The 56,196-nt window shown below is 55.7% G+C and carries 54 protein-coding genes and 1 pseudogene (2 of these 55 only partly in view); 21 read left to right on the forward strand and 34 right to left on the reverse strand.

Annotated features, from left to right (window positions below):
* From CSC3H3_RS01330 to CSC3H3_RS01370, 9 genes are all read right to left on the reverse strand, one after another.
* Positions 1 to 1,519 carry the 5' portion of a type IV secretory system conjugative DNA transfer family protein gene (locus CSC3H3_RS01330; RefSeq protein WP_101283214.1) on the reverse strand. It extends 362 nt beyond the left edge of the window, so the window shows 1,519 of its 1,881 coding nt (coding positions 1-1,519); its start codon is at positions 1,517 to 1,519; its stop codon lies off the left edge, out of view.
* Positions 1,516 to 2,523 (reverse strand): ATPase, T2SS/T4P/T4SS family, encoded by a 1,008-nt coding sequence (locus CSC3H3_RS01335; RefSeq protein WP_101283216.1) that lies wholly within the window; start codon positions 2,521 to 2,523, stop codon positions 1,516 to 1,518. Before CSC3H3_RS01335 ends, CSC3H3_RS01330 begins: the two co-directional genes overlap by 4 nt.
* Positions 2,520 to 4,520, reverse strand: a complete 2,001-nt coding sequence (locus CSC3H3_RS01340; protein WP_101283218.1) for a hypothetical protein — start codon at positions 4,518 to 4,520, stop codon at positions 2,520 to 2,522. Before CSC3H3_RS01340 ends, CSC3H3_RS01335 begins: the two co-directional genes overlap by 4 nt.
* A 261-nt stretch (positions 4,521 to 4,781) precedes the next feature.
* On the reverse strand, positions 4,782 to 6,506 hold the full coding sequence (locus CSC3H3_RS24940; protein WP_245881226.1) for a TraB/TrbI/VirB10 family type IV secretion system protein: 1,725 nt from the start codon (positions 6,504 to 6,506) through the stop codon (positions 4,782 to 4,784).
* Complete coding sequence (locus tag CSC3H3_RS01350; protein ID WP_101283220.1) at positions 6,506 to 8,212, reverse strand: TrbG/VirB9 family P-type conjugative transfer protein; 1,707 nt, start codon at positions 8,210 to 8,212, stop codon at positions 6,506 to 6,508. The genes CSC3H3_RS24940 and CSC3H3_RS01350 overlap by 1 nt, the downstream gene beginning before the upstream one ends.
* 5 nt (positions 8,213 to 8,217) lie before the next feature.
* On the reverse strand, positions 8,218 to 8,955 hold the full coding sequence (locus tag CSC3H3_RS01355; protein WP_101283222.1) for a VirB8/TrbF family protein: 738 nt from the start codon (positions 8,953 to 8,955) through the stop codon (positions 8,218 to 8,220).
* On the reverse strand, positions 8,943 to 9,125 hold the full coding sequence (locus CSC3H3_RS01360) for a hypothetical protein (RefSeq protein WP_101283224.1): 183 nt from the start codon (positions 9,123 to 9,125) through the stop codon (positions 8,943 to 8,945). The genes CSC3H3_RS01355 and CSC3H3_RS01360 overlap by 13 nt, the downstream gene beginning before the upstream one ends.
* Positions 9,122 to 9,484: a hypothetical protein gene (locus tag CSC3H3_RS01365; RefSeq protein ID WP_101283225.1), complete on the reverse strand. Its 363-nt coding sequence runs from the start codon at positions 9,482 to 9,484 to the stop codon at positions 9,122 to 9,124. Before CSC3H3_RS01365 ends, CSC3H3_RS01360 begins: the two co-directional genes overlap by 4 nt.
* The gene (locus CSC3H3_RS01370; RefSeq protein WP_157831795.1) at positions 9,481 to 10,575 is read right to left on the reverse strand and encodes a hypothetical protein; all 1,095 of its coding nucleotides are present in this window, start codon (positions 10,573 to 10,575) and stop codon (positions 9,481 to 9,483) included. The genes CSC3H3_RS01365 and CSC3H3_RS01370 overlap by 4 nt, the downstream gene beginning before the upstream one ends.
* Positions 10,576 to 10,597: 22 nt before the next feature.
* Here CSC3H3_RS01370 and CSC3H3_RS01375 point away from each other — a divergent pair, with 22 nt between their 5' ends.
* Positions 10,598 to 11,125, forward strand: coding sequence for a hypothetical protein (locus tag CSC3H3_RS01375; protein ID WP_157831796.1), 528 nt, complete (start codon positions 10,598 to 10,600; stop codon positions 11,123 to 11,125).
* 20 nt (positions 11,126 to 11,145) lie between these two features.
* On the opposite strand, the gene CSC3H3_RS01380 is transcribed toward CSC3H3_RS01375, so the two are convergent.
* The 9 genes and pseudogenes from CSC3H3_RS01380 to CSC3H3_RS01420 form a co-directional block, all read right to left on the reverse strand.
* Positions 11,146 to 12,024 carry a hypothetical protein gene (locus CSC3H3_RS01380; RefSeq protein ID WP_101283231.1) on the reverse strand — a complete coding sequence of 293 codons (879 nt, stop codon included), beginning with the start codon at positions 12,022 to 12,024 and terminating at the stop codon, positions 11,146 to 11,148.
* Positions 12,021 to 12,272 (reverse strand): hypothetical protein, encoded by a 252-nt coding sequence (locus CSC3H3_RS01385; protein ID WP_157831797.1) that lies wholly within the window; start codon positions 12,270 to 12,272, stop codon positions 12,021 to 12,023. Before CSC3H3_RS01385 ends, CSC3H3_RS01380 begins: the two co-directional genes overlap by 4 nt.
* On the reverse strand, positions 12,254 to 14,638 hold the full coding sequence (locus CSC3H3_RS01390; RefSeq protein ID WP_101283235.1) for a VirB4 family type IV secretion system protein: 2,385 nt from the start codon (positions 14,636 to 14,638) through the stop codon (positions 12,254 to 12,256). The genes CSC3H3_RS01385 and CSC3H3_RS01390 overlap by 19 nt, the downstream gene beginning before the upstream one ends.
* Complete coding sequence (locus CSC3H3_RS01395) at positions 14,635 to 14,937, reverse strand: hypothetical protein (protein WP_101283237.1); 303 nt, start codon at positions 14,935 to 14,937, stop codon at positions 14,635 to 14,637. Before CSC3H3_RS01395 ends, CSC3H3_RS01390 begins: the two co-directional genes overlap by 4 nt.
* 2 nt (positions 14,938 to 14,939) lie before the next feature.
* Entirely contained in the window at positions 14,940 to 15,257 is a 318-nt protein-coding gene (locus CSC3H3_RS01400; RefSeq protein ID WP_101283239.1) for a TrbC/VirB2 family protein, read from the reverse strand.
* A gap of 35 nt (positions 15,258 to 15,292) precedes the next feature.
* Positions 15,293 to 15,733 (reverse strand): hypothetical protein, encoded by a 441-nt coding sequence (locus CSC3H3_RS01405; RefSeq protein WP_101283241.1) that lies wholly within the window; start codon positions 15,731 to 15,733, stop codon positions 15,293 to 15,295.
* A complete protein-coding gene (locus tag CSC3H3_RS01410; RefSeq protein ID WP_101283243.1) occupies positions 15,733 to 16,476 on the reverse strand; it encodes a P-loop NTPase family protein in 744 nt (247 codons plus the stop codon). The genes CSC3H3_RS01405 and CSC3H3_RS01410 overlap by 1 nt, the downstream gene beginning before the upstream one ends.
* Positions 16,477 to 16,489: 13 nt before the next feature.
* Positions 16,490 to 16,696 carry a helix-turn-helix domain-containing protein gene (locus CSC3H3_RS01415; protein WP_101283245.1) on the reverse strand — a complete coding sequence of 69 codons (207 nt, stop codon included), beginning with the start codon at positions 16,694 to 16,696 and terminating at the stop codon, positions 16,490 to 16,492.
* A 242-nt stretch (positions 16,697 to 16,938) separates the two neighbouring features.
* A pseudogene (locus CSC3H3_RS01420) lies at positions 16,939 to 17,364 on the reverse strand (TraK family protein); the annotation flags it as partial.
* Positions 17,365 to 18,156: 792 nt separating this feature from the next.
* Between CSC3H3_RS01420 and CSC3H3_RS01425 the strand changes: the two are divergent.
* Complete coding sequence (locus CSC3H3_RS01425) at positions 18,157 to 18,957, forward strand: SapC family protein (RefSeq protein ID WP_245881227.1); 801 nt, start codon at positions 18,157 to 18,159, stop codon at positions 18,955 to 18,957.
* A gap of 122 nt (positions 18,958 to 19,079) precedes the next feature.
* Here the strand turns inward: CSC3H3_RS01425 and CSC3H3_RS01430 are convergent, their stop codons facing one another.
* Both CSC3H3_RS01430 and CSC3H3_RS01435 read right to left on the reverse strand, forming a co-directional pair.
* Positions 19,080 to 20,261, reverse strand: a complete 1,182-nt coding sequence (locus CSC3H3_RS01430; RefSeq protein WP_101283249.1) for a fumarylacetoacetate hydrolase family protein — start codon at positions 20,259 to 20,261, stop codon at positions 19,080 to 19,082.
* A 334-nt stretch (positions 20,262 to 20,595) separates the two neighbouring features.
* Positions 20,596 to 21,237, reverse strand: coding sequence for a trimeric intracellular cation channel family protein (locus tag CSC3H3_RS01435; protein WP_245881228.1), 642 nt, complete (start codon positions 21,235 to 21,237; stop codon positions 20,596 to 20,598).
* 174 nt (positions 21,238 to 21,411) lie between these two features.
* Here CSC3H3_RS01435 and map point away from each other — a divergent pair, with 174 nt between their 5' ends.
* Positions 21,412 to 22,164: a type I methionyl aminopeptidase gene (gene map, locus CSC3H3_RS01440; RefSeq protein WP_101286049.1), complete on the forward strand. Its 753-nt coding sequence runs from the start codon at positions 21,412 to 21,414 to the stop codon at positions 22,162 to 22,164.
* A gap of 80 nt (positions 22,165 to 22,244) precedes the next feature.
* Here map and CSC3H3_RS01445 read toward each other — a convergent pair whose 3' ends face one another.
* Both CSC3H3_RS01445 and CSC3H3_RS01450 read right to left on the reverse strand, forming a co-directional pair.
* The gene (locus tag CSC3H3_RS01445; protein ID WP_101283251.1) at positions 22,245 to 24,437 is read right to left on the reverse strand and encodes a malate synthase G; all 2,193 of its coding nucleotides are present in this window, start codon (positions 24,435 to 24,437) and stop codon (positions 22,245 to 22,247) included.
* Between the two features lie 265 nt (positions 24,438 to 24,702).
* Positions 24,703 to 26,076: an MFS transporter gene (locus tag CSC3H3_RS01450; protein ID WP_101286050.1), complete on the reverse strand. Its 1,374-nt coding sequence runs from the start codon at positions 26,074 to 26,076 to the stop codon at positions 24,703 to 24,705.
* 516 nt (positions 26,077 to 26,592) lie between these two features.
* On the opposite strand from CSC3H3_RS01450, the gene CSC3H3_RS01455 reads away from it, so the two are divergent.
* Together CSC3H3_RS01455 and CSC3H3_RS01460 are read left to right on the forward strand one after the other, a co-directional pair.
* Positions 26,593 to 27,558 (forward strand): TAXI family TRAP transporter solute-binding subunit, encoded by a 966-nt coding sequence (locus CSC3H3_RS01455; protein ID WP_215907545.1) that lies wholly within the window; start codon positions 26,593 to 26,595, stop codon positions 27,556 to 27,558.
* 78 nt (positions 27,559 to 27,636) lie between these two features.
* Positions 27,637 to 29,418 carry a TRAP transporter permease gene (locus CSC3H3_RS01460; RefSeq protein ID WP_101269932.1) on the forward strand — a complete coding sequence of 594 codons (1,782 nt, stop codon included), beginning with the start codon at positions 27,637 to 27,639 and terminating at the stop codon, positions 29,416 to 29,418.
* Between the two features lie 158 nt (positions 29,419 to 29,576).
* On the opposite strand, the gene CSC3H3_RS01465 is transcribed toward CSC3H3_RS01460, so the two are convergent.
* The 3 genes from CSC3H3_RS01465 to CSC3H3_RS01475 form a co-directional block, all read right to left on the reverse strand.
* Positions 29,577 to 29,762: a PLD nuclease N-terminal domain-containing protein gene (locus tag CSC3H3_RS01465; RefSeq protein ID WP_101269934.1), complete on the reverse strand. Its 186-nt coding sequence runs from the start codon at positions 29,760 to 29,762 to the stop codon at positions 29,577 to 29,579.
* A 205-nt stretch (positions 29,763 to 29,967) separates the two neighbouring features.
* Positions 29,968 to 31,152: a BaiN/RdsA family NAD(P)/FAD-dependent oxidoreductase gene (locus tag CSC3H3_RS01470; protein ID WP_101283253.1), complete on the reverse strand. Its 1,185-nt coding sequence runs from the start codon at positions 31,150 to 31,152 to the stop codon at positions 29,968 to 29,970.
* A gap of 178 nt (positions 31,153 to 31,330) precedes the next feature.
* Positions 31,331 to 32,467: a GGDEF domain-containing protein gene (locus tag CSC3H3_RS01475; protein WP_101283255.1), complete on the reverse strand. Its 1,137-nt coding sequence runs from the start codon at positions 32,465 to 32,467 to the stop codon at positions 31,331 to 31,333.
* Between the two features lie 346 nt (positions 32,468 to 32,813).
* Here CSC3H3_RS01475 and CSC3H3_RS01480 point away from each other — a divergent pair, with 346 nt between their 5' ends.
* On the forward strand, positions 32,814 to 33,728 hold the full coding sequence (locus tag CSC3H3_RS01480) for a tetratricopeptide repeat protein (protein WP_101270153.1): 915 nt from the start codon (positions 32,814 to 32,816) through the stop codon (positions 33,726 to 33,728).
* 104 nt (positions 33,729 to 33,832) lie between these two features.
* Here CSC3H3_RS01480 and CSC3H3_RS01485 read toward each other — a convergent pair whose 3' ends face one another.
* Entirely contained in the window at positions 33,833 to 34,507 is a 675-nt protein-coding gene (locus tag CSC3H3_RS01485) for a D-lyxose/D-mannose family sugar isomerase (RefSeq protein ID WP_101283257.1), read from the reverse strand.
* Between the two features lie 276 nt (positions 34,508 to 34,783).
* Between CSC3H3_RS01485 and CSC3H3_RS01490 the strand changes: the two genes are divergently transcribed.
* From CSC3H3_RS01490 to CSC3H3_RS01500, 3 genes are all read left to right on the forward strand, one after another.
* Positions 34,784 to 35,509: an SIMPL domain-containing protein gene (locus tag CSC3H3_RS01490; RefSeq protein WP_101286052.1), complete on the forward strand. Its 726-nt coding sequence runs from the start codon at positions 34,784 to 34,786 to the stop codon at positions 35,507 to 35,509.
* A gap of 181 nt (positions 35,510 to 35,690) precedes the next feature.
* The gene (locus tag CSC3H3_RS25130; protein WP_342751352.1) at positions 35,691 to 36,878 is read left to right on the forward strand and encodes a pseudouridine synthase; all 1,188 of its coding nucleotides are present in this window, start codon (positions 35,691 to 35,693) and stop codon (positions 36,876 to 36,878) included.
* Positions 36,879 to 36,884: 6 nt separating this feature from the next.
* Positions 36,885 to 37,775 (forward strand): 23S rRNA (adenine(2030)-N(6))-methyltransferase RlmJ, encoded by an 891-nt coding sequence (locus tag CSC3H3_RS01500; protein WP_101283259.1) that lies wholly within the window; start codon positions 36,885 to 36,887, stop codon positions 37,773 to 37,775.
* Positions 37,776 to 37,849: 74 nt separating this feature from the next.
* Here the strand turns inward: CSC3H3_RS01500 and CSC3H3_RS01505 are convergent, their stop codons facing one another.
* On the reverse strand, positions 37,850 to 38,554 hold the full coding sequence (locus CSC3H3_RS01505) for a ChrR family anti-sigma-E factor (RefSeq protein WP_101283261.1): 705 nt from the start codon (positions 38,552 to 38,554) through the stop codon (positions 37,850 to 37,852).
* Positions 38,551 to 39,141, reverse strand: coding sequence for a sigma-70 family RNA polymerase sigma factor (locus CSC3H3_RS01510; RefSeq protein WP_245881229.1), 591 nt, complete (start codon positions 39,139 to 39,141; stop codon positions 38,551 to 38,553). The genes CSC3H3_RS01505 and CSC3H3_RS01510 overlap by 4 nt, the downstream gene beginning before the upstream one ends.
* A gap of 232 nt (positions 39,142 to 39,373) precedes the next feature.
* On the opposite strand from CSC3H3_RS01510, the gene CSC3H3_RS01515 reads away from it, so the two are divergent.
* The 5 genes from CSC3H3_RS01515 (at position 39,374) to CSC3H3_RS01535 (ending at position 44,998) form a co-directional block, all read left to right on the forward strand.
* A complete protein-coding gene (locus CSC3H3_RS01515; protein WP_101286054.1) occupies positions 39,374 to 40,693 on the forward strand; it encodes an NAD(P)/FAD-dependent oxidoreductase in 1,320 nt (439 codons plus the stop codon).
* The gene (locus CSC3H3_RS01520) at positions 40,694 to 41,542 is read left to right on the forward strand and encodes a DUF1365 domain-containing protein (protein WP_101283263.1); all 849 of its coding nucleotides are present in this window, start codon (positions 40,694 to 40,696) and stop codon (positions 41,540 to 41,542) included.
* Complete coding sequence (locus tag CSC3H3_RS01525) at positions 41,535 to 42,842, forward strand: SAM-dependent methyltransferase (RefSeq protein ID WP_245881230.1); 1,308 nt, start codon at positions 41,535 to 41,537, stop codon at positions 42,840 to 42,842. Before CSC3H3_RS01520 ends, CSC3H3_RS01525 begins: the two co-directional genes overlap by 8 nt.
* Positions 42,843 to 42,986: 144 nt before the next feature.
* The gene (locus CSC3H3_RS01530; protein WP_101283265.1) at positions 42,987 to 44,414 is read left to right on the forward strand and encodes an MFS transporter; all 1,428 of its coding nucleotides are present in this window, start codon (positions 42,987 to 42,989) and stop codon (positions 44,412 to 44,414) included.
* Between the two features lie 29 nt (positions 44,415 to 44,443).
* Complete coding sequence (locus CSC3H3_RS01535; protein ID WP_101269948.1) at positions 44,444 to 44,998, forward strand: DUF3833 domain-containing protein; 555 nt, start codon at positions 44,444 to 44,446, stop codon at positions 44,996 to 44,998.
* On the opposite strand, the gene CSC3H3_RS01540 is transcribed toward CSC3H3_RS01535, so the two are convergent.
* The 3 genes from CSC3H3_RS01540 to CSC3H3_RS01550 are packed head-to-tail and all read right to left on the reverse strand — an operon-like array spanning position 44,964 to position 46,989.
* Positions 44,964 to 45,416, reverse strand: a complete 453-nt coding sequence (locus tag CSC3H3_RS01540; protein WP_101283267.1) for a nuclear transport factor 2 family protein — start codon at positions 45,414 to 45,416, stop codon at positions 44,964 to 44,966. The genes CSC3H3_RS01535 and CSC3H3_RS01540 overlap by 35 nt on opposite strands.
* Complete coding sequence (locus CSC3H3_RS01545; RefSeq protein WP_101283269.1) at positions 45,413 to 46,189, reverse strand: SDR family NAD(P)-dependent oxidoreductase; 777 nt, start codon at positions 46,187 to 46,189, stop codon at positions 45,413 to 45,415. Before CSC3H3_RS01545 ends, CSC3H3_RS01540 begins: the two co-directional genes overlap by 4 nt.
* Positions 46,186 to 46,989 carry a DUF6134 family protein gene (locus CSC3H3_RS01550; RefSeq protein ID WP_101283271.1) on the reverse strand — a complete coding sequence of 268 codons (804 nt, stop codon included), beginning with the start codon at positions 46,987 to 46,989 and terminating at the stop codon, positions 46,186 to 46,188. Before CSC3H3_RS01550 ends, CSC3H3_RS01545 begins: the two co-directional genes overlap by 4 nt.
* A gap of 292 nt (positions 46,990 to 47,281) precedes the next feature.
* On the opposite strand from CSC3H3_RS01550, the gene CSC3H3_RS01555 reads away from it, so the two are divergent.
* On the forward strand, positions 47,282 to 48,073 hold the full coding sequence (locus CSC3H3_RS01555) for an RluA family pseudouridine synthase (protein WP_101283273.1): 792 nt from the start codon (positions 47,282 to 47,284) through the stop codon (positions 48,071 to 48,073).
* On the opposite strand, the gene CSC3H3_RS01560 is transcribed toward CSC3H3_RS01555, so the two are convergent.
* The 3 genes from CSC3H3_RS01560 to CSC3H3_RS01570 form a co-directional block, all read right to left on the reverse strand.
* The gene (locus tag CSC3H3_RS01560; RefSeq protein WP_101283275.1) at positions 47,999 to 48,925 is read right to left on the reverse strand and encodes an AEC family transporter; all 927 of its coding nucleotides are present in this window, start codon (positions 48,923 to 48,925) and stop codon (positions 47,999 to 48,001) included. The two genes, CSC3H3_RS01555 and CSC3H3_RS01560, sit on opposite strands and share 75 nt — an antisense overlap.
* A 349-nt stretch (positions 48,926 to 49,274) precedes the next feature.
* Positions 49,275 to 49,721 (reverse strand): methylglyoxal synthase, encoded by a 447-nt coding sequence (locus tag CSC3H3_RS01565; RefSeq protein ID WP_101269957.1) that lies wholly within the window; start codon positions 49,719 to 49,721, stop codon positions 49,275 to 49,277.
* Between the two features lie 133 nt (positions 49,722 to 49,854).
* Positions 49,855 to 50,799, reverse strand: a complete 945-nt coding sequence (locus CSC3H3_RS01570; RefSeq protein WP_101283277.1) for a LysR family transcriptional regulator — start codon at positions 50,797 to 50,799, stop codon at positions 49,855 to 49,857.
* 129 nt (positions 50,800 to 50,928) lie between these two features.
* On the opposite strand from CSC3H3_RS01570, the gene dctP reads away from it, so the two are divergent.
* The 6 genes from dctP to CSC3H3_RS01600 form a co-directional block, all read left to right on the forward strand.
* Entirely contained in the window at positions 50,929 to 51,942 is a 1,014-nt protein-coding gene (gene dctP, locus CSC3H3_RS01575) for a TRAP transporter substrate-binding protein DctP (RefSeq protein ID WP_157831798.1), read from the forward strand.
* Positions 51,943 to 51,974: 32 nt separating this feature from the next.
* On the forward strand, positions 51,975 to 52,487 hold the full coding sequence (locus tag CSC3H3_RS01580; RefSeq protein ID WP_101283281.1) for a TRAP transporter small permease: 513 nt from the start codon (positions 51,975 to 51,977) through the stop codon (positions 52,485 to 52,487).
* A 14-nt stretch (positions 52,488 to 52,501) separates the two neighbouring features.
* Complete coding sequence (locus CSC3H3_RS01585) at positions 52,502 to 53,782, forward strand: TRAP transporter large permease (RefSeq protein WP_101283283.1); 1,281 nt, start codon at positions 52,502 to 52,504, stop codon at positions 53,780 to 53,782.
* A gap of 16 nt (positions 53,783 to 53,798) precedes the next feature.
* Positions 53,799 to 54,152, forward strand: coding sequence for a hypothetical protein (locus tag CSC3H3_RS01590; protein WP_157831800.1), 354 nt, complete (start codon positions 53,799 to 53,801; stop codon positions 54,150 to 54,152).
* Positions 54,149 to 55,138 carry an alpha/beta hydrolase gene (locus tag CSC3H3_RS01595; RefSeq protein ID WP_101269969.1) on the forward strand — a complete coding sequence of 330 codons (990 nt, stop codon included), beginning with the start codon at positions 54,149 to 54,151 and terminating at the stop codon, positions 55,136 to 55,138. Before CSC3H3_RS01590 ends, CSC3H3_RS01595 begins: the two co-directional genes overlap by 4 nt.
* A gap of 180 nt (positions 55,139 to 55,318) precedes the next feature.
* Positions 55,319 to 56,196, forward strand: the 5' portion of a protein-coding gene (locus CSC3H3_RS01600; protein ID WP_157831801.1) for a glycoside hydrolase family 18 protein. Its footprint extends 31 nt past the window's final position; 878 of the gene's 909 nt are visible here — the first part of the coding sequence; the start codon lies at positions 55,319 to 55,321; its stop codon lies beyond the right edge, outside the window.

Below are 56,196 nucleotides of genomic sequence, written 5' to 3' on the forward strand. Positions count from 1 at the left end.
GCAGTTTGTTGGGGGTGAAGGCAATGCGGACATGGCAGTTGGCAAAGATGGATTCATCCTTGCCGTATTTTTTATAAAGCTGCTCGATATTCTGGATGATGATGTAGGCCTTGATGCCGTAGCCAGCCATGAAGGCCAGGGCCTCTTCAAAGACTTCGAGTTTGCCAAGGGCGGGAAACTCGTCGAGCATTAGCAACAGCCGGTGTTTATAGCCCTGCTTTTGCTCGCCATCGCCAAACTCCATTTTTTCGGTGAGACGGCGGAGAAACAGGTTCATCATGATGCGGATCAGCGGGATCAACCGGTCCTTGTCCGCTGGCGAAAACACCAGATAGAGCATGGTGGGTTTTTCGCCATTCATCAGATCATTCAGGCGGAAATCACTGACAGCGGTATTTTCGGCAATGATGGGATCGGCATAGAGCGTTAACTGGGTTTTGGCATTGGAATGCACGCCCGAGCGTTCCTGCGGTGCCTTGATTGCCATGCCGTTGGCGCCGCGTTTAACCTCCTTGTTTACATGGGCATGGCCATGCTCATAGGTGGCCATTGTTTGCAGGATGGCGACAAAGTTGTCCTCGGTATCCATGTCATCGCCATTGCCGGAAGCACGCGGTGTTGGCGTTTCCTCGTCGCCTTCAATCGCCTCGTCGGGCGGGGTGACCGTGCTGATGCCTGAAAGGAAGATATTCACATCATCAAAATTGGCGATGCGGCCTTCTTCCTTCTGCACCTTGTAAATGACATGGAGCAAGACGACAGACAGCCAGCCCCAGCCTTCTTCCCGCCAGTAATTGCCGGCAATGCCCTTGCCATCGGGATCGACCACCATATTGGCGATGTTCTGGCAATCGGCGATGTCACGGCGGGTATTGATGCGGATTTCGGCGAGCGGGTTAAAGCGTACCGTTTCATCATTGTTGGGATTGCTGGGATCAAAACGCAGCACGGTTTTGCCCTGATCGCGGTTCCAGCCAGCGGTTTTGGCGTAATTCTCGCCCTTGATGTCGAGCACAAGGCCGCTTTCCGGCCAGGAGAGCAGGGTTGGTAAAATGATGCTGACCCCTTTACCACTGCGGGTCGGGGCAAAGGCCATCACATGTTCGGGGCCGTGATGGCGCAATTCGCGTACTTTGCCAAAGGCCCGGGGAAAGCCGCCAATCACCACCCCTTTGCGGGTGAGCAGGCGGGACTTTTTGATATCCCGCCAATTGGCCCAGCGGGCTGAGCCATGCAGTTCCCTGCCTTTGCGATTGCCCGAAACCGTATCGTTGCGCGCCCGGGCCGAGAAGATGGCCAGTACAATCAAAACCAGCATCCCGGAGCCGAGAATGACCAGGGCGGGATATTGCATGTTATCGGGCAGCCCGGCGGGGTGAATGGCAGCGGCATACAGCCATTGCCACCATTCAAGGCTGCGCGGATCAAACCCGACACTGAAATGCCAGTCGGCGATCACGCCGGCCAACATGCCCAAGGTGATGAGGAACATGGCAAAATGATAAAGCCGGGCCGTCATGCCGCCCTCCCGTCTTTGAGGATGTAATGGTCATTGGCGGGCTGCCAGAGATCGGTAATCCGGCGAAAGCCGTCCGGCCCGCGTTTGATCTGCACGACAAGATCGATCATCTCGGTCAAAAACTCCGGGATGCGGTCCATCTTCATGCCTGCCCAGGCAATGTTCTGGTCGAACTTGCGATGAATGGCCTGTTTGGGGCTGGTGGCATGGATGGTGAAGGTGACACCGGTTGTGCCGGCATTAAGGGTGCCAAGGGCGGCAAAGGCGTTTTTGGTGGAAATCTCGCCAAACAGCACCCGGTCAGGCGTGATGCGATTGACGTGATCAAACAGAACCCGCCAATCGACCATGCCGGTGGTGACAGAGCTTTCGCGCGCCGCCAGCAAGCCATTGCCATCCCAGAAGGGATCCAGGGCCAGCTCCATAGTGTCTTCCAGAGCAATGACGCGAATGTCATCGGCGAGTGTTGAGAGCAGAAGATTGAGCAGGGTGGTTTTGCCGGTATTGGTCCCGCCCGAGATCATGATGTTTTTGGCCCCCAGCATGGCCTCGGTCAGCACATCGCGGATCTCGCTTTCACAGGCGATGCGATGCAGGGGCAGGGTTTCTTCAAGCGGGGTGCCGGCATTCTTGCTGGCCGGCGGGACAATCTGGTCCCAGCCCGGGGTGAAGGGATGTTTGCAGCGAATGGCAAGGCTCAGCCCGGTGCGGACCGAGGGTCCGACCAGGCATTCAAAGCGATGGCCTTCTTCAAGGGCCGTCGAGAGAATGGGATGGGTATCGCCATCAAAGGGCAGCCCGCGCTGGTTGCCAAGACTGCGACAGATCCGTTCGATCCGGGCGAGGCTGAGATCGGCATCGACAATGCGCATTTTGCCCTCGCCGCGCCGGTCTACAATAATCTCGCCCGGGCGGTTAAGCCGCACTTCGACGGTTTTGGGATCGTCGTAATAGCGTGCCAGCGGGGCCATGATATTTTTATAAAGCGGGTTGATGGCGTTCATAGTGGCCACCCCCAATTGACAATGCACTGGCTGCGGATGGCTGTCGTCAGGACAGGATAGGCTGGACCAAAGGACCTAAACTGTATTGCCTGACCCCCGTTTTGGGTGCGGTAGTTCTGGATTGAAGGTGCTGAGGCTGTGGCGCGGCAGCTCTTGCTGACCGGTTCGCCAATCACTTCGCCATCTTCGCGAACGATGCTTTTCGTACCAATTGCATCAGTAAACGCGCAATGATTGGCGGTGCTCTTAGTGCCGCTGAAATCATTGTCGCCTGATGAATAATTGTAGCTCAGGCTAGTTGTGCCGCAGACATTTCCAGCCGTACTGTAGTTGGAGCTGTTCAGGGCATATGTTGCGTAGGTGTCCAGTCCCCAGGTGATCTGTACCGAGCAGACATCGCCGACACTGATCGGATCAGCTTCACCAGCCACCAGACTGTATTTGGTGCCATCCGGGCGGGTATAGTTTTTGACCAGATTCTGGCCCTGGAATTTGGTGCAGTCTTCATAGCTGATGTCGTTGGTCGGAGCCGTACTTTCCCCATCATAGCTATAGGGCGTCTGGGCCGTTCCGGGCAGAACTTCGCTGGTCTTGATGTTGTAGCGCCCTTGCGGCGTACCATCGATATAGACGGTGGACAGGGCATAGGCGAAAAGCTGGTCATCATGGGGCTGCCAGCCGGTAATCTCGATCTGGTGGGTATAAACCTGATCGCTTTTCTGACAATCGGTGATGAATTCCTGCTTGTCGTCATAGAAGTAGTAATAGCGCTCGCTGCCATAACTCTGGCCGGCACTGAGGCTGTGTGTCCAATAGGCCGGATCCTCGCAGCCTTCGGTGGTGGCGATAACGTCCATGCTGGTGGTGTCGGGCGTGCAGGCGGTGCGGAACTGTTCGAGACCATTGACCAGAATGCGCACCCGGCTTTGCAGGGTGACGGATTTGTCCTTGCTGTTGATCAGCGGCGTGCAGACATAATCGCCACCATCGGTTTTATAGACGGTTTCATGGGCAAATTCGGTACCGCTATCGGTGCAGGCGGTGCTGTAGGAAACGCCGTTCAGTTCATAGACATATTTGTGACGCTGATAGGAAACACCGGCGTCAAAATCATCGCGAATGTCGCAGCCCTCAGACGTTGCCGTCATCGGCGCCGGGGCGATTTCTTCGGACGGGCTGCAATCACGGACTTCGACCTTGCGGCCGCTCTGGTTGGAATAAACCAGTTTGGCATTGGTGATGACGTCACCGGCATCGTAATCGAGCGTGACGCGGCAGGCTTCGCTGTCTTCAACAATGTCAAAGCGGGCTTCGGGATCGGGCTGACACTCGCCATGTTCGACGCGATTGCCCGAGCCATCGGTGTAATAATAGATGAAGGAAGCTGTGGCCGTGCGAGCGTCCATATCCTCGATATAGGAACAGGCACTATAGCTTTTATTGATTTTGTAGCGTTCTTCGCCATCGGCACAGGTGCCGTAAGAGGTTTCGCCGTCCGTTGTGGTGGCCATACGGGTTTGCTGGATCGCCTGGAGCTGATCGAGATCGATCCGCATCTTGCAGCCTTCCGCCGTGATGCGGGTGGAGGTTTGCGGCGTATCATCAAGTTCCAGCGCACCGGGGGTGGTGTAAGATCCGGCATCCGGGTTGCTCGCCGCATTCGAGGCGACTGCGCCATCCGAGGCACCCACCCCAGCTTCCTCGACTTCCTTTTTACTTGCCGTTTCCTCATCCCCGGCCACAGCCAGGCGCTTGAGGGCTGCAATCAGTTCGCTCTGATCGCCCTCAATCGTGATGGGTGCGGCTGGATCGAGTTTGGGGTCATTTTCGAGCGCGAACTGGGCGACAAAATCATCGGAATTCAGCGCTTCGGCCCGGCCATCCTTTTCGACACCGGAAAGCACAAGCTGGCCAACTTTCTGTTCTTCGACCTTCACATAACGGGCATAGGCTTTGGCCGTGACCCCTTCGGTCAGCTTGCTATCGGCCCCGGGCACATCGACCAGCCCCAGATCAAGGGCAATCGGGGTGTTTTCAGGAAGCTCGGTAGTGCTTTGCTCCGCGTGATGATTTTGACCTTTTTGACCATGTCGGCCATGTTGGGATCATCACTCGATACATTCCCGTTTGACCCTGATGGGGTTTGCGTCACGGCAGCGCGGCCGTTGCAAGATCTTCATCGGGGCTTTGGGCGGAAGCGGGCAGGCTGGTTACGGCCAGCCCGGCGCAAATGAATAACAGAACAGGCAAAATGGGTTTCATGACTTATTCCACCTTGGCGATATACCATCCATCGAGGGGCGGATCTGAAAGCGCGTCCCCTGGGGAATGGTGATGATGGGTTTAAGAGAGAGGGTTTCTTCGAGGATGTTGGCGGTGATCTCGCCAAATTTGTTGGACAGTTCCTCGGCGGCTTTTTCCGAGGCGGCAGTCGCGACCTGGCCGTCATTGCTTTCGGATTTGGTCGAGGCGGCGGCATAGCGCACCGCTGTCGAAATGCCGGTCAGAAGAAACGCATTGCCATAGCGTTCCATAAAGCGCCGGTCCACTTCGCCCGATGCGCCCAACTGGCCTTGCGCATTGGCAACAAGGGATTTGATATTGCGGATTTCAGCACGGTGCCCGGCAATCAGCACCCGCTCGCACTGCATGGCGAGACGGGAACTGCCCATATCCTCGGGCGGCATATAATTGCAGATCAGGCGCGAGCCTTTGGGCAACAGCGCCAGGCGACTGTGATAGCCAAAAACATCCCGCGTGGTTTGCACAACCACCGTGCCGGTATCCTCGCCGCCGACCTGGCTGTTGATCCCGGTTTCAAGCTGGACCGGGATATAACGATCCGCGGTCAAAATACGCGAGTTATCGACCGGCAGGCTGGAGGTGCGGCGCGGGCCTTCATAATCGCCTTCGATCTCCATCTTTTTGGCATCGAGGATATGTTCCGGGCGGGCGGCTTCATCCATTTTGGAGAGATCAGGCACGGCAAGGTTGCTGGTATCGGTAGAGCCGTTTGCGCTGTCTGCCCCCGCAGAAACACCGTTATTGTTGATCGCAGTTGCTGGTGAATGGCTCGAACCGTTGTTAGCCGGTTGGGTCACGGTACCGGTTGGTTGACCGTTGGCAGTTGCCGCTTTTGTGCCGTTTACCGTTGCAGCGCCCCCATTTGCGGGATTGGTCTGGGGCTGAGTCTGCGTCTGGCCAGCTTGCTCGGGCTTGCCGGGAATGCCGCCTGGCTGATCTAGCGACATCGGAATGTCACCAGCTTGTACATTGGGAGCCTGTTCACCTGTCGTCCCCATACCCGGCTCCAGCCGGACGGCTGTGCCAGATGCATCGCGCGTAGCTGGTGTGTTGGGGATAGCGCCATTGCTGCCGACCGGCACCATTCCGTCCGTGCTAAGCGGCTGACCTGAAGGTGATGACGGCAGGGAAGAAGGGCCGGGTGCCGAAAGGCCAGAAGTTTGCCCGGAAGCGGATGGACCCGCAGAGGCCGTGCTTTTGCCAGTTTTGGACAGATCCATGTCTGGTACAAAAACCGACAGGCTCTCGTCTTGCTGCGGTGTAACGCCCAGCCCGGGTGTGAGCGAGACCCGCTGTGCCGGGCGGCCCGGGGCAGCCGGGGGCTGGCTGTAACCCGCAACCTGCCAGTTGGCCGGCACCGCTTGCGCCCAGGCAGCCTCAAGGGCCAGCCGGTAAGGATCGGGTTTTGGCGGCGGAGCCGGTTGCACGACCGGAGCCGGAGGCGGCGGGGGAGGTGGTGCCGGACGCTCGATATAAACCTTCTTTGTCACCACGACCGGCGGGAAGCTCGGAGCCGGTTCGGGCGCTTTGGGCGGTGCCGGTGGGGCGCTTGGTACGCCCCACACGGTTTTGTCATCCGCCGGAAGTTGCGGCGGGGCTTTGAGCGCGCCCGGATCCGCACAGGTGCCACCAAAGGTCAGGCCGAGTACCAGGGCAATGTCACAAAATGCCGTGCTCATCAGTCCCCCTCATATTCAATGCAGAGGAACTTCTTGCCGCTTTTAAGCGAGATCAGGCGCTGGGTGCTTTCGACAATATAGGTGTGACCCTGGATGCGGGTATTGACCAGCTCGTCCAACCCATCGACCACGACATAGGCGGTCGGCAGTTCAAGATCCTTCCAGCGCTCGCCAAAGCGGATATAGGTAAAATAGTCATCGCGAAACACCGTGATCGGGCGCAGTTCATCATCGCCCCACAGGTCATAATCCCCCCAGCCGCGCAGCTTGTTGGGATCAAAGCCGGCATCGGCAATAAAATCGTCCTTCGGCGTGCCAGGATCGGTATCACTGAGATCATGAACGGCTTTCGCCATCTCGCTGTCGTCAGCGCCTGCAGGATTGCTTGTTGCAGATTTGGCGACTGTTCCTGAAGCAGTGTTGTCCGGTGTGTTCGATACCGTGTCTGATGTATCGATCCGGGCGACCGGCTGATTGCTGTAGCTGCGCCCCTGGCCGGTAACGATGCCGTTTTTGGTACGGGTGATTGTGACGCCGGAGCTGGTTTTGCCAGTCGCGGCATTGCCTGTTGTCTGGCCTGTCGTTTCACCTGCCGTTCCATCCCCATTAGCCGTTTGCCGGGTAATGATCTGGCCGGTTTCATCGCTAAAAACCGGCATGCTGCCATCATAGTTAAGCGGGGCAACTAGATTGCCGTTGCGATCGAACCGTCCGGCGACCAGATCGGGGCGGGTGGTGCTGCCAGGGGCGTCAGCCGTGCCGGTTGGCATGTTTTCAATGATCGGGCGGCCCTGGTAATAGCCGGTGACACGGGGTTGATAGTCGCTTTCAAGCGGTGTGCCATCGGGACCGGTCAACTGGATCGGGTTGCCCTGGTTATCAAGCGGGATTTCCTGAATGTCGTGATATTGACCGGTGACAGGATCAGGCAGGATAATCCCGGCTTCGTTTTGCAATCTGGTCTGCTGTACCCCGCTGCCATAGCGCAGGCGTTGCTGCGGGCGGACCATGGCCACGGTCATGTCGTCACGGGTTGTGACCGAGCCTTTCAGGCGCACCAGAAGGTCGGGCATATTGATGGAATTGACCCCTTCTGCCCGCAGATAGAAGGGATAGACATGGCCCGACCCGCCATAAACAATCATGGAGGTGTCATAGCCGTAACTGGCCGGACGAATGGCAATGCGCCGTTCATCGCGTTTATTGACCGACCAGCTGCGCGGATCACCGACATCAATACGGGTGATTTCCTCACCGGCCGGAAGTTCGATCAGGGTGACGAGATATTCCCGGGTCCGCACCCGATAGGTGCAGGTTTCACACATATCGGTGACATAAACCCCGTCATTCTTCTCGGCATAATCCCAGGCATCCTGGATCTGGCCGCTGGTACGCGGGCGGACCATGGGACCAAAGCGGCCCTCGGCCTGGTCCTTGGCCTGTTTGACGACAGAATCAGGGACCGGCATGGTCGGCACTTTCGGGGCCGGATTGGCCGGTGTGGCGGCATCTGTTGGCTGGTTGCCAGCATTTGCGGAATTGGCCTGGCTGTTGCCATTTTGCCGCTGTCCCGGCATGGGCGGCCGGCCGGAGGTAAACGCGGCGGTTTGGGCGCGCGCATTATGGATGACAAAAACGGCAGCCAGTGCAACCAGCAGGGTGGCCAGTGCCACAGTCCAGGCGAATTTGCGAAGACGGTTTTTCATGAAAATTATTCTCCTGCGCCGGACGGGTTGCGTTTGCGCAAGACCAGTCCGGTCACGGTAAGGCCGAAGGGATTGGTGTATTTTTCTGCGACCGGCACATCCTGTTGCGGGCGCGTGATCAGCGAGAGGTAAGCGCGCAGGCGCTGCGGCTGGCCCAGCGGGCGGCCATTGATCGTGTCGGTCTGGATGAAATCGATGGCGAACTTGTAATCATCGGTCAGGCTGGCCACCCGGTTGATGGTCTCAACATCGATCTTGCGCACCACCCCGCGATCCAGTGCATCGCGCAACTCGCCAGTGGCAATCCGTTCCTTGCGAAACTGTTCCCAATAGGCCAATGACGACAGCTTGGAGGCTTCGCGCAGCCGTTCTTCCTGGGTGACAGGATCAATCGCCAGCAGAATGCGAATAAAGCGCCGGGCGGTTGCTTCAAGGAACAGATCAAAACCATCGACCTGCTTTGAGATCGGTTCGATCTGATAGGTGCGATCATCCGCGCCATAGGTACGGACAAAGACAAATTCCTTTTCCTTGAGCGGCACCAGGGCCGAGATGGTTTGCAATGACACCACCTGGCCAGCACCCAGCACCACGACCGAGGCGGTCAGCATGCGGCACATCCAGGCGAGACGGCGATGGCTGGCCTGAAAGCCGTATGGGTCGTTTTCCGCGATGCTGGCATGACGCCCTTTGGGAAGGGGCGGGGCGTCCTTGCGCTTTCGCTTCAGGGTTAGCCGCGCCATGTGTATCCCTCGCTATTGAACTCGACGGGATCACAGACACAGGGGCTTTCCTTGAGTTTATCGACACCGGTGCCATCCTTGGGCAGTTCGATGTCATCAAAGGCACAGCCTGCCAGCAAAGCGGTGACAGTGACAAAACAGACAAGACGGATCGGGCGAAAGCGTTTCATTGCGGGGCTCCTGTGGATTTCGGGGTGTTCTCGGAAAGAGGGTCTGAATGACGGCTGGGGCGTGCGGGCCAGAAGGGGAGCACGCCCAGCAGCAGCAGGAAGAGAAGGCCGAGGACAAAAAGTTGCGTCCAGATCGCAAGCGCGGTGCGCATGATCCCGGAAAGCTGGTCAGGGGTAATGACCTGCAAGGCCTTGATCGTCTGGATCAGGATGTCGGGCTCAAAAACCGCCCACCAGATCAGGATGACGTGAAAGCTGATCAGTCCGAGCAGGCAGTAGCTTTTGAGAAGGCTTGCCAAAAACAGCAGGGTTTGACGGGCACGCTGGCCGCATTGGCGCAGGAGGATTTGCATGGTCATTTGCCGGACCCTTTGTGTGATGTTGGATTTTTGAGACGTTCGGCGACCCGTTCGCGATGGGCATTGAACCGGTCGGCAAAGGAGTCAGCCGAGCCTTTGGGATCGGAGAAAAAGGACTGGCCCGCGCCAAAGGCATTGGCGGCAGCGCCACTGGCCCCGCGTGCCGCATTAAGCAGGCGACCGCTTTTGACGTTTTTGAAAATCGACATGCCGGTCGCAAGTGCCCCACCGGTCAGGGCGGCCACGGCAGAATTGGTGAATTGCGACTGGGTGATGGAATTGGCCATGCCGGTGGCCTCGGTGACAAAGGCAAAGCCCATCCAGCCCAGCACTACCGGGACAATGACCTTCATGTCTTCAAGGTCGCCCGAGGCATCGACATAGCCGTCAAGATTAAGGGCTGCGACGGCATAGAGCACCAGGCCGATGGCCAGGGTGGCGCCAAACAGCACCATATAGGCGGCCAGCAGTGACTTGAGCGCCTGGATGACCATGCCCTGGCTCCAGCCAAATCCGATGCCCATCATCAGATAGGGGGAGAGGGCGGCCAGCATCATGACGCGGAAAATGCTGACCGCGATCTGACTGAAATAGATTATCATCAGGAGCAGCCAGGGAATGGCGATCAAAACGCCATAAACACCGGCCATCAGATTGCCGAGCGAAAACTCGGACCAGACTTCAAAGGCCATACCAAGCACGGCCCGAAAGCCGATTTCGGCGACATAGACCAGTTGGGTCATGCCGACATAATCTTTACCCGCTTGGCTGATCAGATTGTTGGTTTCACCGCCTGCAGTTGCAGCGGCTTCAAGCACGACGCTGGCAGCGCCCCCCATTGTGGCAAGGGAAGTGTTGTAGATCAGATTGACGAGGATAGCGCCCTGGCCAGATAAAAGGCCCGCGCCTATTGTGATGAAGAACAACTCATGCGAGAATCCTCGCAGATCGGACTTAGCCATCACCATCTTGATACCGTGGACGATAAACCAAATGGCGACGACAGAACCAAAGATGACTGCCATCGGTGTGGTCAGCACATTGCTTAAAGCATCGGTATATCCGGCGGCGGCATCCAGATATCGCTGCATTGGATCGCACATGAGGCAGCTGATGGCGGTTTCTGCTGGGGTATTGTTAATAGCCATGCTGTGTCTGCCTTTTTCCAGCACGGCACATGCCGCGTGCAACAAATGCGCAAAGCAGAGCGAGTTCTTTGACTTTGCGTATGCGAAAAAGACTTGGACTGACTTGCAAACACGGGATCAGTTGGAAGCAGAGTGGGCTCGTGTGGGAACGCAATATGAAGCAGCCCAGAAAAAGGGCGTCTTTGATGGTACCCGTGAGGAGGTTCTTGCCCGTATTGAGCAACTGCCAAATGCCAAAGAGGTTATGCAAGGGCATGACCTGGACTTGGCGTATAATGGCGTTTGGGTACCCGCTGTAGAAATTCAGCCGGGAAGAGCTTATGGCTCTTTCAATAATGCTGCCGGTAATGTGGCTCCCAAAAGCCTGACGTGTAGTGCAACAATTAAACGTAACATTTTTACGCATAATTGTTTCGATCTGCCCGATTGGCGTACAGATGAATTGGTGGCTGCCGATACCAAGAAATTTCAAGGAATTCAGCGCACAAAATAGACTGTTTAAAGAGGCGATCCTCATTCATCGCCTCCTTCCTGTTCGCCGCCATCCCCGGCGGGACGGAACTGCAGCAACATGTTGGATTGAATGCGGATCAGCTGCGCCATTTGCTGTTGCTGCTGCACCTGAATACGGCTTTGATGCAGGGAGGCTTTGAGCAGGGTGGCAAGCAGTGTTTTTACATCAATCGCCTGATCACTTTGTGATTCCAGTTCTTCAATGATGTCCTGGTTGATCTCGGCCAACTCGGTCGAGGTGCGGTCGGCTTGGGCGAGACCGGTATTGATCGCCTCACGCGCCATTTGCGCCCGACGCTCTTCCGTTGCCTTGCGCGCGGCGGACCGGGCGGCAAAATAAAGCCGCTGTTCAGCCGGGCTATCCGGGTTTTTCCAGTTGGGCTCGTTGCCTTCACCGCCCCAGGAACCCCCTTCGGGCATGGCCCAGTCGTCAGGACTGCCTTCTTCGCCAAACTTCCAGCTATCGGGATCCCTGGGATCAAACCACAGGGTGGAGTTATAGAAGAAGCGCCGCGCACAGATGCTTTTCCAGTCCACATCGTCAAGATTGACGCCCGGCATCAGCTTGGAAAAATCCGGCAGCAGACACGAAATATCGCGATTGATCTGCTGGCCGAGTTTGGCAAGGTTGAGTACTGGCACGGCGACCTGTCCCAGCTTGCCAATGGCATTGATCTGGTCCTGTGCCGTCTTGCTGATCTTGCCGAGAATGTCGGTTTGTTTCATCAGCTCGTCAAACTGCTGTTGCAGCTTGTTGAACTGTTCGGTGATCTTGGCAAAGGAGGTGGCGTCAAACACCGGATAGGTGGCAGATGCCGGCAGGCTGGTCAGGGTAAGCAGGCCAGCAACGGCGAGAATGCGCAGATGTTTTCTGTTCATTTCATCCCCCGTTTAAAACGACAGACAAAAAGACAGCGCAGCCCGACCAGCAGACTGGTGAGTACTTGCAGACCAAGCAGCAGGAAGCCGGCCGCCGGGGCGAACAGAAGAAGGCTGGCCGTGAGGGCAAGACCCGTCAGGGTGACCAGAAGGAACACCAGATCGGCCCAGGGCACGGCCATGTTGATCGGGGTTTGAGGCTCTGCCTTGTGACAAAAGGCAGGCATGCCTAGAGGTGGTTGCGCCATGCGTCCCCCCACTGTTTTTGCAATTGTTCCATCAGCTTGTTTTCGTCAGGACCGGAGCGGTAAAAGCGCAGCGGATCGCCCAATGGCGAAAGATCGACATTGAGAATGGCACTTTCTTCATAGCCGCTGACTTCATCGCGCTTGATGATCAAAACCCGGCGGTCATTGAACTCGTCAGACCGGGTGCGGCCCTTCACAAACGCTTTCTGTTCATCATTGAGATTGAAGGGCTCCAGGCTTTCATCATCGATCTTGGAATTGGGAAAGAAGATGAAAACGGCCGTGTTTTCGATGAAGGCTTCCGCCTTGCCGCTTTTGACCAAAGCTGCCGGGTCCTGGAAGATCATGCCGACAATGCCGTTGAGCTTGCGATATTCCCGGTACATTTCAGCAGCGAGTTCGCAAAAACCGGGATTGCGCAACAAATTGGCCGCTTCTTCGATCAGGATGATGAAGCCGCGCAAATTGGGCGCGACCGATTTGGCGATGGTCTCGGCGATATGGCCGACAATCGGGGCACCGAGCGACGGATCCTTCAGCGCCTCATTCATATTGATGCCGACCATATGTGACTGGCCCAGCATCCCGCCCAGACTGTCATGGGGTGCATTCATGATATGGCTGCGCAGTCCGGCATTGCCCTTGTCGTCCGTTACCCATTGCGAAAAGGCCCGGCGTAGTTCGGAGCGTTTGGCAAAGGCGTAAGGGTAAAGCGCATTAAGCGTGCGATTGGGCGGATCAATCTGGAAGGCCAGATCAATCGCATGGCTCAGCGCTTCCTGATCATCAGGGGCGAGGTCAATGCCCGCCATTGCCTTGAGAATGAAATTGATGCGTTCGCGATTGCCCGGATTGTCTTCACCAACATCAAGCGGATTGAGCGAGAGCTTTTCATAGGACTGGTAAAGCCCGCCCAGGGCCTCGACCATGAAGCGCGAGCCTTCTTTTGAATCGAGAATGAAGGAGCGGATGCGATCAAACTTGGCTGCCCCGCTCAAAAGGTGCATCAGCAGGGTGGATTTACCGCTGCCCGCCGGGGCAAAGACCAGAAAGTTCGCCAGCGTCTTGGCTTTGTTAAAGACATGGAAATTGGCGGCATAGGCCTGCCCGCTGGTGGTGGTAAACCAGCGCAGCGGGGCAGGACCCAGCGGGCTTTCCGTCTGGCCGGTGGCGGAATGCTGCATTGCCCAAAGGGCAGCAATATTCTCGCTGCGCAGTTCAAGCGAGGACATGAACCGTCCGCCGGGGATCAACTTTGCCTTTGATCGGGCGGGAATACGGTTAAACCAGCATACCGGCGCCCCGCGCACCTGAACATGATAGAGGGTCTGGTGGTTGGACAGTTTGCGGGTGATTTTGCGCAGCAAATTGTCGAGTTTGACCGTGTTATCCGCCCGGGCAATGATCAGAAACTGGGTGGCAAACAGGGTGGCATCCCCCTGATTGATCATCGCGATCAGGGCATCGGTTTCCGCAGCGGCTTCGGCATTGCCAAACAGAGCGCTCTGTTCGCCGCTTAAACGGCGGGTGAGATACAGCAGGGCCTTGTGCTGATCAAAGGGATCACAGATCTGGCAAATCTCAATCTCGCCATCGAGATTCATGATGTCGTTAATGATCTGGCCTGTCACCGTGCCGGGCCATTTGGCCACGGTGATGACCTTTTGGACTTTCTCGGTCGGGGTGAAGCTCTGGATCACCCCGTTATCCTTGTGAAAGTTCAGATCACTGGCGGGCAACCCACCAGAAATGTCATGGGGGATCGGGGCAAGATCATCTCGATATTCGCCACAGACCACACCATTGAGAAAGCCGGTCAGCTCACAGTTTTGTCCGTCCGGGGCTTTGGCCAGCAGGCCCACCCCGTATTTTGCGCCATCGGCATCAATAATGTCGGTGGCTTCATTCAGGGCCGGCATGGCCGTGCCGGTAATCACCAGATACCAGTCGATAAAATAGCTGGAGCGAAACTGTTTGGCTTCGGCGTCACCGACTTCCTGCAAAGGCGCATTTGGCCAGGTTGCCCGGGCATTGATCGCGCGTTTGCGCTTGATGCCAAACCAGCGCAGGCTAAGCCCCAGCTGCCCCAGCTTGTGAACCAGGATCGAGCGGGCTTGCAGCAGGTTTTCCTGTTCGGCCTCGATCTTGGCATCGTAAGAGGTGCCAATGAAGCGAAACACGCGCGACAGGCTGTTATCCTTGCCGCGTATCGTGGCGGCATCACTCTCGATGCAGTCAAGTTCAAGCTGGTCCTGCAACCAGTCATATTTGACATCGCCAAGGAGCAGGCGGCGGCTGGCGGGGACCGCAAGGCCTCCGGCCATGGTGGCGACAAGGGAGGTGGCAAGGACGGAAGGCCAGATCATTTGTCTTTCCTCCCGGCATTGAGCAACCGGTTGTGGCGGCCTGCCCGCCAGAAGCGGGGCGGCAGCGACAGTTCCCGGTCAAAATGCATGTTGTCCTTGGTCTTGCGGATGAAGAACATCCATGCCCCGGCAATGCCCAGCACCATTGTCGGGAGCATCAGCCAGAAGATTTCGAGAAGGACCATCACGACCAGGCCCAGTGCGCCGATGACGACACTGAGCATCATCAGCGGCATGGGCAGACCAAACATGGTCATCTGGTTTTGAATGCGGGTGAGAACGGCGCTGCCGGCTTTCATGATCAGGACCCGCCGAACAAAGCCGCTGAAATTGCCGGACCGGATGTGACCAGTACACCGCCAAAAACGATCATGCCGGCCCGCACCCAGTCCATACGGCCCGTAAAACCGGCCCACACGCCCAGTGACATAACGCCAAGGCCGATAATGATGGTGCCGATTTTGCCAACACCGGTCTGGATGTTGTCAAAGAGACTGGTGATCGGATCGTACCATTCGGATCCGGTTGCCGTGCTTGTCTGGGCGAAAGCAGGATCGCTGAAAGCAAGAGTGGCCAGTGCTACGACAAAGCACAAAGTCAGGGTGTTTTTTTTAGTCATGTTTTCCTCGGTTTGGATGCAGGGTTAAATCGGGCTTAAAGGGTCAGGGCACTGAGCACGCCGACGACAAAGACGACGGCGAGAATGTTGAGCGTGGTCAGGATTTTCTGGGTGCGCAGCAGGCGGGCGAACTGGCGGATGGCGTCTTCCGCCATTTCTGCCGTTTCATTCATGGTCTTGATGCGTTCGCGCACGACATCGCCCAGGGCTTCAGCCTTGAAGGCATCAATCGCGGTCAGGACATCCTTGGTGAAATCCTGTGAGGCATCGCGCACGGTTTGCGACAGGGCCCGGTTATATTGGTCATTGATCCGGCGCTGTTCATCGAGCGACAGGCGCAGGATGGTATGAACCAGTAACACCGGATCATCGTGATCGACGGTGACCTGGTGCTGCTGCCACAGATAGGTGCGCAGCTCCTCGATACTGTCCATCGTCACCGGTGGCGGCGGTGCATCGTCAAGCGGGCCCGCCATTACAGGACTGCCTGTTCCATTGAATGATGGATGGTTCGCCAGGTCATTTTCAGGCGCTGGCGGGCCATGATCGGAAAGTCGGCTGACTGGCTTGCTTCATCAAATGTCAGACGCACCCGCATCATTTGTTCGATGTCATGCCCGAACGTTTCCTTACGGACTTCGGGCAGGCGTACCAGGGCGTGAATGCGGTCCCGGTTCTTTTTATAGAGACCGGACTGCTCGAAACTTTCGGTGTCGCCATTTGCCGTGTGGCGTTCAATGCGCCCGAAATACTCGTTCAGCCAGACAACAATCGGAAGCTCTGGTAGATGGGTCAGTATCTGCCCCAAGCCCTGAATGGTGTCTGTCGCGGCCTGGCCACCGGTAATTATCGTGTGCAGCCGAATTTCGTGACCGAGTTCCCGCAGTACATCAAAAGCCTGGGCTTCAACCAGATAACCCAGCAGAGGCAGGAACGTTGAAGCACCGTTGTCAATGACGACCACGGAATCTGCGGGTAATTCGATGATTTTCTCGATTAGCGCATCGAAATAGCGTGCGTTGATTTCGTCTTGCCGTTCGCCCAGACGGATGGTTTCGACTGGAAATGCACTGTATCCGGCAAAGGTCTGGTTGACCGGATCGGTATCAAAGCATTGCAGGCTTTCGACGCGAGGTACGTAATATTGTGCCAGAAGGCTGGAAATGAAGGATTTGCCGACACCGCCTTTGCCCTGCAATGTCATATTGATAAGTGCCATTATGGAATGCTCCCTAGGAAATCAAAATGCGGATGCCCAATGTCTGGGCGAGTTTGAAAAGTCGGCTTGAAGAAAGGTCGCGCTTGCCAGCTTCGAAATCGCGGTAGCTTCGTTCGCAAATGCCTAGCTGGCTCGCGACTTGAGATTGGCTTAGTCCGTTGTTGACCCGCGCTTTACGCAGGCGCGACGTCAGCACAACGAGTTCGGATTGCCAGCTCACGCTTCCGTCCTTTGCGGCCTGTTGCGCGACGGAATTGCTCCAGAAGTGACGTGCGTAAAAATGGTCATGTTTTAAGTCCCCGATGGTTCTGTCCTCTATTGCTGGTGGCCCGACCCGGTCTTCAAACCGGGTAACGGGCCGAATGGGGCAATCCTTCAGGCATCACCAGACCAGGTCCGATCCCCGGCGGTGATGGGAAGGCAGGGCAGGCGGATCGTTGTCGCTTAATGGCACTTCTGCGCTCATTGCTCGTTTTCCTGTTTGTCGAGGGGGGAGGGGATAGCCGAGAGTTCGCCATTCCAGGCGTCGTCAAAGCTTCGTTTTTCTGTCGCGAAAAAACCTTCAATCGGATCGCGACCCGCAGCCGTGAGGCCGGCGGATGGACGGTTTTCGATGGACGGTTTGGCAGAAGGGTTTGGGGGAGGTTGTTTGGCTGCCGCTGTGGTGGCCGCAAATTTACTGGCGCGGGAACATAGTGCCAGACGCTCACGACGCAACCAGTCATAGAAAGACCGTTGCGACATGGTGATACGGTTTTGGGATTTTAGTTCGGCGTGAATACGCTTGGCTGTTTTGCCATTGGTTAGGGCGGTGTGAATTTCGTCGCGCAGTGCGAGAAATTCAATTTTGGCCTGTCCCCATTTCATCACGGTGTCCCTCTTGTCAGCTTTAACGACTTGACAAGAAAGAGAGGGTTATGATTTCACTTCGTTGCGGGCTAAGAGTTTGTCTCTTTGGGGTTTAATGACCCGGCCCCGCAAGTTTGAATCGAAATTCGGCGATTGCCCCCGCAACCAAAAACGTCAAACCCTGCCCTTCGGGCAGGGTTTTGTCGTTTTAGGCCGCCGGGCCCATCTTTAAACTGACAACCTTCCTGTGTTACGGGCCTGGGCTCATAACTGAAGGCTGAGAGCGTTTGGAAAAGGTGCCAGTGGCACCTTTTAGCTCGAAGGTCGAGCACGGCAAAGCCGCGCGCAGATTGCGGATATCTCTCCACATACAGCACAAAGAAGCATCCAGCTCGCCCTCCAGGCGGGCTTTTTTAATGTCTGGTAGGTGTGGCCTGTATGCGTTGCGCTCACTGTTCAGGACAAGCAAAGCACTGCTTGCGCAGGCACAGCAAGGGCGTAGCCCGCTGTAAAATCTGGACCCCGTAATCAACAAAAATCCCGCCATAGGCGCACTCTTGTTAAGGTGACACGCCGTAAAAATGGGACGTTCCGTTCAGTGATAGCTGTTGCAACGGCAAGGACCGGGCGTGTATTGAGAATAGGTATAGGGAGGTTCGTTTCCCGGTTGCGTTCTGTCAGGGGCGGCGGTTGGATGGTTTGCGGCAGGTTTGCTGCGCACATATGATTGTCGATCGGGGCTTTCGATGCGGGTCGAGAGAGACGGGAAGGAACTGCGGACCGTTTTTGAGCAGCCGTTTTCGGCTGGCGTTAGGAAGATGTGAGGATATTTTGGCTAAGGAAAGCAAAACGAACGGCGCGGCAACCAAAAGTGCAGCAACTGCAGCAACTGCGGCAGCGCCTGCTGCTGGTGCATTGCCGCTGTTTTACAGCAAGCCGCGTGCGGTTCTGGCAGAGCGTCATGGCAACATGTCGTTAACCCCGACTTCGGATTTTTCATTTGCTGCGGGCACCAATTCGGTGCCGGTTGTTGCAACCGAACTGCCGATGGTCTGCAAGAATTATCCGATCCTGTTTACCGATGGGGCACAGACCCAGATGGTCGCCCTTTTGGGCCTGCGTGCATCTGAAAATGTGATGGTCGATGACAAGGGCAATTGGACCCCGGGCACCTATGTTCCGGCCTATATTCGCCGTTATCCCTTCATCTTTTTTGAAAATGAAGACAAAAGCCAATACACCCTTTGTGTCGATGAAGATGCAAAAACCGTTGTCGAAGGTACGGAAAATCCGTTCTTTGTTGATGGTGAGCCGTCCAAGATGACGCAGGGTGCGCTGGATTTCTGCCGTGATTACCAGGCACATTACGCCGCAACCGCCGAGTTCTTGAAGGCCGTTGCCGAAGCCGACCTTCTGGTTGAAAACCGGGCTGATGCAACGCTGGCCGACGGCCGCAAGCTGAGCCTGTCGGGCTTCAAGATCATCGATGAAGCCAAGTTTAACGCGCTCGATGATGAAACCTTCCTCGCATGGCGCAAACGCGGCTGGCTGCATCTGGTTTATTGCCATTTCATTTCCAATGGCAACTGGAATGCCCTGGTCGAACGCACGGCAATGAAGAACGCAAACTAGGCTGTCTTCTGGGCGGAGGGGCTTTGAGCCGCCTTTGCGCAGGAAATGAATAAACAAAACCCCGGGCCAATGCTGGCGCCGGGGTTTTGTGCATTTGGATCGGATTTGGAAGCCGGGATTTCTTAACCCAGCAGCCCACGCTGGGCGAGATTGGACATCAGTGCAGTGATGCCAAAGGTCCAGGGGCTGATTTTATCGGAGCGGTCGACACGGTTGATCAGCGCACCCAGTTGTGGGGTCGAGATTTTGACGATATCGCCGGTTTCATGGGTAAAGCCCGCCCCCTTGGCACCGCGATCCTGAACCGGGGCAAACATGGTGCCCAGAAACAGCATGAAGCCATCGGGATATTGGTGATGTTTGCCAATTGCCTGCCCGACCAGGCTTTCGGGCGAGCGGCTGATTTTGCTCATCGAGCTGACACCTTCAAGATGAAAGCCATCTTCGCCATCAATGGTCAGGGCGATATCAGCCGATTTGACATTTTCAAGGGTAAAGCTGCCATCAAACAGGCGGATGAACGGGCCGATTGCGCAGGAGCCATTATTGTCCTTGGCCTTGCCGAGCAGCAGGGCAGAGCGACCTTCAACATCGCGAAGATTGACGTCATTGCCCAGCGTCGCACCAACAATGCGGCCGGTCGACGTGACAGCAAGGACAAGTTCCGGTTCCGGGTTGTTCCAGTGTGAAATCGGATGCAGGCCGACATTCGCCCCCTGGCCAACCGATGACATGGGCGGGGCCTTGGTGAAAATTTCGGCATCCGGGCCAATGCCCACTTCCAGATATTGCGACCAGGCACCCTTTTCGAGCAGTACCTTTTTAATGTCGGCAGCTTTGTCCGAGCCCGGCTGAATTTGCGAGAGGTCTTCGCCAATGATCTCGGTGATTTCGCGGCGGATCTGATCGGCCTTGGAGGAATCACCACGGGCCTGTTCCTCGATCACGCGTTCCAACAGGCTGGAAACAAAGGTAACGCCACTGGCTTTTACCGCCTGAACATCGTTGGGGGCCAGAAAATGCATTTTGGCCAGATCACTGTCTGGCGTGCTGTTGGCAAGAATATCGTCAAGATTACCGATGACCGGAAAATTATCGGCATTGGCAAGCTGTGCCAACAGGTCTTCGCGTTCCAGAAGCTGGCTTGTGGTCGGGGCAAGGACGCTGATATCACGCAATGTACCATTGACCAGCAAAACCGGCGTCGGACCATTGGCGCGCGGGTCCCATACCCGGCCAATCAAAAGGGCGGCGGCGCTGTCGTGCGGCAGAATGTCCTGGGCGTTCATCGATTGTTCAAGCATTAAACTGGCCTGTTATTTTGTCATTGGGGTCAGAATGCGGGGGCACAGCCGGTGCCGTGTAGATGCGCCCGCCCGCAAATGGCTTGGGCGACTACATCACGGAAAATGTGTTTTATCAATAAAATACCGAATCATTTTTCAAAAGGTGGAAAAGCGGGGGCCGGGAGGCCACTTTTCCTGCCTTTTTCGGGCAAACTGCGCTGCTGGCATAGGGCTGACGCAAGCCGGTTGCCAGCCTTTCCTGTTTTCAGAGCATGAGGCCAAACAGCTCCGCGCCGATGCAGCCATAAGCAGGGAGAGTCGGTTATTGGCCGGTATCAGGCACGTGGAACCATTAATATTCGCGGCCAGGTCGGGCGCGATAGACCGGGAAGCTGAGCCGGAATTTAAGAGCCGCAGCCCGCAGGGCAAAGGCGCATAAAAATGCTACCAGGGCGACGGGCTGTTTGGGCAGTTCCAGAATAGCAGCTCCCACTGTATAGATGGTCGCACCAAGCAGGGCACAGGTAATGTAAATTTCCGGGCGCAGGATAAGCGGTAATTCATTACAGACCACATCGCGCACCATACCGCCAAAGGTGGCACTGATTGTGCCCAGGATAATGGCAACCAGCGGTGAAACATTAAGGTTAAGGCCAATGGCTGCCCCGGTAACGCCAAACATCGCCAGCCCCAATGCATCAAGCCACAGCAGGGCGACATAGCGCCGTTCAAGCAGGTGGGCGGTGAAATAAACCACAACCGCGCTGCCAATACAGGTGATGATCCAGGCCGTATCGCGGATCCAGAAAACCGGGGTTTCACCGGTAATCACGTCGCGCACGGTGCCGCCGCCAATGCCGGTAAAGGTGGCAATCAGGATAAAGCCGACAATATCCATCTGCCGGCGGGAGGCCTCGAGCGCGCCCGTAACGGCAAAAACGGCAACACCGGTCAGCTCCAGCCAGTAGGTCATGTCGGTCATGGTCATGATCATGATTTTTATCCGTTGCCATGTTTTTGGGGTTTTAGGATTTGGGGTTTTAGGACGTTTCCCTTTTTAGCATAAAGCGCTGCCCGATGTTCGCCAGTGTGATTTTTGCAGGGGCAAGCATCGTTTGGCGCAGGCTGCATTCTTGACTTTGCCCCGGCAACATCGCATAGCCAATGCATGACGATCAAAAACGAACAGGACCTTGTCGCCATGCGCCGTATCGGGCGTTTGTGCGGCGATATTCGCGATGCCATGTGTGTCGCTGCCGAACCCGGCATGACAACGGCCGAGCTGGATGATATCGGCCGGGCGATGATGGACCGTGCCGGTGCCATTTCCGCCCCGGAAGGGGAATATAATTTCCCCGGTGCCACCTGTATCAGCGTCAATGAAGTGGTGGCGCATGGTATTCCCGGCCCGCGGGTGTTGCAGCGCGGGGACCTGGTGAATGTTGATGTTTCGGCATCGCTGGACGGGTATTTCGCCGATACCGGGGCCAGTTTTGTGCTGGGCGGATTTGAGGCCAGCCGGCCTGAAATTGAAAAACTGTGCCGCGATGGCAAAAAAGTGATGATGCGCGCCGTGCAGACAGTGCGCCATGGTGCGCCTTTGCGGGAAATTGGCCTGACGGTTGAAAATTTCGCCCGTAAAAATGGCTATACCCTGATCCGCAATCTGGCGAGCCACGGCGTGGGCCGTTCCCTGCACGAAGACCCCAAAACCATTGCCACCTGGGATGAACCACGCGAACGCCGCACCCTTAAAAAGGGCCAGGTCATCACCATCGAGCCGTTTTTGTCGCTGGGATCGGAATGGGCAACCGAAGACAAGGATGATGGCTGGACGTTATATGCCGATACCGGCGCACCAACAGTGCAATATGAACATAGCGTTGTTGTCACGCCGAATGGATACGAAATCCTGACCTGATGCGATGTTATCTGGTTGGAGCATGAAAAATGCCCCGCAGCATAGGCTGCGGGGCATTTTTGTGTGACGGGAAGCGTACCTTACGCGCCGTATTTTGCCTTGGCTTCGCGGCGGCGGGCGTGAAGGACGGGTTCGGTATAACCGTTGGGCTGTTCGCGGCCTTTGAAGACAAGGTCACAAGCGGCCTGGAAGGCAACGCTATTGTCGAAATCGGGCGCCATGTTGCGATAGTCAGGGTCGCCGGCATTTTGCTGGTCAACGATGGCGGCCATGCGTTTCATGGTTTCCATCACCTGGGCTTCGTCGCACAGGCCGTGATGCAGCCAGTTGGCGATATGCTGGCTGGAAATACGCAATGTTGCGCGGTCTTCCATCAGGCCGACATTGTTGATATCGGGCACCTTGGAGCAACCCACACCGGCATCAATCCAGCGCACAACATAGCCCAGAATACCCTGGGCATTGTTATCAAGCTCTGCCTGGATTTCGCTGCGCATCGGGTGCTGGTCACCCAGGCGCGGAATGGCAAGAATGTCATCCAGGCTGGCACGTTCACGCTTGCCGACTTCATCCTGTACGGCGCGTACATCGACCTTGTGGTAATGCATCGCATGCAGGGTGGCCGCCGTGGGCGAAGGCACCCAGGCGCAATTGGCGCCAGCCTTCGGATGGCCGATTTTGGCATCCATCATTTCAGCCATACGGTCCGGTTTTGCCCACATGCCCTTGCCGATCTGGGCAATGCCCTTCATGCCGCATTCAAGGCCGACATCAACATTCCAGTTTTCGTAAGCCTGAATCCAGTACTGGTCCTTCATGGCTTCCTTGCGCACAACCGGCCCGGCTTCCATGCTGGTATGGATTTCATCACCGGTACGGTCCAAAAAGCCGGTATTGATAAACACAACCCGGTCCTGTGCGGCACGGATGCATTCCTTGAGGTTGACCGTGGTGCGGCGTTCCTCGTCCATGATGCCGACTTTAAGGGTTTGCGGCGCAAGACCCGCTGCTTCTTCGGCAAAGGCAAACAGGTCGCTGGTCAGCTGGACTTCTTCGGGGCCATGCATTTTCGGCTTTACGATATAAATGCTGCCCATGCGGGAATTGGAAACGCTGCTGTTGCCTTCCAGGTCATGCTTGGCAATGACGGCGGTCATCATGGCATCAAGGAAACCTTCGGGGACTTCGTTGCCATTCCCATCCAGCACGGCATCGGTGGTCATCAGATGGCCGACATTGCGCACCAGCATCAGGCTGCGGCCGGGCAAAGTAATTTCCTGGCCGTCAAATGCCTGATAGGTGCGATCCGCATTCAGGCGGCGGGTCAGGGTTTTGCCACCTTTTTCAAAGCGTTCCTCAAGCGTGCCTTTCATAAGGCCCAGAAGGTTGCGGTAAACAAGGGTTTTGTCTTCGGCATCAACCGCGGCAATGGAATCCTCGCAATCCTGGATCGTCGTCAGAGCGGATTCCATAATCACATCGGCCACATGGGCCGGGTGGTCCTTGCCGATGAAATGGGTCGGATCAATTGAAATTTCGATATGCAGGCCATGATTGCGCAGCAAAATGGCGCTGACGGCATCGTCTTTTTCGTTAAAGCCGATAAACTGCGAAGGCTGGGCCAGGGCGGTTTCGGTGCCGTCTTTCAGGGTTGCCTGCAATGCCCACCAGCCCGCACCATTATCGCGGACTTCATATTTGACAACATCATTATGCGCGCCATTTGCCAGCGGTGCGGCATGGTCCAGGAAATCGGCGGCATAGGCAATAACGGCTGCGCCACGCTTGGCATTAAATGCTTTGCCTTTTTCCCTGCCATCGGCCTCGTCAATGACATCGGTGCCATAAAGCGCGTCATAAAGGCTGCCCCAGCGGGCATTAGCGGCGTTAAGGGCATAACGCGCATTCATCACCGGCACGACCAATTGCGGCCCGGCCACACGGGCAATTTCGGGGTCTACATTGGTGGTGGTGATGTAAAAATCTTCGCCTTCAGGCAGCAGATAGCCAATTTCGGCAAGGAAATCCTTGTAGGCGGCGGGGTCGCGGGCCTGATCGCGGCGCGACAGGTGCCATTCGTCAATTTTGGCCTGCAATTCATCGCGTTTGGCCAAAAGGGCTTTGTTGCGCGGGCCAAGCTCGCTTACCAGCTTTTCAAACGATGCCCAGAACGCGTCTGCGTCCACTCCGGTACCCGGAAGGACTTCGTTTGCCACCAGATCGTGCAACACGGTTGCAATCTGCAGGCTACCTTTGCTGATTCTTTGGGTCATGTTTCCTCTCGCCAGTGATCATGGATGTTGCAGGCGTTGTTCCTGCCTGACTGTCTGGCCATAGCATAGGTGCCAGCCCCACCCCGGGTCCACCATAGCTTTCAAATCCGTGGGATGTTTTCCGCATTATGGAAAACGTTCAATTAGGCGAAAGGGTCCCGAATGCCACACTTAAAATTTGCAGGGAATTTACAGAACGTTTGTCGAAGTGTTTTCGCGCACACAAAAACGGCCCCTTGCGTCATCAAGGGGCCGTTGGCAAATCTTAGTTTCCGGTTTTGGGCGTTGCCGGGTCATCAGATGATGGGGTTTCATCTTCATCCTCGCGCGGGACATCATCCTTGATGATTTCCTCAGCCAGGGTAGCTTCATCAATTGGGGTGGTGTCATCCTCGGTCTGGATTTCATCACCCAGCGGCGAAAGTTCGGTCACCATCGGTGTTGTGCGCGGTACGGCAACAAAGGTGCCCTGTTCTTCCAGCGTAATACGGCGGCCAAAACCGGCACGGTAGGTGGCAAACACCGCCATGCCAAAGGCAACAATCGCAAACAGCAGCGGCAGGCCCCACGGCCCGAAATAATCCAGAAACAGCGAGCCGACAATCGGCCCGAAGGCAGCAGACCCGCCATAGACGATCAAAAGTGCGCCACTGGCAGGCACAAAATCATCGGGGGTGAGGTAGTCATTCACATAGGCGACCGATAGCGCATAGATCGGCATGGTGAAAACACCCAGTATCGCGCCCCAGACAGAAAGGTTATCGCGAATAAGATCGGGCATCACATAGGGGACCAGGCCGGTAAAAATCAGCCCGACCAAAAGGGCGATCAGCACATATTGGCGTGGCACCATGTCGGATGCACGCCCGATCGGCCATTGCAGGATCATGCCACCCAGAATGACGAAAAACATGAAGGTCGCGATACTGGCCGTTGGCAGGCCCAGATCGGCAGCAAAAACCGGGCCGACACCATAAATGGCCCCGGAAAACACACCACTGCCTGCCGCGCCAACAAAACCTAATGGCGAAATCTTAAACAGGCGTTTCAGTTTCATGCGTTCGCCACTGACCGCCGAGGGGGGCGGCTGGCGCGTCAGCGCAATGGGAACCAGCGACAGTGACAGCAGGACGGATGCCAGGGTAAACAGCTCAAACCCGGAAATGGGCGAGAGGTTAAGCATAAGCTGGCCCAGTGCCAGACCGCCCAGCGACACCGTCATATAGGATGCCATCATGGCACCCCGGGAATTGTTATCGACCTGTTCGTTCAGCCAGCTTTCGACCACCAGATAAAGGCCCGACAGGCAAAGGCCGGTCATGGCGCGAAACAGTGACCAGGTGATGGGGTCCACAAATACCGCATGCAACAGCGTAATGGCCGAACCGGTGGAGGCCAGGGCGGCAAAGGTGCGAATATGCCCCACCCGGTTCACAAGCGACGCACCCCAGATGATCCCGCCAACAAAGCCCGAATAATACGAGGCCATGATGATACCGGTATAGATCGGTGCGAAGCCTTCGGATGAAGCGCGCAGAGCCAGCAGCGACGATTGCAGCGACGACCCCGAATTCAGGGTGAAGGCTGCAAAAAGGGTCGCGGATAGGGCAACTATCAGCGCGAGGGGCGAACGCGGCATGGCCAACCTCTAAGGCGTTGCGATAAGTGGACAAATACCCTGCCGGATCGACAGGCAACCTGTCAATCGGACCGGGTAAAACGTAAAAGCTTTTCAGGAACGTGTGTTCTTTCGGGGTGTTCCCGACCGTCTCCTGGAAACGGGTTTGAACCACTGTAACGTGGTAGCCCGCACATAGGGCATTTTTTATCCAAATACCAGCGTTCAATTCGCAACCATGGCACGAAAACCCGCTGCGATTAAAAATCGTGGAATTCCCGTGCCAGGCAATCACGGGTTGGGTTGGGTGCAGTGCCCCGGATGCAGGGGCACAAGCCAATATGAAATTGCCTGTTTCAACCCGGCATGGGCCATGCCGACAAGTTACTTGACCTTTGCCCTTTGGATGCTTTCTATGATCGGGAATTGGTTGAATTTTGCGGCATTGATCCGTTTTTCAGGCGGAATTTTGCGCAGCACAGATTTAAACGGCCAGAAAGAAGTTTACGGGGCTGGCCGAAAAAACGGGAGGATACCTTGAAAATATTGCGCACAATCGGTGTTCTGGCCGCAGGCATGAGCCTGCTTGGCGGATTAAGCACCGCAGCACAGGCTGAAACACGTGTAACCCTGAAATCGGCAAAATCGGCGTCATCCTATTATCAGATGGCCGCCCAGTTTGCCGAAGCCACCAAAACCGGCACCAATGGCGATATCATCGTTACCGTCGAAGAAAGCCAGGGTTCGGTACAGAACGTGATGGAAGCATCGGTTCGCCCGGGCAACTATATGTTTACATCGCCGCCCGCACTGGTTGCGTCGGCCAAGGAAGGTACGGGTCCGTTCAAAGGCCGCCCGACCGAAAAATTTGCCGAAATCCGCGCACTGTTTCCGATTCCGTCCCTGACCATGCATTTTGTCGCCCGTGCCGATAAAGGCATTGAAAGCTTTGATGACCTGGCAGGCAAATCGGTGCTGCTGGGCAAAGGGTCCTTTGGTGCGAAAGAAGGCGAAAAATATCTGGAACTGTTTGGCCTGCAGGACAAGGTAAAGCTTGCCAGCGCCGAGCTTTCCAACGCGGTTGCCGCCCTTAAAAACGGTCAGATCGATGCATTCGTAACGGCCGGGTCCTGGCCTGCGCCAAACGTGATCGAAGCCGCAGCCGGCATGGACGTGAAAGTTCTGTCGTTAAGCGATGATCAGATCGCAAAAACCGGTCGTGACCTCGCGGTTATTCCGGCAGGCACCTATAACGGCCAGACAGCGGATATCCACACATCCTCGCTTTCCGTGATTGCCTATGCCACCACGGCCATGGATGACGATACCGCCTATGCCCTGACCAAAACCTATTGGGACCAGAAAGCCAAAATGGGCCAGGACGCCCAGTGGTGGAAAGGTGTCAGCCCGGAAATGCTTGCCAATATCAAAGGCAAAATCCATCCCGGTGCTTTGCGTTACTACACCGAAGCTGGTTTCCCGGTTCGTGACGACCAAAAATAAGCGTATTTAAACGTTATCTGCCCTTGCGGCCCGGTATGTCGATTTGCGCCATGCCGGGCCTTCTGTTTCAGGAATGTCATGCAATCTGCTGTAAGCCCCGGTCTGGCCCGTTGGGTCTGGATCACCCTTGGCGCCCTTTCCATCGTCTTTCATTTGTGGCTGATTTTTTCGGGTCTGGTGCCCAATCTGGTCAGCCGGCCGCTGCATATGGCGCTGGCGTTGCCCTGGGCGCTGATTTTTGTGGCGAAAACACCGCTGCAACGCATTACCGGCACCATCTTTACGGCGGTGGGCCTGTTTGGCTGCATCTGGATTGCCTGGCATCACAGTGAGCTTTCCGATCAATACGGTTTTCTGACCGATAATTTCCAGATCATCGTCTCGCTGGCGCTGCTGGTGACCGTTCTGGAAATGGCGCGCCGGGCCATTGGCTGGCCATTGCCACTGGTGGCCAGTCTGGCGCTGCTATACGGGTTTTGGGGGCAGTATATTCCCGGTGAATTCGGCCATGGCGGATTGCCAGTTGAAAGCATGCTGGGCACCCTGACCATTGCCGAAGGCGGCCTTTGGGGCAGTCTGACCGGCGTTTCGGTCAGCATCGTTGCCATCTTTGTTATTTTTGGTGCGGTCCTTAATGCCGGTGAGGCTGGCCAGGGCTTTATGAATGTGGCTGGTGCCGCCGCTGGCCGGCTAAGCGGCGGGGCGGCCAAGGTATCGGTTATTTCATCAGCTCTTTTTGGGTCCATTTCCGGGTCGGCATCGGCCAATGTGGCATCGACCGGGGCCATTACCCTGCCTGCCATGACGCGGCTGGGCTATCCCAAGCGGCTGGCGGCCGCAGTCGAGGCCGTGGCATCATCGGGCGGGCAGATCATGCCGCCTTTGATGGGCGCGGGTGCCTTTGTGATGGTCGAACTGACCGGTCATCCCTATTCGGAAATCATGGTGGCGGCACTGCCTCCGGCGATCCTTTATTTTCTGGCTGTCTGGATTGGTATTAATGCCTATGCCGGGCGATATGATTTGCCCGGTCTTCCCGATGAAGACCGCCCCACAATGCGCGCAGTGGTCATTACATCGGCCTTTTTCCTGGTGCCCTTTACCATTTTGCTGTGGGGCATGTTCGGGGGCGGTTATACGCCACAATATGCGGCCTGCATTGCCCTTCTGGCCGGTGCGATCCTGCTGTTTTTTGATGCCGGGCTGACTTTTGATCTGCGCCGCAGCCGGGATCGTTTCATTGATGTGTGCCTGAATGCCGGGCGTCAGATTTCCATGATCGCTTCGATCATTCTGTGCGCCTCCATCGTTATCGGCGTGCTGGGCCTGACCGGGCTTGGTGTTAAAATTACCTCGCTTCTGCTGTCCGGTGCCGGGGGCATGTTATGGCCTGCTTTGCTGTTAACGGCGGTGGCCTGCCTTGTTCTGGGTATGGAAGTACCAACAACGGCGGCTTATGTTATTTGCGTATCGGTTGCCGGGCCTGCCTTGGGTGAATTGGGGCTTGAACCCTTGCAGGCGCATTTGTTTGTGTTCTGGTTTGCCCTGCTTTCAACCATTACGCCGCCGGTTTGTGGGGCTGTTTTCATTGCTGCGGGCATGGTCGAGGAAAACTGGCTGAAAGTTGCCGGAACGGCGATGTCGCTTGGTGTCGGGCTTTATCTGGTGCCCCTGGCCATGGTTGCCAATCCGTCACTTTTGCTGCTGGGAAGCAACCCGGTTTTTGCCCTGGGTGCGTCGCTTAAGGTGGCGGTGGGGCTGGGTGCCATTTCCTTTGGTATTATTTCCCCGCGCATCTGGCCGCTGCGCATTGCGTTAATTGCAGTGGGTGGCGCGATTACATTCCTGTTCGGGTTTTAAATAATCCGGGCCTGTTTTTGCCTGCATCCATGTTGCTGTGTGCTTCATGATGGTATTGGGCCAAAATAAAAAGGGATGCCGCAATGTGATGCGGCATCCCTTTTGTTTTGACGTACTGTCAGAACGTAATCTTTTGGCTGTTGCCAGGAATTATCGTGTTACGCGCGTGCGCCACGCGGACCGGCAAACAGCCAGATGATAAGGCCCACGACCGGCAGAACAAGAATAAGGATCGTCCACAGAAGTTTTGCGCCTGTGCTTGCGCCGCTGCCAAATACATTAATAATTGCCCAGATATCGGCAATCAGAATGATAATTCCTAAGATGCCACCAAATCCTGTCATGACCCAACCTCGTTTGTTGTTTGTTTAGGTGGGGGTTCCACCATTGGCTATTTACCAATTAACAAGCAAACGCCCAGGGCAGAGGTAATGTTCCCGCTGCAATATTTGGCAGCGGCAAAATATGCGCCAGTATAGGGTAAGAATAGGGGCTTAAAACCGCCTGTAACGCTTTGGTGCCGGGTGGAAGTGGTGCGATGCCGGAAGGTTAGACGACCTGGCCTGCGCACCAGCCCGATGACCAAGCCCACTGGAAGTTAAAGCCCCCCAGATGGCCGGTTACATCCACCACCTCGCCAATGAAATAAAGGCCGGGTGCCTTTTTGCTTTCCATGGTCTGGGATGAAAGCTCGCGGGTGTCCACTCCGCCCAGGGTGACTTCTGCTGTGCGGTAACCTTCGCTTCCCTGTGGGGCGATCTGCCACTGGTTTACATCGGTGGCAAGTTTGCGCAGGGCCTTGTCACCGGTTTCCCCAATCGGGCGGTCCAGGCCATGGCGCGCAGTAATGAATTGCGCCAGCCGGTTGGGCAACATACGTGCAAGCACATTATGCACCGCCTGTTTCGGGCTTTCATCCTTGGCGGCTTTCAAAAGCTCGAACGCATCCTGTTCGGGATTCAGGTTAACGCTGATGGTTTCGGCTTCGCGCCAATAGGATGAAATTTGCAAAATCGATGGACCACTTAACCCGCGATGGGTGAACAGCAAGCCTTCGCGGAATTTGGTTTTCTGGTGTGAAACAACGGCATCAACCGAAATGCCTGCCAACTGGCCCAGATCCGCACGGGTATCGGGATCAAATGTCAGCGGGACAAGGGCGGCACGGGTGGGCACAATATCAAGGCCAAATTGCCGCGCGATCTGATAGCCAAAACCGGTTGCACCGATTTTGGGGATCGAAAGCCCGCCGCAGGCAATGACCAGCGAATGGCAATGCCAGTTCGCCCCGCTTTGCGTGGTAACGACATAGCCACCACGCTGGGCGGCCTCTATCGCGCGGATGCTGGTATCTAGGCGAATTTCAACGCCTGCGTCATCGCATTCATCCAGCAGCATGTCGATGATCTGAAACGAACTTTCATCGCAAAAAAGCTGGCCCAACGTTTTTTCGTGCCAGGCAATATTATGCCGGTCAACCAGCGCGATGAAATCATGCTGGGTATAGCGTTTCAGCGCCGAAACACAGAAACGTTTGTTCTGGGAAATATAGTTTTCCGGCCTTGCATGCAGATTGGTGAAATTGCAGCGACCCCCCCCGGAAATACGGATTTTTTCGGCCGGTTTGCTGGCGTGATCCACCACCATCACCGAACGACCGCGCTTGCCCGCCTCGATTGCACACATAAGGCCCGCCGCACCGGCACCAATAATGATCACGTCCAGGTTTTTCACAGCCGTTCTGTTCTTTCGATCTGCAGGGTAAATTAGGCTAAATCTTTGGCCCGCTTATAGGATGAATTTCCGTAATTGTCAGCCTTTGCGCAGGCGGAACCGGCAAAGGGTGCAATTGCGGGCATTAACGGCAACGGAATATCATTATTTCAAAAGCAGGGCGGGGCGTCGCGGCAGCTTATGCCGGGATGCTTTTGGGCTTTTTATGCTCGCCATCGCGGTTAAGCTGCGGTTCGGCGGCATCATTGGCGCGCGGAATTGTCATTTGCATGGGTTGAACTGGCGTTTCCGGCTTGAGCGGTGCGCTGTCATTGGCCTGGTTCAACTCGTCTTCGGTTACAACGCAATCCCGGCCCTTCTGTTTGGCCAGATACAGCGCCTGGTCGGCACGCTGGATCAGGCGGCCCAGTGGTTCGCCATAATCAAAACAGCCAATGCCGATGGAAACGGTGATTTTTTCAATCGGCGATCCGTCAATTTCGCTAATGACGTGCTTTTGCCCCACATTCTGGCGAATGATTTCGGCAAGGCGGCGGGCATTGGCAACATCGGTGCGCGGCAGAATAACCGAAAATTCCTCGCCGCCATAACGGGCGGCGGTATCGCGGCCCTTGATATTGTTGCGCAGGGTTTGCGCTAACAGACGAATGACCTGATCACCGGTCTGGTGGCCATAGGTATCGTTGAACTGTTTGAAATGGTCGACATCGATCATCAGCAGGCAAAGCGGCGTTCCCGTTTCCATGGCTTCCATGGCACGGTTACGCAACTGCTGGTCAAACATCTTGCGGTTGGCAATGCCGGTTAACGGGTCGGTCATTGCCTCTTTGCGCATTTCTTCCAGGTCCTGGCGCAGGCGCGAAATTTCTGACGATACAGTGTCGTCATCAATGCTGCCGTTCTTGCCAGTGTTGCTGGTGCTGTTTTGCCCGGAATCCTCGCTGGAATTGGCGATATCGCCAAACGGGTTGGGCAGGGGGGAATCCGTCATATGCGGTGGGCGGGCATCAATCAGGCGCGAATGCACCGATGAACCGGCATGAATGCCTGCACTGTGGCTGGACGGGGCCGGATTGAACGCCTGTGAACCAAAAAACCGTTCACACAGGTAATGACAGCGCAGCAGGTCAAATTCCTGGTGGTTGGACCGCAGGATATCAATTGTCTGGGTCAGTTCGGCATTGGTGCCCGAAAGATAATGGTAGAACAGCGCATAATTGGACGGTGTCGGCGCAATATCCAGGCTTGAAAGCAGCGCGACGGTTTCCCGTGCGATCTTTCGGGCCTGTTTTACTGCATCGGCATGTTCGTTCATTAGCGGTGATGTCCCGGGTGTGATCTGCGTTTTAGAATTATACCAGCATCTGTCATACCAGACGCTCGGATCAGGAAAATGTTCCAGGATCGGATGCTGTCAGTACAAAATGCCAGAAGCAGGCAATGGGCACACAGAATTCTGGAACACGAATATAGTATTTCCTATCCTTTGTATAGGTCTGGCGACCCCTGTTTCGTCTTGATTTGGGTCAAAATCGCTGAAAAGGTTTAATATGTCTAAAATTTAGGCAATGATGGCGTCGGAAAGTGATTTTTCGCTGGATTAACCTAACAAGAAGAACAACCGGGAGGATGATGTGATTTCGACCCTGCACGCAAAAAGAATGATGCTTGTGTTGCTGATCGGTCTGGTGGTGAGTATGCCGGCCTTCGCACAGCAAAAAAATGACTCCGCACCGGCCGATTCCGACTCCCAGATTGTCGATTTACGCAAAATCACCCCGGAAGAAAGAACCAACCTTCCGCCCCTGATGGAACGTTACCTGCTTGATGAAATCAAATCATTGCGCACCGATATGCAGGGCATGCGCACCGATTTGATGCGCGAGGTGGTAAATCGCCAGCTTGAAGCCATCGATAAGGCGATCAGCTATTCATCCAATACCGTGACCTATTTTTTCTATTTCGTTGCGGCGGTGGGTGCGCTTTTGACCATGCTGGGCTGGCAATCCCTGCGCGAACTGAAATCAAGCGTGCGGTCGCTGGCCGATACCGAATTGCGCCGCCTGTCCGACGAATTTGAAACGCGGTTAAGTGCGCTTGAGGAAGAATTGCGCCAGAAAAGCCAGGTGATCAACGATAACCAGCGCGAGATCGAACGCACCCAAAGCCTGCATGCCTATTGGCTACAGGCAAACCAGGTCAGCAATCCACGATCCAAGATCGAGATTTACGACCGCATGCTCGAAATGTCACCCGGCGACCCGGAAGTCATGGCCTATAAGGCCGATGCGGCCCTGATGCTGGGCGAACGGGATTGGGCGCTTAGCCTGTGTAACCGTTTGCTGGCCGAGGCCCCCGAAAGTGCCAATGGCCATTATCAGCGTGCCTGTGCGAATGCCGGCCTTGGTTTCCGCGAGGCAGCCCTGGCCGATTTGCAGCGCGCCGTCGAACTTTCAGACGCCATGCGCCAACCGGCCTGGTCCGAGGTTGAATTTGAATCCCTGCGCGACATGCCCGAATTTGCCGAAATTCTGGGGCCGCGCAGCGAAAGCGAAGGCAACCGCCCGGCGGAATGATCGGGTTTTAACCGGCAATTCAAACCATAAAAAAACACCACCGGGGCTATATCAGCCATCCTGGTGGTGTTTTCTTTTGCATGCGTCAGGGGTGACGGGCGTGGTTATTTGCCCAGTTCATTCCACAGCGGATGGATCGGCGCTTCGTCTTCGTCGATCTGGGTAAAACGGGCGTCGGTATCGAAGAAATAATTGTCGGTCAGGTCGTCATTGACCTGCGAAACTTCACCAACGATCACCGGGCCTTTGCCTTCTTCGCCATAGAAACGGTGAATCATGGTGCGCGGCAGGGTCACGCTCTGGCCCGGTTCCAGCACAACTTTGCCACCGGCGGGCAGAATGTTCAGCTTGCCATCGGTGCGAACATGGACGTCGCTTTCCTTGTCCATTTCGCCGTCTTTGGTCAGGTTATAAAGCTCGACCACCAGGTTGCCGCCACCCCGGACAATGATGTCTTCCATCTTGACCTTGTGGTAATGCCACGGGCATTCCTGATTTTCGCCAACAATCATGATCTTTTCGGCATAGGGAACTTCACCCGGCTGGCGCAGAATACCATTGCGCAGGCAAAACAGGATCAGCCCGCGCTCGGCAAAGCGGCCTTCGCCGTAATCGGTAACGTCCCAGCCCATCTGATGGGCGTTGCACCATTTTGCCAGGTCCGGCTGTTTTTCCCATTCTTCGGGCGAATAATGTGCCCAGTCCGGCAGGCGAAACGAAATCGAATTATAAAGTTCTTTGGCCTGGTTGATGCAGGCATTGATTTCTGAGCGGCGCATAGGGGCGTTCCCTCGGGTTCTGTTGTGCGACACGGGATGGGCATTCGGGCAATGCCATCCGCAAAAGATGCGTGGTTTTAACATGGTCCGCGGCTTTGTGCGACGAGAATTTGAATGCATTCAAGGTCGCAGGCGGCACAATCAAAATTTCACCATCATTACTGGCTTTAGTCACTATAGGCGATCTGACCGGTCACGCCAAATGCTGCAACATTTGTTGTGCGGTGGCAGCCGGGCGGTCAGACGGAAATGGTTAAACAGGAAACGGATGGCATAATGGGCAGGGTTTCAGTTGTTATTGCATCTATCGTGGTTGCTGCGGGCATTGCCGGTGCCGGGGCACTGGTGGGGCAGGGTATTGTCAATATGCGCTCGCTAGACCGGTTTGTGACCGTCAAGGGCCTTGCCGAACAGGATGTTAAGGCTGACCGCGCGGTATGGCCGATCACCTTTGTTGCCACCAATGATGTTTTGCAAACAGCGCAGCAAAAGATCGAGGATGATACCGAAACCCTGCAAAAGTTTCTCGAAGCACACGGTATTTCGCGTGAACAGACCGAACTGCAAAACCTGCAGGTAACAGACCAGCTGGCACAAAGCTATCGCTCCGGCCCGGTGGAAAGCCGCTATATCGTCAGTCAGACAGTGCAGGTCAGCTCGGACGATGTGGAAGCCGTGGCAAAGGCATCGCAGGATATTGGCAAACTGCTGCAAAACGGCATTGTTTTGGGCGGGCAGGGCTATAATGCCGGGCCAAGTTACCTGTTTACCAAACTAAACGATATCAAACCCGACATGATCGCCAAAGCAACGGCCAATGCGCGTGAAAGTGCCCAGCAATTTGCCAAGGATTCCGGCGGCAAGCTGGGCGGTATTCGCCGGGCCAATCAGGGCCTGTTTCAAATTCTGGCGGCAGATGGGGCGCCCAACACCACCGAATCAAACCAGATCAATAAAACCGTCCGTGTCGTTACCACCATGGAATATCTGCTCGAAGATTGATCGGGTGGGGTGCTGACTCTATCATCACCTGATCCTACGTTATGCGGGGCGGGGTAAGCCGCCTCGTTATATGCAGGGGCGTGAATGATGTGTTTGGGGCATATGCCCCGGCCTGTTCTGTTGGGCGGGTTTGATCGGCTTTGATTGACTTGTCGGTAAAAAGCGGCTTTATGCGGCAGCTATGGCGCGACTTATTTTGCTTAATAAACCCTATGGGGTTCTTACCCAGTTTACCGACAAAGAAAATGGCCGGTCGACGCTGGCAGACTATGTCGATTTGCCGGGGGTTTATGCCGCCGGGCGGCTGGACCGCGACAGCGAAGGTTTGCTGCTGTTAACCGATAATGGCCCGCTAAACGCCCAGATCGCCCATCCCAAATATAAAAAGCCCAAAACATACTGGGTGCAGGTTGAAGGCGAGCCCGATGACGCCGCCCTGCAGGCCCTGCGCGATGGCGTAATGTTAAAGGATGGCATGACCCTGCCCGCCCGTGCGCGCCGTCTGGATGAACCTGAAGGCCTGTGGGACCGGGACCCACCCGTGCGGTTTCGCAAAGCCATCCCCACAAGCTGGATCGAACTGAGCATCACCGAAGGCCGCAACCGCCAGGTGCGCCGTATGACGGCTGCTGTCGGCTTTCCGACCTTGCGTCTGATCCGCTACGCCATCGGTGACTGGTCGCTTGATGATCTGGCACCGGGCGAATGGCGTGAAATAGATGTGCCTGCCCCCATCGCACCGCCGCCCACACCAACCGGTGCAAAACCCGCGCATAAGGGCCGGGGAACGGGGCAAAAACCACGCTTTGGCCGCAATGACAAAGGCCCGCATGGCCGGGATGATACCGCACGCATGGCACCATCGGACCATTCGCAACGCAATGGACCCGGCGATCGCCCCGGGCACGCAGACCGGGGCCGCAACCGTAATCGACCCGCACGTAATGATCGCGCGGATACTGACGGCTGGACAGGGCGTGAAGATACAGGCCGTGATGCCGCCGGGCGTGGAAATGCAGGCCGCAACCGGCCAGCGAGACCGCCATCGGAACAGCACGACACACCCCCAGGCGGGGTAAAGCCACGCCGGGGCAAAGGTGCCGGGCCGCAACAGGATAAACAGATAAATACCGGCGGACAGCCACCCCGCCGGGGTGATGCTACGCGCCGCAATGAACGCCGTGGGACGGATGGAAACACCAATGTCAATGCAGGCGAAAGCCGTTCGCTAAACCGTAACGGGCGGGCCAAAACCGGTGGGCGCGGCCCGCAGGACCAGCCCCGCACGGATGGTGGCCGGGATGCCGGTGATGGGGCACGCCGGGGGCGCCGGGGTGGTTCGCGCTCTGGCCGGGGCGATAGGGGATAGGATAAAATGCTAAGCTATCTGCACGGGTTTCATGCGGGCAATGTCGCCGATGTTCATAAACATGCGGCACTGGTTCTTGTTCTGGCGCATTTGCAGAAAAAGGATAAACCCTTCTGCGTGATCGATACCCATGCCGGTGCAGGGTGGTATGATCTTTCCAGCCCGCAGGCCCAGAAAACCGGCGAATGGAAAGGCGGGATTGCTGCGGTGCAAGGGGCGGCCAATATCCCGGCAGCATTAAAACCCTATCTGGATCTGGTGGGCAGGTTTGTGCCGGAAAACCTGCATAATGAAGGTGCTGACGACGGTGGTGCGGCTGGTGGAAAGCCGGTTTATTATCCGGGGTCACCCTTTATTGTGCAAAAAATGCTGCGCGAAAGTGATCGGCTATCGCTGATGGAATTGCACCCGCGCGAATTTGAAACGCTGGACCGGCGTGTTTATCATGACCGGCGCATCAATTTGCAAAAGCGCGATGGTTATGAAGGGCTGGTGGCATTGGTGCCACCCCCCATTCGCCGTGGTTTGGTGCTGATGGATCCCAGCTATGATGTGAAGCAGGATTACGCCCGTGCGGCCAAATCCATTATTGCTGCACATCGCCGATGGGCAACGGCAACCTATATGCTGTGGTATCCGGTCCTGACCGACGGTTTTGAAGGTGAATTGCACCAGATGTTCCGCCAGATCGAAACACCGGGCGGGGTTTTATGCAGCGAACTGGCCGCAAGCCAGGGCGGGGCAAAGGGGCGGATGCTGGGCACCGGCCTTTTGATTATCAATCCGCCGTTCCAGCTTGATGCGCAACTGGCCGAAATTGGCGGCTGGCTGCGCAATGTTGTGCAGTTACCAGGCCCGGCAACACATCGCCTCGACTGGTTGGTAAAGGCCCCATAAAAAAGCACCAGCCCCAAAAATTGCCTGGGCTGGTGCAGTCGGCAAGTAACCTTTTGGCGGCCTTTATGCTGCGCTTACATCCCGATAAAGGGTTGCAGCAATTTGGGCAGAATCCCGTTAAATTTAAGCGGCGCGTCGGTCGCAATCAGGCAGATGCAATCCTCGGCGGTATCGGCAATCGGCTGATGGTCAATATCATCGGCCAGATCGGCCACATCACCCGCGCAAAACCGGCCCACATCATCAATATAGGACCCTTTTAACAGTAGGGTCATTTCATGCCCGCCATGCCCGTGATCGGGAATGCTGATGCCCGGCGCAATTTTAAGCAGCCTGACCGTACCCTTGGTCTGCACCGATTTTAGCGGAAAATGCTTAACGCCAGGTGCAAGGCTGCGCCAGGGAATGTCTTCAAGCGATAAAATATTATCGGGCAGCAAATTTGCCAGCGGTGTTGGCAGTGAAGGCACGGCACTGCCTGACGGCCCGGCTGTTACCGCAACCCGGCGCGGGGCAGCAACAGGCAGGGGGGCCGCATTTTCGTTGGCACTTTCCTGTTCGATCATCGCCATGACATGGTCCAGCGCATCGACATTCATGGCAAGGCCGTCGCTGCCATTAAGCATGGCACCGCCACAGGCTTCAAATTCGGCAACTTTGTCGCGGCAATGGGGGCATAGGGTCATATGGGTTGCAATGACCAGTTCCATCGCCTGCGACAGGGTGCCGCTGGCATAGGCCAGCAAGGTTTCGTCTGTCGGGTGGTGTTTGATATTCATGCTACCCCCTCCAGTCCATTGCGCATCTTGGCCAGCGCCAGTCGCAGGCGTGATTTTACCGTGCCTAACGGTATGTTCAGCCTTTCTGCGATTTCGCTGTGCGATATGTCTTCAAAAAACGACAATTCCACGACCACTCTTTGATCCTGTGGCAGCTCGACCAGGGCCTCCTGTACCAGGGCGGCCTGTTCGCTTTGGCTGACGACCTCGTCTGCAATCGGGGTTTCGTCAACAATCAGCGTCGGGTCGGCATCATCCACTTCGATATGTTTGCGTTGCCTTAACCGGTCAATCCGAAGGTTTCGGGCAATGGTAAAGATCCATGTGCTTGCCGCGGCTTTTTGCGGGTCAAACAGGTGCGCCTTGCGCCAAACCTGCATCAGGGTTTCCTGGGCAAGTTCCTCGGCCATTTCCTGGGTTCCGGTAAATCGGAACATGTAAACCTTCACCCGTGGCCCGAAATGGGCAAACAGACGGGCAAAGGCGGCCTTGTCACGCGAAGCCGCTATCGCGACGATCCAGTCGGCATACTGACGTGCTTCTTCCGGGTTGGCCGGGGCACGTCTGTTTGTCGCTGTACCGTTCATGAGTTTCCCTGGTCCCTTGTCGGACCGAACCGCGACATTGTGCATCATATGTCGAGATACGGCTTTTTATCGCTATTGGATCATCCGGCTTGAAAGATTTGTCCCGGCCCCCCTAATTATTTGAGAGCCATCGTATTTTTTTGATCCGGATAAATGTGTTGCTCGTAGTCATATGTAATTTATATCAACAAACTGCAAGCAGGCACACACAATGATTGGCTCCGGTTCCAGAATGAAAATTGCTGTCGTCGGTTCCGGTATTTCCGGCCTGTCAGCGGCGTGGCTGCTTTCGCAAAAGCACGATGTCACGCTTTATGAAAAGGATGACCGCCCCGGCGGACATTCCAATACGGTCGATGCCAGCGGCACGCCGGTTGATACCGGCTTTATTGTTTACAATACCAAAAGCTATCCCAATCTGTGTGCGCTGTTTGACCATTTAAATGTGCCAACAGCAGCAACCGATATGTCCTTTGCCGCATCGCTTGATGACGGGCGTATTGAATATGGCGGCAGCAACCTTGCCAGCCTGTGTGCGCAAAAACGCAACCTGCTGCGTCCGTCTTTCTGGTCCATGATCCGCGATATTTTGCGGTTTTACCGCGAAGCCCCCGCTGTTTTGCAAAACCCCGAAGCCGGGGCACAAAGCCTGGGCGCCTATCTGGCGCAGCATCGCTACAGCCAGGCTTTTATCAATGACCATTTGTTGCCGATGGGCGCTGCCATCTGGTCAACCCCGGCCGATATGATGCTGTCATACCCCGTCGCGGCCTTTGTGCGGTTTTGCGATAATCACGGGTTGCTGCAGCTTAAAGACCGGCCGCAATGGCGCACGGTTACCGGTGGCTCGCGGCAATATGTGCAGCGTATGCTGGCCGGTATCGGCAATGTGGTGCTGGATCGTGCGGTGGCCGAAACAGGGCCAAGTCCAACGGGTGCCTTTGTGCAGGACCGTTACGGCCAGCGCGATGAATATGACCATGTTGTTCTGGCCTGCCATGCCGATCAGGCGCTGGCATTGCAATCGGCCCCCGATGCGGCAGTGGCACGGCTGTTACGTGCGTTTCGCTATGAACGCAATCTGGCGATTTTGCATAATGACCCGGCCATGATGCCCAAAAACCGCAAGGTATGGTCCAGTTGGAATTATCTGCGCCATGCAGGTGGCGATGCGCCCAAAGTGTGCGTGTCCTACTGGATGAACCGCCTGCAACATATCGATGAAGACCAGCCGCTGTTTGTTACCCTTAATCCCCCTGCTCCGCCGCGCGAAGGGTCGGTGATCCGGTCGTTTTTATATGATCATCCGGTTTTTGATAACGATGCGATGGCCGCCCAGCGCATGTTATGGAACGTGCAGGGTACCCATAATATCTGGTATTGCGGCAGTTATTTTGGCTATGGCTTCCACGAAGATGGCATTCAGTCCGGCCTTGCCGTGGCCGAGGCACTGGGAAATGTGCGCCGCCCCTGGAATGTGGAAAATGAAAGCGGTCGTATTCACGTATCGCCGGTTTCACGCAAATTGCGCAGCGCAATAGAGGCAGCATAAATGGCACAGCTTGGCGCGGAAAAACGGGCTTCGGCCCTGTATCAGGGGGTGGTGACGCACCATCGCCTGCGCCCGCGCCAGCACCGTTTGCGCTACCGGGTGGTGTCGTTTCTGTTTGACCTTGATGAAATCGGGCAGTTGCACCGCAAATTGCGGTTTTTCAGCCATAACCGGTTTAACCTTTTTTCGTTTCATGACCGGGATTTTGGCCGGGGTGATGGCAAAGGCCTGCGGGCGCAAATTATGGAAATGCTGCAGCAAAACGGCTTGGCCGATTGCGGCGCACGCATTGAAATTTTGTGTTATCCGCGCATTCTCGGGTTCGTTTTCAATCCGCTCAGTGTTTATTTCTGCTATCGCGAAAATGGCGAACTGGGCGCGATCCTGCATGATGTTTCCAACACATTTGGCGACCGGCATGGTTACCTTATTCCCGTGACCGATGCCTGCCACGATGCCAAGGGTGTGGTGCATCAGACATGCGCCAAACAGTTTCACGTTTCGCCCTTTATCGGCATGAAGGCCGATTACCGGTTTCGCATTTGCCCGCCCGGCGACCGGGTGGCTATCGCCATTGCCGAAAGCGATGATGAAGGCGTTTTTCTGAACGCGGCCTTTGCCGGTAACCATACCGTACTTACCGACCGCACACTTCTTTCGGCCTTTTTGCGCTATCCGCTTATGACGTTAAAGGTCATTGCCGGCATCCACTGGGAAGCGGTGCATTTATGGCGCAAGGGTTTTGCCTTTCATCGCCGGCCAACCCCGCCCGAACACCGCATTACCTATGTGGCGGCGTCCGGTGCGGCCCTACTCTCCACGACACGAAAAGGTAATCACCATGCCTGAGCGTTCCCGCCCCAGTTCCGGTGTCAGCACAACAACATCCAGCGCCAGTTCACTGGTTGTGCGCTCCCTGCGTGATCATGTCATGTCGGCGATTGGCAGTGTGATGCGGCCCAAATCCATGCTGGAACGCATGCTGGTGCGGGTTTTGGCGCATTTGCAATATGGCCGGTTGACCCTTGTTTTGCCCGATGGGCGCACACTTAATTTTTCAGGTCGCGAACGGCTGGACCTGCATGCCGTGCTGGATGTGCGCGACTGGCGTGCCGTGCGCAAACTGGCAACTGGCGGTGACCTTGCCTTTGCCGAGGCCTATATCGAAGGTGAATGGCGCAGCCCCGACCTGACCCGGTTAATGCAGTTTGCCATTGCCAACGAGGCCATCGTCAAGGCGCGCTTTGCCGCTGGCGTTATTTCGCGCCTGATCCATCGTCTGGCGCATCTGCGCAATGCCAATACCATCGAGGGTTCGCGCCGCAACATTTCCTATCATTATGATCTGGGGAATGATTTTTACCGCCTGTGGCTTGATGCGGGCATGACCTATTCATCCGCCCTGTATCAGCATGATGACCAGCCGCTTATCGACGCCCAAAACGCCAAATATGACCGTATCTGTGAACTGGCAGGCCTTGAATCTGGCGAACGGGTATTGGAGGTTGGCTGCGGCTGGGGCGGTTTTGCCGAAAGGGCCGCAGGCAAATATGGCTGCCATGTTGAAGGTTTAACCCTTTCGCATGAACAACTGGCCTTTGCCCGCCAGCGCATCCATGATGCCGGGCTGGGGGACCGCGCCATGTTGCGCCTGCGCGATTATCGCCATCAGGACGGCCAATATGACCGGCTGGTTTCCATCGAAATGTTTGAAGCCGTAGGCGAGGAAAACTGGCCTGCCTATTTTGATATGGTCCGCCAGCGTTTGCGCCCCGGTGGCAAGGCGGTCTTGCAAATCATCACCATTGCCGAAGACCGCTTTGAAAATTACCGCGAAGGGGCGGATTTCATTCAGCGTTATATCTTCCCGGGCGGGATGCTGCCTGCACCCTCAGCCCTGAAAAAGGCGGTTGATGCTGCAGGTTTGCAATTGCAGCATTCCGAATTTTTTGGCCAGTCCTATGCGCGGACACTGGCAGAATGGCAGCGCGATTTTCAGCATAACTGGGAAGCCATCGCCAAGCAGGGCTTTGATGACCGCTTTAAACGCATGTGGGAATATTACCTGTCCTATTGCCAGACGGGTTTTGAAGCCGGAACCATTGATGTTGGCCTGTTTGTGATCGGGCACGAAGCCGAACGGGCCTGATGGTGCAAAGGGGCGGTGGCTGCGCCGCTGCCATCCTGTCGTTATCTGCCCCACATATTCGCGCCGTTATCAGTTTGACCCCATAACGATTGCCATGATCGGCAAACCCTAACCCGGGCCATTCTTCCAGCGGGACCTGATGCCATGTCAACGCATCCTTTACGGCGGATAATCCTGTGTTATGCGGCCCCGGCGCTGGCGGCGGCGATACCGACCATTCCGGCCCATATCCTGCTGCCCAGCCTTTATGGCGATACGCTGGGGCTGGGTCTGACTTTGACCGGTATTCTGTTTTTCATCATCCGCCTGATCGATATGTTCACCGACCCGCTTGTTGGCTATGCGTCCGACCGCATGAAAATGCGCAAACCGTGGGTGGTGGCGGGGGCGTTTCTGGCTGGTATCGGGATATGGTTTTTGTTTAACCCGCCAGCCGCACCATCGGGCTGGTATCTGTTTGGCTGGGCCAGCCTGCTCTTTATCGGCTGGACGATGTTTCAGGTGCCCTATCTTGCCTGGGGTGCCGAACTTTCGCGTGATTATCATCAGCGCGGCATCATTTCGGCCCTGCGCGAAGGGGCGGGGCTTGTGGGTATTTTGCTTGCCGGGATTATTCCGGTGGCGATGGGCGTTAATGCCCCGCTGGCGCAAACGGCCCTTTTGGGGAACGTAACGCTTGTTGCAGGCGCAATTGGTGTGTTGGTCCTGGCACTTTTTGTGCCCGATATATTGCGCAGCATATCGGCGCGGTGGACAATTGATGCCTCAGCTTCCCACCAGCAGTCAGCGTTCCGTGATCGGGCGGTCTGGCCGCGGGAAAATCAGCCAGTATTGCCGAAATGGGGAATTGGCCGGTTACGTGATGGCTGCAAAGGTCTGTGGCAGAACCGTTTATTCGTGCGCCTGTTAGTTGCCTGGCTGATTAATGGTTTGGCAAACGGGTTGCCAGCGGTGTGTTTTCCGCTTTTCATCCGTTATGGGCTGGGTTTGGCACCGGCTGATCAAAACGTGCTGATCCTGCTTTATTTCGCGGTGGCGGTTTTGGCCATGCCGGTTTGGGTGATGCTGGGCGGGCGTTATGGGCGGCCTGTGATCTGGTGCTGGGCGATGGTTCTGGCGATTATTGCTTTTGCCTTTGTTCCGCTGTTAGGGCAGGGGGACTTTGCCGGTTTTGCGGTGATATGTGTGGTGACAGGTGCGGCATTGGGGGCCGATCTGGCATTGCCACCGGCCATTCAGGCCGATGTTGATGACTGGGACCGTTACCGGTTTGGTCAGGCCCGCACCGGGCTGTTATTTGCGTTATGGAACATGACCAACAAGCTTGCCCTGGCTCTGGCCGCGGGGATTGCCCTGCCCATTTTGGGCATGGTTGGTTTGACCGGGCAGGATAGCGGGCAAAATGGCGCCTTAATGCCCGAAAATGACACGGCAAAACTGGTTCTGGTGGTGATCTATGCCGTGCTTCCTATCGTATTGAAAATCATGGCCGTTGCGATGATGTGGCAGTTCCCATTGGGGTTGCGTCATCAGCTTGCCCTGCGTCGCCGCCTTGCGCGTCGCATGTTCTGATCTTTGCGATAGAACCAAGGAATATCAACATGCTGCGAACCGGGCTGGTTTTTCTTTTTGTTGTTTTTGTCGGTGGATGTTCGGCAATGAAGCCCCAGGATTTTGCCCACAAGGAACCTGTTTTCGACGTTTATGCCTATTTTCAGGGCCATAGCCGCGCCTGGGGCATATTTGAAGACCGGTTCGGCAAACTTCGCCGCCAGTTTACCGTCGATATTAATGGCGAGGTCAGCGACGGGGTTTTAACCCTGACCGAAGATTTCATTTATGACGATGGCGAAACCGACCAGCGGGTTTGGAAAATTCGCAAAACCGGCGACCATGCCTATGAAGGCACGTTCGATGAAATTGTCGGTGTTGCCGAAGGCCAGCAATATGGCAATGCACTGAACTGGAATTATGAGATGGACTTGAAGGTGGGCGATGGCACCTGGCGCGTCAGCTTTGACGACTGGATGTTTTTGCAGCCCAATGGCGTGCTGGTGAACCGCGCGCGGGTGCGTAAATGGGGGCTGGAAATTGGCGAAGTATCGCTCTTTTTTGCCAAACCTAATGCGCCACTTTTTTCGCAAGCCGCCGAATAAACCAGCGCAAGACAGGTATTCTGGCGTAAAATTCACTGCCGGAATCCCAATGGTCACGATGGGTGGCAATGCGGGTGCCATCCTTATTAAAGGTGACTTCCGACATCCCCGTAAATTCCCACAGGCCAATCACCGGCACCCGTGCCGAAAAATGCCAGCGCAAAAATCCCATATCCCGGCACACCATGACATGGCTGATGGTAAAGGTTGCGCCCTTCGCCCCTTCAAACATTTTGCCCATATAGGCGCATAATTCATCCTGACCGATAATGGTGGTGAACGGGTCGGTAAAGGATATGTCGGCTGTGGTAACGGTGCGCAGTTCATTCAGGGTTTGCGGGCTAAGCTGCGCATAGATGGCGGCATATTTTTCCAGCGTGGCAAGGCGGTTATCGCCGGGCAATGAGGGGTTATTCATTTTTGTATCACCCGTTCAATCATTTTGAAGTACCAGCGATAGGGCAAAATCCGCCCGATTTTTAACTGCCGCACAAAGGGCGGCGGGAAGGCGATTTCAAAATCGTCATTCCTGCGCAACCCCTTAAAAATGAATTCTGCCGCCTGTTCCGGGCTTTGCAAATAGGGCATTTCAAAATCGTTCTGGGCGGTCATCCGGGTTTGGACAAACCCGGGGTTAATTACCCGCATGGTAATGCCCGTTCCTGCCAGTTCTTCGCGCAGGGTTTCGCACAGATTGATCAGGGCCGCCTTGGTCGGGCCATAGGCACCTGCTTTGGGCAGGCCGCGATAACCCGCAACCGATGCCGTTATGGCAATTTCGCCTGAACCACGCTGGCGCATTTTGCGCAAAATCGGGTCCAGGCAATTGACCGCCCCCTGATAGTTGACTGCAACATGTTTGGCGATGGTATCGCGCGAAAAATCTTCGACCGGCATGGGGTTATAAAAACCGGCGCAATAAACCATCAGGTCGGGCAGGCCGTGTTCGGCCTCGATCAATTCAATTGCCTGATCAACGGCAGCAGGGTCGGTTACATCCAGGGGCACCATGGCAATGCGCGGGCTTGCAAGCGCAATTTCCTGCAATGCCTCGGCCGAGCGGGCGGAAATAATGATTTTGCCTAATCCCGTTTCATCGCATTCGGCAATGAATTTCTGCACCAGTGCCGCCCCAATGCCCGCCGATGCGCCAATGATCCAGATGGTTTGCCAGTTACGGTGTTTTGTCATTGCGTGTTTCCGGTGATTTTGGTGCAGGTCAGGCAACGATAGATAATGCTGGAGCCATCACGCGCCTTGAATGCCAAACCAACCCAGCGCCCCTCTGCATCATACCAGGCATCGGTTTGTAGCTCGCCGTCATAACGGATATGGGTTGCTGCAATGCGGGTTGCACCGCCATTACCTGCAATGATTTTTTCAAGGCCAAGATTGGTGATGCGCACCCTGTTGGCGTGCCCGGTAATGGTGTTAAGAACTCGCTGGCTTGCCAGAACCCCGCAATGCCAGTGATCGGTCGGGAATATGGTTGCAGGCAGGGTTTCGCTGCCATCAGGGCCGGTAACGACCAGGCTGTTGGTTTTTGCATCATGGCGGGCGGTAACGGTGGATTTATCGCCATCATCATCAACTATAACGGCCAGTTTCGCCAGTTGGTCCTGCTGCCACAGGCTTTCGGACCGGTAATCAAACTGATAGGCGGTAAAACCAAGGAAGCTGATGGTGATGGTGCTTTCGGCAATGACCTGCACGCCATCCCGGCCCGGATGGAATGACAGGCGGTGGGTGCCAACCGGGGCGCCTTCACGGCGGATTTGAAAATCCCATTCATTGCCACCATAAAGCTTTGTGGGGTCGATATCGCGGCATTGTGCGCCGGGCAACGGGGGCGTGGCCTGTGCTGCAGCCGAAAAACAGAAGCCCAGCACAAGGGCCGCCATTACCACAATAAACAGAATGCGTTGCACCCATGATCCCAGCATGGTGTTTTTGGGAAGCGATGATGATGCATTGCGAAGCTGGCCCTTCATCCCGTAACCTTCCCGTGGCTGTTGCATTATCCATGCGCGACGTCATTGCCTGCACGGCTGGATAAAGGCAGAACCCGGTGGCAGCGATGCGCGCCATTTTGCGCTGTTGCGTGCAACACGGGGCTTGGCCAAAACGGTGGCGTTTTTGCGCCGATGTTGGCTGCCATTGCGAAGCTGTTAATGACTCTGCGGTTTAATCCATATATTCCCTACGCAAATTCGGTGTTGCCAGATCAGGACAGGAAGGATGTATCCTGCGATCTGGTGATCGCTGCCAGATGGAAGGACGTTTATGACCCATCCTATTGCGGAAGACCTGATCGCCTGCATTTTGCATCGCGATTCAAACATGATCATTATTAACAAGCCACCGGGGCTGGCATCCCATGGCGGGCCGAAAACCTATTTCCATGTGGATGCCTATCTGCCCGATATGACATTTGGTATCGCATCAACCCCAACACTGGCACACCGCCTGGACCGCGATACGGCAGGCTGTCTTCTGTTGTGCCGACATGCCAAATCATCCAAGCGGATCACGCGGCTTTTTACCGAAAAGAAAATCGAAAAGGCCTATTGGGCGGTGGTACGCGGCGAATTGCCCGATGACCACGGCTTTATTGATGCGCCGATTGCCAAGCTGAATGATGAAAGCGGCTGGCGCATGACGGTGGATGATAGCGGCCAGGAATCCCGCACCGAATATCACGTACTGGGACGGGCAAAGGATATGACCTGGCTGGAACTGGTGCCCCATACCGGGCGCACACACCAGTTGCGCGTGCATCTGGACCATATCGGTTTTCCGGTGCTGGGTGATCCGTTTTATGGCACTGGCGAAGCACCGGTCTTTGGTGCGCCGCCGACTTTGCATTTGTTATCGCGCCACCTGGTCGTGCCCTACCATGCCGACCGCGACCCGGTTATTGCCGATGCCCCGCCACCCGAATTGATGCGCGATGCGCTGGTGGCCTGTGGCTATGACGGGGAATTTGCCCCGCACCGGGCGTCAATTGACCGTCAATATGGCAGCGATGACGGAGATACTGACAGCCGAGAGCAAAGTTTCGATAGTGACGATTGATGCCATCACATCGGCATCCCCGCCGAGCTGGCGCGCCAGAATATAGGCGTTGCCAGCACACGGCATGCCAGCATAAAGAACGCCCATGGAAAGCACCATGCCGTCAATCCCGGCCAGATGCAGGGCAATGCCGGTAATCAGCGGCAAAAAGGCCAGCTTGACCACATTGCTAAAGGCAATTGCCCCAAGCGAACGCCGGTCGAGGATAAATTTAAGTCCCGCCCCTACCGAAAGCAGGCTAAGTGGCAGCGCCGCGGTTTTAAGCAGGGATGCGGTATTTTCGATGGGCAGGGGGATGTGGATATTGGCAATATTCATAATCGCCCCGGCCCCGGCCGCCAGAATAATGGGGTTTTTGGCAAGCCCGATGGCAATACGTTTGAAATTGCCACCCCGGCCATTAAGGGCATTCAGAACCACAACAGCCAGAATATTGGTGACAATCACCATCACGGCGATAAACACAATCGCCAGCGCCAGCCCGTCACTGCCAAAAAGGGCCTCGGCCACGGCCAGCAGGACATAGCTGTTATAGCGCACCGAACCCTGGAAAATGGACGTGAAAAGCGGCGTATTTGGCGTGATCAAACGCCGGAAAACCAGCATGACAGCCGATAAAACCAGCGTCGCCCCCATCGTGATCATAACGGCGGTGCCGGCATGGCCGGTGCTGAAATCGGCATGGTAAATGCCAATCATCAACAGGGCGGGCAGCAACAGATAATAGGTCAGCCGGTCAATCCCCGCCCAGACTTCGCCGCTTTGGATCAGGTATTTTTTCAGGACCGCACCAACAATGATGGCAGCAAAAATCGGGAAGATGGCGGCGATCAGTGTATAGGCAAAAGACATGGTCGGGGCGGCCTGTGTCGGTCGGTGGTGGCGAAAACGGGCAGCGTGATATTTGTGCTGCCGGGGCAGAAACGATAGTGCCTGATATAGGCGGGCAAATCGGCCTGCAAAAAGAACAACCCGGCTGCCCGTTTTTGCGCGATCAGGCGTGAATAGGCGGGTTCTGGCGGTGTTTTTGCACGTTTTGAGCCAAAATCAGGGCCGCTAGGCACGCCAATGTACCGGTTTTGGCGGCTCGATGGCGTTTTTTCAGGTGAATTTCCCGCTCTGGATGCGGGCAGGCATGAAATGAACCGGTGAATGCCGAATTTATCCCTGCCCGCCCGAATTCCTGCCTGCAAATGCGGGTTCAAACCTTACGGCTGGTATATTCCGAAAAAATCTGTTCGGGCGAATGACCGCGATATTGTTCGCAAATTTCCTGAAAGCGCGGATTGCTGATCAGAAGGTCAGCGGTGCTGCGGTTGCAGGCAATGGGCACTTCATACATGTTTGCCAGCCGGATAAGTGCGCGCACATCCACATCGTGGGGCTGCGGTGTCATTGGGTCGGTAAAAAAGAACATCGCCTGAAGCTGCCCATGCGCAATCATGGAGCCAAGCTGCTGGTCGCCACCAAACGGGCCGCTTTTAAGCGCGACGATATCCAGCTTGGGAAACCGTTCCTGCAGGACGCGGCCTGTTGTGCCGGTTGCATAGATTTTATAATCGGTAAAAGCCGCAATATGCTGTTCCAGCCAGTCGGCCATTTCTGGTTTACGGCGGTCATGGGCAACAAGTCCGATGGATAGGCTCATTAGATTATCCCGATTTTGCGGTTAGCAGGCATTTCGCACATGAAATGTCCCGAATATAGCTGCAGCATTTTGCGGCATTTTTGGCATCTGCGTCCATGCAAACTATTCAATTGTCAGCGAAAACATCTGGCCTTCATTCATGTGCATCACTGGTGGGCCATTTGCCGGTGCGGATCAGATCGGCGCTGACAAGCTGTATTTCTTCGACCACGCGGGTTACCGCAGGGTTTTGCATTTTGATGCGCCGTACACTTAATGATACCTGCCGCGACAGGCTGGGTTTAAGGGGAATGGCGCGAACTGTTTTTTGCACCAGTTCGTCGGTCACCGCACATTTTGCCAGCAGGCCAAAACCTTCGCCCGATGCGATCAGTTTGACAAGATGGGTGCTGGCATCGATTTCCATGCGGATATCAAGGCCCTTGCCCGATGAGGCAAAGGCCTCGGCCTTGCCGCGAATACCATGAATGCGCGATGGCAGGATTAACGGGAATTTATAAAGATTATCCGGGTCGATATGGTCCGGTGCATCTTCCAGTAATTTGGTCTTGCCGATCAAAAACAAATCCTCGCGGCAAAGCGGCAGGCAGACAATTTCGGGGATCGATACACGGTCAAAGGAAACAGCAACATCCAGGTTGCCATCCTGAAGCCAGCTCCAAAGATATCCCGAAAAGGTCTCGACAACGCGCAGGGAAACTTTGGGCAGTTTTTTGCGAAGATGTTTGATGAGTGGCACCGCCAGCACCATTGATGTTGCCGCAGGCAGGCCAATGGCAACTTCGCCTTCCGGGTCGGCAGTTGTGGTCCCGATTTCTTCCAGCGTCGCCTCGGCAATGCCCAGCATTTCATAGGCGCTTTTTAACAAAACCCGGCCGGCCGGTGTTGGCACCGACCCACGCGCATGACGTGTAAGGACCGAAACGCCAAGGTCATCTTCGATCTTCTTGATCATGGTGCTAAGGGCGGGTTGGGCAATGCCAAGTCTTTGAGAAGCCCGGCTAAGGCTTCCTTCCTCGCAGATTGCCACGAATGCAGCCAGACGTGGCAGGTTCAAAAGATGCTGGGCGTGTTTCATGAAAATGCGCTTTAGGTATAAAATTTCGATATGGGTTGTTCGAAATTATATATTACTCTTTAAATGGGTGGAGTGCTAGCGTCCCGGTGGCTTAAAACAACAACAGCCACATCAGGAGGGAACAGAATCATGAAAATTTCAGCATTGTTTACAGCCGCCGCACTGATTGGTGCGACGCTGTTTTCACCGGCACATGCGGCCGATTACACCATTGATGTGTCGCTCGATACGTCGCCCAATCATGTGCGCAACCGGTCATTTCGCAAATTCGCCGAAGCCCTGAACGAAAAGTCGGGCGGGCGGCTTGAGATGCGGGTATTTGACTCTGCTTCGAAATACAAGGGGCCGATGGTGGCAACCGCAGTTGCCCAGGGTGCGATTGATATGGCCGCACCAGCCCATCAGCATTTGTCCAAATATGTGCCCGAAGCAGGAATGTTGCTGCTGCCGATGTTTTATGGCCAAAGCCAGGACGTCATTTACAAAATTGTTGATGGGGATATCGGCAAGGAATTGAACCAGCGCATTGAAGACAAACTGGGTGTTGTCGTGCTGGGTCGTCCGTTTGACCTGGGGTATGGCACGGCCTTCACCACCGATGTTCCGATCAAATCGCCCGATGATTTCAAGGACAAGGTTGTCCGTGTTCCGGGTGGTGCGGCAACGCTGGCACGGTATCGGGTATTTGGCTCCAACCCGGTGCAGATTGCCTGGTCCGATGTGCCCCAGGCATTGCAGACCGATGTTGTTTCCGCCATCTGGGCAACGCAGGAATCAGTTGCCAGCTCGAAATTGTGGGATGCTGGCATTAAATATGCCTATGAAGACAAGCAGGCCTTTATTGAATATGTGCCGATCATCAGTCAGGCAGCTTGGTCCAAATTGCCGGAAGATTTGCAAAAGCTGATGCGCGATACCTGGGAAAACATGGTGGACGAAGTCCGTAATGTTGCTGCTGACGCCCAGATTGATGCGCGTAAAATCAATGCGGAACACGGCATTGAAACCATTGATGCCAACCCCGAAGAACTGGCAGCAATGCGTGAAAAGCTGATGAAGGCGCAGCCGGAAATCGTTGATGAACTTGATATGGACAAGGATTTCATCGCGCGCGTTTCCGACGCCATTGCCGCAGCACAGTAACCCGTGAACCGGTGACGGAGAAGAACGTGACTATGGTAAATTTCGTTAGCCGGGTTTCGAACGTTCTTGGTTGTGCTGAAAAATTCCTGATCGGGATAATGGCCATTCTGGCGATTATCCTGATCGTGACAGAGACGGTATTGCGCTATCTCGCCCCCGCACTTTTGCCCGATTGGGGGGCGGAGGTGACCGTCTATCTGGTGGGGTGGGCAACGATGCTTAGTCTGCCGTCGCTGGTGGCACAGGACAAACACGTTCGGGCCGATCTGGTTGTGGACCAGTTTTCGCGCAGCATGCGCAAGATACTGGAAGTGGTTGTGTTGCTGGTTGGTGCTGGTTTTTGTGCCGTCATTTTTATGGCGGGCATCAAAATGGTGCAGTTCGGCCTGCGATTTGGCGAAATCAGTGACAGCTCGCTCAGTTTCCCGATGTGGGTTTTCTATCTTGCGGTGCCATTTGGTTACGGGTTTTCGATGCTGCGTTACGTGATGCTTCTGATCAAACGCCTGACCGAAAGCCGCGCGTCCTCTGTGACGGCTGATTAACGGACAAAATTCCCATGATTATCTGGTTAATGCTGGCGCTGTTTTTCATCATGCTGCTGGCCGGGGTGCCAATTTATCTGGTGCTGGGTTGCCTTGCGGTTATTGGCTGGCTGGTGGATGGTGTTCCGCTGATTTCACTGGCACAGCAATTTGCCAATGAAATGAATTCACAGACCCTGGTGGCTGTGCCGTTATTTGTCATTGCCGCGACCTTTATGGAACGCGGGGGCATTACCCGCGCGCTGATCAACTTTGCCGGTACCATTGCCGGGCGCAATCGCGGTGGTCTGGCGATTGTCTGTGTAATTGCGACAACCTTTTTTGCCGCCATTTGCGGGTCATCGGTGGCAACTGCCATGGCAATGGGCACGGCCCTTATTCCCACCATGGCCAGCCGCAATTATCCGGCCAGTTTTTCGGTCGGTACGGTCGGCGCTGCGGGAACACTTGGTATTCTTATTCCGCCCAGTCTGCCGCTTCTGATTTATGGCCTGATTGCCGAGGCATCGGTGCCGCGCCTGTTTCTGGCCGGGGTTATTCCCGGTTTGCTGCAAGGTGCTCTGTTTGTTGCCTATATCATCTGGTATTCGCGCAAAAACAAATTGCCGCTTGAAGACCGCATGAGCATTGCTGAAATGATCCGCTGCTGTCGAGATGCGATACCGGCCCTGTTCATTCCGCTGGTGGTTCTGGGGGGCATTTATACCGGCTTTGTGACGGTTTCCGAGGCCGCAGGCGTGGCTGCTTTCGCTGCGATTATTGTCAGTGTATTTGTCTATCGCGAAGTGGCTTTGCGCGATATTCCCGATGTTCTGTCCGAAGGTATTCGCCAGACAGCGGTGATTATCGTCATCATTCTTTCGGCACTGGCCTTTGGGCACTGGCTGACCAGTGCGGGTGTGACCCGCTCGATTGCGACACTGGTGACGGAATGGGGGCTTAATTCCTGGCAGTTCCTGTTGCTGGCTAACGCCATCATGTTCGTGCTGGGCATGTTCCTCGAGGTGATTTCCGTCATCCTGATTTTTGTGCCCCTGGTGCTGCCGATCATTGAACATCTGGGCATTGACCCGGTGCATTTTGGCCTGGTGGTGGTTCTGAATATGGAACTGGCACTGCTAACCCCGCCGGTTGGCCTTAACCTTTTCATTCTCAAGAATATTTCAGGCGAACGGATGGCAACTGTCATTCGCGGGACGCTGCCTTTTGTCCTGATCCTGATGTTCCTGCTTCTGATTGTGACCTTTGTGCCGCAGATCAGCCTTTGGCTGCCTGAACTGGCCTATGGTCGTTAACTGGAAAATTCGCGATATGCCTATTTTAACCCTGACTGTCAGCCCCGATCTGGTCCCCGTGATCGACCGGTCCGGCGACGAGATTGCCGATCATTTGTTGGGAATTATCCGGGATTATCTGGCACCCCGTCCGGGCACCGAACAGATCATGTTTATCCCGGCACTGGCCGCCATTCGCGGCTGTGCGTTGCTGGCACGGCTGGAACACCGGGCATCAGAAACCCGGCCGATGGAAATCAGAAAGGCCTGTGCCGATGCAATTGCCCATTACCTGGCAGATCGGTTTGCCACATCAATCCGGGTGCGGCTGATCGCACTGGACCCGGAAAATATTGGTGCATCCGATATCGGTGCGGAGGCAGGATTATGAATGTGCCCCTAGCCAAAATCGAACAGCGAAATGTTACCATTTCGGAAATCAGCAGCTTTCACATTGGCGGGGAAAGTGTTGCCCTAAGCGACCAGCCCCGTTTCATGATGCGGGTCGCAGGCGAAGGCATGGCCCGTGAAGTGGACCTGAACGGGTCCTATGTCACCGGTCAGCTTTATGCCAACCATATCAAGCTGGCATCACCACAGCATACGGAACCGGTAATGTTCTGGCATGGCGGGGCGATGACCGGGGTGACGTGGGAAACCACGCCGGATGGTCGGCCGGGCTGGCAATGGCTGTTTTTACAGGCAGGCTATGATGTGATTGTTACCGATGCGGTGGAACGTGGCCGGGCATCCTGGTCGCCATTCCCGCAAATTTACGATACTGGCCCGGTATTCCGCACCAAGGAAGAAGCCTGGAGCATGTACCGGGTAGGTGCGCGGCAATCCTATGATGCGCGTGTGCCCTATAGCGGGCAGCGCTTCCCGGTATCGGGGTTTGATGCGCTGGCAGCACAGCTTGTACCGCGCTGGACCACCCATGATGATATGACACTTGATGCCTATCAGGCGCTGCTGGAAAAGGTTGGGCCGGTTCATTTGGTCGCACATAGCCAGGGGGGCTGGTTTGCCCTTAATATGGTGCGCCGGGTGCCGCATCTCGTGCGTTCAGTCGTGGTGATCGAACCTGCCGGTGCCCCGCGCCTGGAACAGGATGATGTCGCCCGCATAGGCGATATCCCCCATCTGTTTGTGTGGGGCGATTTCATTGATGAAGTCCCATCCTGGAAAAAATACCGCACCGCAACCGACCAGTACCGCGAAATGATGGCGACCGCCGGGCGGCAAACCCGGGAAATGGACCTGCCAGCGATGGGCATTCGTGGCAACAGCCATGTTCCGATGATGGACGATAACAGTGCCGATATCGCCGCCCTGATTGTGGACTGGATGGCGCAAAATCCGGGGTCGGCGAAATAGTCGCTTTTATGGTGTGAAGAAACGGATCAGGGGATATGGCGCAAGCTGTATCCCCTTTTTCCATTGTGAATGCATCCGGGGCAGGTGCGGGCAAATGGCGATATCATTACGTCACAAGCCGTTGGGCGCTGCGTCGATGAGCAGAGACATATGCTATGCACGCAATGGAAGGTCCGCACCATGAGAACGCCTGAAAATGTAATTTATACCGATAATGGTTATGGCCCGGTGTCAAAACTGGCCGGAACGGCCTGCACCATCGGGATTCAAAGCTTCATTTCCAATGCCAGCTTTGACAATGGCACGTGCAAGCTGGAGCTGGACTGGCCCCTGCAATCAGCCCTTAATCACAAGGATATTGTCCCGGCAAAAGAAGGCGGGAAACGCAAAATTCTGGTGGCTTTGGGCGGCGGCACATTTGACACGCCATCCTGGCAGGCCTGCAGCGATAATCTGGATGCCTTTGCCGATGCCCTTGTGTCATTCGTTAAAACCAACGACTTTGATGGCATTGATATCGACTGGGAAGATACCGGTGCTCTCACAAAGTCCGGTGGCTATGACGCGGTGGCGTTCCTGTCCGGTCTGACCCGAAAACTGCGCGCCGGACTCCCTGCACCGCAATATATCATCACCCATGCACCCCAGCCGCCCTATTTCGATGCCAGCTTTCATGGCGGCACTTATATGCAGGTGATGAAGCAGGTCGGCACGCTGATCGACTATCTGAACATTCAGTATTACAACAATGGCGACTTTGTCGGCACCACCGGCAGTGAACAGGCGGAAAAGGTGGCAGGCACAACCGGCAGTCCAGCCTTTGCCACCAGCATTGTCGGCCTTGTGGCACAGGGCCTGCCGGTGGAAAAGCTTCTGGTGGGCAAGCCGACCACGCCCCACAATGCCGGTACCGGTTTTCTGCCTGTTGATGAATTTTGCAGCGATGTGGTCGCACCCCTGGTTGCGAAATATGGTGCAAATTTTGGCGGTGTGATGGGCTGGCAACTGGCGCAATCCCCCAGCAGTGCCGACCTGGAATATGACTGGATCAGTACCGT

The organism is Thalassospira marina, from assembly GCF_002844375.1.
Classification (GTDB): domain Bacteria; phylum Pseudomonadota; class Alphaproteobacteria; order Rhodospirillales; family Thalassospiraceae; genus Thalassospira; species Thalassospira marina.

Coding starts and splice junctions, on each gene's coding strand:
- CSC3H3_RS01335 (WP_101283216.1), bottom strand. CDS start 2,523: ATGAACGCCATCAACCCGCTTTATAAAAATATCATGGCCCCGCTGGCA.
- CSC3H3_RS24940 (WP_245881226.1), bottom strand. CDS start 6,506: ATGAGCACGGCATTTTGTGACATTGCCCTGGTACTCGGCCTGACCTTT.
- CSC3H3_RS01350 (WP_101283220.1), bottom strand. CDS start 8,212: ATGAAAAACCGTCTTCGCAAATTCGCCTGGACTGTGGCACTGGCCACC.
- CSC3H3_RS01355 (WP_101283222.1), bottom strand. CDS start 8,955: ATGGCGCGGCTAACCCTGAAGCGAAAGCGCAAGGACGCCCCGCCCCTT.
- CSC3H3_RS01360 (WP_101283224.1), bottom strand. CDS start 9,125: ATGAAACGCTTTCGCCCGATCCGTCTTGTCTGTTTTGTCACTGTCACC.
- CSC3H3_RS01365 (WP_101283225.1), bottom strand. CDS start 9,484: ATGACCATGCAAATCCTCCTGCGCCAATGCGGCCAGCGTGCCCGTCAA.
- CSC3H3_RS01370 (WP_157831795.1), bottom strand. CDS start 10,575: ATGCAGCGATATCTGGATGCCGCCGCCGGATATACCGATGCTTTAAGC.
- CSC3H3_RS01375 (WP_157831796.1), top strand. CDS start 10,598: ATGGCGGTTTCTGCTGGGGTATTGTTAATAGCCATGCTGTGTCTGCCT.
- CSC3H3_RS01380 (WP_101283231.1), bottom strand. CDS start 12,024: ATGAACAGAAAACATCTGCGCATTCTCGCCGTTGCTGGCCTGCTTACC.
- CSC3H3_RS01385 (WP_157831797.1), bottom strand. CDS start 12,272: ATGGCGCAACCACCTCTAGGCATGCCTGCCTTTTGTCACAAGGCAGAG.
- CSC3H3_RS01390 (WP_101283235.1), bottom strand. CDS start 14,638: ATGATCTGGCCTTCCGTCCTTGCCACCTCCCTTGTCGCCACCATGGCC.
- CSC3H3_RS01395 (WP_101283237.1), bottom strand. CDS start 14,937: ATGAAAGCCGGCAGCGCCGTTCTCACCCGCATTCAAAACCAGATGACC.
- CSC3H3_RS01400 (WP_101283239.1), bottom strand. CDS start 15,257: ATGACTAAAAAAAACACCCTGACTTTGTGCTTTGTCGTAGCACTGGCC.
- CSC3H3_RS01405 (WP_101283241.1), bottom strand. CDS start 15,733: ATGGCGGGCCCGCTTGACGATGCACCGCCGCCACCGGTGACGATGGAC.
- CSC3H3_RS01410 (WP_101283243.1), bottom strand. CDS start 16,476: ATGGCACTTATCAATATGACATTGCAGGGCAAAGGCGGTGTCGGCAAA.
- CSC3H3_RS01430 (WP_101283249.1), bottom strand. CDS start 20,261: ATGCTTGAACAATCGATGAACGCCCAGGACATTCTGCCGCACGACAGC.
- CSC3H3_RS01435 (WP_245881228.1), bottom strand. CDS start 21,237: ATGATCATGACCATGACCGACATGACCTACTGGCTGGAGCTGACCGGT.
- map (WP_101286049.1), top strand. CDS start 21,412: ATGACGATCAAAAACGAACAGGACCTTGTCGCCATGCGCCGTATCGGG.
- CSC3H3_RS01445 (WP_101283251.1), bottom strand. CDS start 24,437: ATGACCCAAAGAATCAGCAAAGGTAGCCTGCAGATTGCAACCGTGTTG.
- CSC3H3_RS01450 (WP_101286050.1), bottom strand. CDS start 26,076: ATGCCGCGTTCGCCCCTCGCGCTGATAGTTGCCCTATCCGCGACCCTT.
- CSC3H3_RS01460 (WP_101269932.1), top strand. CDS start 27,637: ATGCAATCTGCTGTAAGCCCCGGTCTGGCCCGTTGGGTCTGGATCACC.
- CSC3H3_RS01465 (WP_101269934.1), bottom strand. CDS start 29,762: ATGACAGGATTTGGTGGCATCTTAGGAATTATCATTCTGATTGCCGAT.
- CSC3H3_RS01475 (WP_101283255.1), bottom strand. CDS start 32,467: ATGAACGAACATGCCGATGCAGTAAAACAGGCCCGAAAGATCGCACGG.
- CSC3H3_RS01480 (WP_101270153.1), top strand. CDS start 32,814: ATGATGCTTGTGTTGCTGATCGGTCTGGTGGTGAGTATGCCGGCCTTC.
- CSC3H3_RS01485 (WP_101283257.1), bottom strand. CDS start 34,507: ATGCGCCGCTCAGAAATCAATGCCTGCATCAACCAGGCCAAAGAACTT.
- CSC3H3_RS01490 (WP_101286052.1), top strand. CDS start 34,784: ATGGGCAGGGTTTCAGTTGTTATTGCATCTATCGTGGTTGCTGCGGGC.
- CSC3H3_RS25130 (WP_342751352.1), top strand. CDS start 35,691: ATGGCGCGACTTATTTTGCTTAATAAACCCTATGGGGTTCTTACCCAG.
- CSC3H3_RS01500 (WP_101283259.1), top strand. CDS start 36,885: ATGCTAAGCTATCTGCACGGGTTTCATGCGGGCAATGTCGCCGATGTT.
- CSC3H3_RS01505 (WP_101283261.1), bottom strand. CDS start 38,554: ATGAATATCAAACACCACCCGACAGACGAAACCTTGCTGGCCTATGCC.
- CSC3H3_RS01510 (WP_245881229.1), bottom strand. CDS start 39,141: ATGAACGGTACAGCGACAAACAGACGTGCCCCGGCCAACCCGGAAGAA.
- CSC3H3_RS01515 (WP_101286054.1), top strand. CDS start 39,374: ATGAAAATTGCTGTCGTCGGTTCCGGTATTTCCGGCCTGTCAGCGGCG.
- CSC3H3_RS01520 (WP_101283263.1), top strand. CDS start 40,694: ATGGCACAGCTTGGCGCGGAAAAACGGGCTTCGGCCCTGTATCAGGGG.
- CSC3H3_RS01525 (WP_245881230.1), top strand. CDS start 41,535: ATGCCTGAGCGTTCCCGCCCCAGTTCCGGTGTCAGCACAACAACATCC.
- CSC3H3_RS01530 (WP_101283265.1), top strand. CDS start 42,987: ATGTCAACGCATCCTTTACGGCGGATAATCCTGTGTTATGCGGCCCCG.
- CSC3H3_RS01535 (WP_101269948.1), top strand. CDS start 44,444: ATGCTGCGAACCGGGCTGGTTTTTCTTTTTGTTGTTTTTGTCGGTGGA.
- CSC3H3_RS01540 (WP_101283267.1), bottom strand. CDS start 45,416: ATGAATAACCCCTCATTGCCCGGCGATAACCGCCTTGCCACGCTGGAA.
- CSC3H3_RS01545 (WP_101283269.1), bottom strand. CDS start 46,189: ATGACAAAACACCGTAACTGGCAAACCATCTGGATCATTGGCGCATCG.
- CSC3H3_RS01550 (WP_101283271.1), bottom strand. CDS start 46,989: ATGAAGGGCCAGCTTCGCAATGCATCATCATCGCTTCCCAAAAACACC.
- CSC3H3_RS01555 (WP_101283273.1), top strand. CDS start 47,282: ATGACCCATCCTATTGCGGAAGACCTGATCGCCTGCATTTTGCATCGC.
- CSC3H3_RS01560 (WP_101283275.1), bottom strand. CDS start 48,925: ATGTCTTTTGCCTATACACTGATCGCCGCCATCTTCCCGATTTTTGCT.
- CSC3H3_RS01565 (WP_101269957.1), bottom strand. CDS start 49,721: ATGAGCCTATCCATCGGACTTGTTGCCCATGACCGCCGTAAACCAGAA.
- CSC3H3_RS01570 (WP_101283277.1), bottom strand. CDS start 50,799: ATGAAACACGCCCAGCATCTTTTGAACCTGCCACGTCTGGCTGCATTC.
- dctP (WP_157831798.1), top strand. CDS start 50,929: ATGAAAATTTCAGCATTGTTTACAGCCGCCGCACTGATTGGTGCGACG.
- CSC3H3_RS01580 (WP_101283281.1), top strand. CDS start 51,975: ATGGTAAATTTCGTTAGCCGGGTTTCGAACGTTCTTGGTTGTGCTGAA.
- CSC3H3_RS01585 (WP_101283283.1), top strand. CDS start 52,502: ATGATTATCTGGTTAATGCTGGCGCTGTTTTTCATCATGCTGCTGGCC.
- CSC3H3_RS01590 (WP_157831800.1), top strand. CDS start 53,799: ATGCCTATTTTAACCCTGACTGTCAGCCCCGATCTGGTCCCCGTGATC.
- CSC3H3_RS01595 (WP_101269969.1), top strand. CDS start 54,149: ATGAATGTGCCCCTAGCCAAAATCGAACAGCGAAATGTTACCATTTCG.